This is a genomic window from Stenotrophomonas sp. YJH_SMC_32 (assembly GCF_059369975.1).
Genome location: NZ_JCAFTE010000003.1, coordinates 219,759 through 274,902, shown reverse-complemented (window position 1 = coordinate 274,902; position 55,144 = coordinate 219,759). Strand labels below are relative to the sequence as shown.

Genomic DNA, 55,144 nt, shown 5'->3' with positions numbered 1-55,144 from the left:
GCTGGTGATGCCGCCTACCTGCTGGCCAACGGCAAAGGCAAGAGCCGCGCCAACCGGGCCGGTGAGGCCCGTGCGGCGGCACGCTGGCGGGTGCTGATCCTGTCGGCCGGCGAGGTCGGGTTGGCCCAGCACATGGCCGAGGTGGGCAAGCAGGCCAGTCCGTGCGCCTGGCCGACGTACCGGCTGAGACCGAGGGCGGGCATGGTGTGTTTGAGCGCCTGCACGATGCCGGAGACGGCGCGGCGCTGTCGGCTCTGCTCAAGGACGCCGCAGCACGCACCTACGGCGCACCGTGGCCGCTGTGGATGGGTTACCTCACCCAGCAGGACAGCCCCACGTTGACCGCCCAACTGCGCGAGTCGACCGACCGATTCCTGGCCACCTATGTACCCGACGATGCCTCCGGTGAGGTGCGCCGCGTGGCCGAACGCTTTGCCGTTGTCGCCTTTGCCGGGGAGTTGGCAGCACCTGCCGCCACCGCATCACCGGTTGGGCCAAGGGCGAGGCGACACGGGGCGTGGCCACGTGCTTCCAGGCATGGCTGCAACGTCGGGGCGGTTCCGGCAGTGCCGACACCGATGCGCTGCTTTCCCGCGTGCGTGCGTTCTTCGAGGCCCATGGCGAGAGTCGCTTGGAGCCGCTGCGCTACGCGCAGGAAGCGCCACCAGTGCGCGACCGAGCGGGCTTCCGCCGCTTCGATGAGGTGGGTGTCACCGAATACCTGGTGCTACCTGAAGCACTGAAACGGGAGTTGTGCGCGGGCTTCGATCCTCGCCAGGCCACCCGTGAGCTGATCGCAGCCGGTTGGCTCAAACCCGGCTCCGATGGCAAGGCATCTCAGTCTGTGCGTGTTCCAAGCCTTGGCGCAATGCGTCTGTATGTCTTTGACAGTCGCAAGGTTCATGACGGCGCGCTGTAGGTAGCGCCGCCTTTCCCACACCTCGCTGACACAACGTCGGCGAGTCCCCCAATCGTTTCAACGGAGATTCAACATGAGCAACATCCAGACCAGCAACACCACTACCTCCGAACCGGCTATTCAACCCGTCGACGGGGCCGAGGTTGCGCCGGTATCGGAGAATAGGCGGCGGCTGAACGAGCTGGCCCAACAGTTGGCCAGCGTAGTGCAGCGCAAGCGCGTCCTGGTGGGTAAGGTCGATACGATGCAGCGCGCCAAACAGGCTGCACAGGGTGATGCCGCCGCTGCACGTCAGCAGTGGAGTGCCAAGCTGCGCGATAGCGATGGCACGCTAACCCGCGACATTCAGAAGCTGCGCGCCAACGAGCGGTCGGCGCTCTCGCTGGCTGAGGAATATGAGGCAATGGAGGGTGAGATTGCGGCTGAACTGCCTCGCCTGGAGCTGGAACTGGCCGAGGTTGCGAAAGACTGCCTGAGTGCGAAGAACGCCATTGCAAGTGAAGCTGCCAGCCAGGCCTATGGGCAGTTGCTGGAGCAAGTGGTTGATAGCCTGGCAGTAGCCTTTGCCTTGTTCTCTCTGGCGGAGAATGCGGGCGTGGACAATCGGCAGTCGGCGAGTGCCGAAGAATTGGCCAGCCGGTTCTTTGTCCGCCTCGGCAATGCGGTGCGCTCGCGCATGGACGATGCCACAGTGACCGAGCAGGTTGCGGAGCGCTTGGCATTGCCGCCGATGGATATGAGTGAGGTAGATATGCAGCTGGCGGGCAGTGTTGCCGCACGTATCAGGCGGCGGGTAGAGCTCAATGCAGAGCACACGGCGTAATGGATCCCTACGCTTCAATCAGCCTGAGCGTATTCTTCGCTGACATGCTCTCTCGTTTGCATGCACTGCAAATCGCTCAAAGGTGGCAGTGGGGGCCGCAACCTTCTGCAAGCGATACAGTTGACGGGGCGACAGGGGCATAACGAACCCCCTTGGGATTGAAAGAGGGATGGCCAACCGCCGCTGACGTGATTGATTGGCGGCGGTGTCCATTCCGGCGAGGATGTTATATGGGGAAATGCCCGCGGGCTATACAGGATGCAGTTTGGAACAATGCACTGCCCCCTCATATTCCTCGATGCCAATCAGCCACGACTATCGCCCCATGCTGGCGGCTCTGGCCTGAGTATCCTGCTGATGCTGTTCCTGCAGTTGAGTGACCTGCGATTGCTGTTCCACCTGGCGGCTAGCCACTTCGTATTTCTGCATCGATTCCTCAATCGGGGCTTTCACTGCCTGCTCGGTGGGCATGACCGCACGCAGATGGGCAGGATCGTCCAGCTTTCCCTGGACCACGAACACGTTGTGCGCGGCCGGATGTACTGAGGTAGCATTGCTCAACACCACATGATCCACTCGTGTCAGTCCACTGTTCTTTGCCAATACGAGCAGGCTTGCCGTCATGCGCTCGCTGGTCGCATCGAATTCACGTCCATGCTGTGTGTCCAACTCTGCAACGCCGTCGCGGATCTGCCGATACAGTGGGTCGGCCTGCATTGCAGCCATTGCAGTTGATGGCATTGCCGACTGTAGGGAAGGCGTCGCACTCTCTGCATCGGGCGGGCCTACTGGTTGGTCGAGCGAGGACCGCACGGTCTGTTGCGGGCTATCGTTGCTGATAGGAGAGTCCCGTTCCTGGGCTCGGCGGATGTCCTCAGTCGTGGTCACGGCCGCAATGGTGTAGGTCTTGCCATCGGACGCCAGACGCAGATTGGCAATAGGGCTGGCCATGTTGTAACCGCCATCGGCGTTTCGCTGCACCTGCAGGGCAGTGGTGTCGGGGTCCAGACCTTGAGCGGCCTGTGTGGCCTGGACTGCTGCCGCGCTCGCTGCCAGTTGTTCTGAACCCAGGGCAACCCCGGCGTTAGCGTAGGCGCCCTGCAGCGTGTCGCGCATGCGCTCATCGGCCGTCATCGGCGACGGGCTCTGTGTCGCTTGAGGTGGAGGTAGCGTGGCGGCCACTACGTCGCGGGTGGCATCCAATTCGGCGCGCAGATTGCCGGTGGCAGTGGAATCGTAGATCACTCCTTCGCTGACCCAACGGCTGTCCGCCTGACGCTGATAGCGGTTATCGTCGGAGGCGGTCACCGCATCCAGATCGGTGCGCGCCTGCTGCACAGCTTCGGGTATCGAGCCATAGGATGCCCAGCCATTCTGGGCATACGCTGCTTCGTAGCGCGCCGCAATTGCCGGTCGGCTGTTGGCAGCATTGTGCAGCACGACCTGGGCGGCGGCCTGATCGAGCTCGGCCGCTCGTTCTGGACTGGCCACGTCAATTCGGGTCTCACGCTGGCCAAGTTCATACACGGCAGTGGTCACCTCGCGCTGCCACTGCAGACCATCGGCTGTCCGTGTCCACTGTGCCGGATACCAGCTTTGTGGGTCACTGATATTGGCGGGCTGTGTGAACGGGTCGCGCTGACTGGGCGGGCTGCCCAATACCAATTTCACTGACTCGCTGGTTGCCTGGTAGTTCAGCTGGTTGGCAAGGGCCGGTGGCGCGCGCAGCACGCCACTGGCTGGGTTGTTTACGCCGTCGTTGGTGCTATCCACAGGCGCGGATCGCTGCCAGCCCTGATCGGGATGGTCAGGATTGTAGGTCCAAGTGTTCCCCAGGCTGTCGGCCTGGTTGTAGATTCGGCGGTTGTCCGTCCACTCGGCGATCTTGTCGCCCGCGAACGCGCCCGCTATGCCACCGACGGCCCCTGTGACCAGCAAACCCGGGCCTGACTCGACGCCAGCGACCGCTCCGACCGTCATGCCCAGGCCAGCACCGGCAAAGCCACCAACGCTACGTGCACCGAAGTGGATGAGCCCGGATTCTGCGGCAGTGTCATTGCCTTCACCGCGCAGACGGCTACTGTTGCGCAAAGCCTCACCGGCGTCATAGGCATCCAATGCTAGAGCTGCGATGCCCAGCGCGCTGCCTGCGCGTATACGGGTGGGGCGAACGCGAACCGTGTGATCGATATCGACCATTTCCCGCGCCTGCCGGTCAAGCCCCTCGACCACTTGGGCTTCGCTTCGCTCTGTTAGCAGGTTCTCTCGTGTGGGAGGAGAAACTTTGTCGTTGTGGGGCAGTGTCTGTGGCAAATCACGGTGCCAGGCCTGTTGCTCCTGCCAGCCATCGCGCAGCTGGCGCGTCAGGGCGGGATCTTTCAGTCGGGCTTCGCGCGCCTCTTGCAACGCAGCCCCAGGCAACTTCGGGCTGGTGTGGCTGTCGTACAACTCCTTGCCTTCACGATTGAAGATGCGAATTTGCACATCGGTGCGTTCGTGCACCAGGTCCAGGCTATTGGGCAACTTCTCGTAGATCGCATCGCGAGCACCGACGGGAACGTAGCGGCCGTAGCCATTGCCGTCTAGACCGCCTGCAAAGCGCTGCTCAACCCCGAGCTCGCTCTCAAGCTTCGCAGAAGCAACGGCGCGCACCTCCACCGCGTAGCCCTTCGATTGCAGGTCCTTGATCAGTTCAGACGACCACTCGCCGTTGCTCAACGTGGTGTCGAAGATCAGGTTCTTCTTGCCCGCAACGGTGGCATCCAACAGCTTGTCAGCCCATGCGCTGGCATCAGAGTGGGTGTACGAGGACCACGTGTAGGGATGGTTTTCCCGGAATTTCTCAATATCGGGATGGTATCCGCGCAGTTCATCAGGGTCGATCTTGATGACATCGTACTGAAGCTCAGTCTCGGCCCTTCCCGCCAAACTACCTTTACCTGCTCCGGGTTGTCCCGCGAGGATGATTGCCTTGGGCTTGGATTGTGAAGAAGCTTGAGCGAATCCGCTGCCAGGAACGACTTTCTCTTCGAACACATGGGAATGTGTTGCTGCGTCAAGACTACCAGTTGGCGCGTTCATTTAAACGCCCTTGTTCGATTCGAAGTAGCCCCAAAGATCATTCATCAATCCGAGCCGCATTCCTCCATTGCCAGAGCGGGCTCGGAACATAAGAAGTTCTTTTGCCTTCGCCTGTTCAATTGCCGCCGGATCGCCACTGGCTTCGGCCGCCTGCAGTTCTTTACGGGCTTCGTCGATGAACGCATCGAGCGCAGCCTCTAATGCCCAAATAGCCTGTTCAGACATGGGCGTGCCCTTGAACGGATTTTGGACGACGCGATTCAAGTCAGCTTGCAGCGTCTCGATATGCTCCGGATAGTCTTTGAGCATGTCCCGAAGTTTTTGCGGTACGGGAGGCGGAGAAGCGTGTCGCATGGCAGGTCCTTCGTGGGGAGGGGGCTTCCGTTCAGTGCAAGAGACTACTCGATTGAGGGCCGAGTATAGGCAACAGTGATCAACTGCTGCCGTGAAGCGGGTCACGTAGGTTGACCGGGCTCGATCCGGTCGTGCCGTACCGCTGATTCGGCGTCGTTCCTACGTGTGGAGATGGTCGCTGGAGCATATCGCCACTGCGGCAGCGACGAGCTGGGCTGTGTCAGCGCCAAGCCGTGGGTGGTCCGGCATGAGCAGCGGTTGCGCGAGGCGTGGTCAGCACCCGCTGCTGGCAGGAAGGTGGGCAGGCGAACAGGCTAGCGAAAGATCAGTGCCCGCCACTATTTGGTCAGAATGCCGGCCAACTGCGGTTGCGGGGCTCGCGGCACCGGGTGCTCGGTCGGGGGCATTGCGCCGCCGCCATGGGGAGGGGCTTTGAGCTTGCTGTAACACCGATAACACCTGTGTTACACCGTGGTCGGGATCGGCGAGGGTGGCGTAACTGTTTGATTTAAATTGTATATTAGACTGGTGTAACACCGGCCACACTTGTAACACCGAAAAACATCAATGTCGGAAACTGTTACTGGAATGCGGGTGTCAGTCTGACGACAGAGATGGCTGGAAGGCACTGTGGCACAAGGCATTTCAAGGAAGCTGTTGGCAAATCTGGCAGTGCGATGCTCGCCACACGTTTTCTGTTTCAGACCCTCAATTCATAGCCTTCCTGAAACACTGTCAGTAGTAGAAGTTTTCTTCTTGGACACTGTTGGACGCCTTGTTTTCGCTTCTTCCTGGTTCTGCGAATTTGGCTCCCACTCGGTGGCTGATGCCCCTGCCAGATACCCCTTTGGTGCGGGGTTTCGCAGGTAGTTGGATGCCCCCTCAATGTCTTCCATAGCCTTGCTGGGCCTACTCCTGGCCTTTGTGCAGGTGGTGCAGGAAAGGCACCCTATGAAGTGTGCAGGCGTGGCGGGGAGACGAGTGCGCACGCCGGGGTACGCACCGCGCTTGACCGCCTGCGCCCTCCCATCTGCTCAACTGCCTCTCAACCGCTTCTACGGGCCGCTGACGCGCAGCGCGCAGCAGCTCTTGGTGTTGGTCGCTTGCCTGGGCGCTCATGCTGCTACGCGCGCTCAGGACCTTGCGCATGCGGCACCTCATTTCGTTACGGCTGTAAGAGGCGGTGGCGAGGGAGCGGCGTGCTTCGCGATGCACGCAGGTCGGTCATCTGAAACTGCTTGCGTGCACTCTCGCTTCTCCAAGTGCAGCGCTCTTGCTGACTATCTGGATTGCCGTCCCAACGTGCAGGGCGCGCTGCTGATAGGCCAGGAATCAACGGATTGACGAAGTATGGGTCGGGGTATGGGGCCACATACGAACCCAAGAAAAAAGCCCCTGAAATCAGGGGCTTAGTTCGCAACTTGGCGGAGAGAGGGGGATTCGAACCCCCGAAGCGCGGTTTAGACGCTTACACACTTTCCAGGCGTGCTCCTTCAACCACTCGGACACCTCTCCGGATCCCTGCCATCGGCAAACGCCTCAGCAGGGGCGCAGATTCTAGCGGGCGGCGCGGCCGGACACAAGCACCTCTGATCAGAGGCGCATCCACGGGCATTGTTGGCGAGGGGGCTGGACAGGCATGGCACAATGGAACATCCGATGGAAAACGGTGGCCTGATGTCCTATCTCGTCCTTGCCCGCAAGTGGCGTCCGAAGCGTTTTGCCGAGCTGGTGGGCCAGGAGCATGTGGTCCGTGCGCTCAGCAATGCGCTGGACAGCGGCCGGGTCCACCACGCGTTCCTGTTCACCGGTACCCGTGGCGTGGGCAAGACCACCATCGCGCGCATCTTCGCCAAGTCGCTGAACTGCGAGCAGGGCACCAGCGCCGATCCGTGCGGCCAGTGTGCCGCCTGCCTGGACATCGACGCCGGTCGCTACATCGACCTGCTGGAAATCGACGCCGCGTCCAACACCGGCGTGGACGACGTGCGCGAGGTGATCGAGAACGCGCAGTACATGCCCTCGCGCGGCAAGTACAAGGTCTACCTGATCGACGAAGTGCACATGTTGTCCAAGGCGGCGTTCAACGCACTGCTGAAGACGCTGGAAGAGCCGCCGGAGCACGTGAAGTTCCTGCTGGCCACCACCGACCCGCAGAAGCTGCCGGTCACCGTGCTCAGCCGCTGCCTGCAGTTCAATCTCAAGCGCCTGGACGAAGACCAGATCCAGGGCCAGATGACCCGCATCCTGGCGGCGGAAGAGATCGAGGCCGACGGCAGCGCCATCGTGCAGCTGGCCAAGGCCGCCGATGGCAGCCTGCGTGACGGCCTGTCACTGCTGGACCAGGCGATCGCCTATGCCGGCGGCGCGCTGCGCGAGGACGTGGTGCGCACCATGCTGGGTACCGTGGACCGGACCCAGGTGGCAGCGATGCTGGATGCGCTGGCCGAGGGTGATGGCCCGCGCCTGCTGCAGGTGGTGGCCGCGCTGGCCGAATTCTCGCCGGACTGGAGTGGCGTGCTGGAAGCGCTCGCCGAAGGCCTGCACCGCATCCAGGTGCAGCAGCTGGTGCCGGGTGCCGCCGTCGCGGAAGGCCTGGATGTCGCATCATTCGCCGAGCGCCTGCGCCCGGAAGTGGTGCAGCTCTGGTACCAGATGGCCCTGAATGGCCGACGCGACCTGCCGTTGGCGCCGAGCCCGCGCGCCGGCTTTGAAATGGCCGTGCTGCGCATGCTGGCGTTCCGCCCGGCCGCAGCGGTACCGCCGGTGCCGAAGGCCGTCGACGGTGCGGTGGGTTGCACGCCGGGTGGCAACGCTGCCGGTGGTGGCGCCCATGCCGGAAGCCATGAAGCGACGCCGGCTGCTGCCGTCGCTTCGGCCAGCCCGGCCGTGGCGGCGCAGGTGGCCGCTCCGGCGGCTGCACCGCGCGAACCTGAACCCGAACCCGAGCCGGCCCCGCAACCGGAGCCGGATCCGACGCCTGAACCCGAGCCGGTTCCGGTGGAAGAGCCCGTGTCACCGCCGCCGGTGAAGGCCGAGGCGCTGGCGCCTGCCATCGCTGCAGAGGCAAGCGATGACCTGCCGCCGTGGGCCACCGACGAAGCCGAGGCGCGGGATGGGGCTCTGGCGGCCGAGATGGCCGGCCCGGATGCCGCCATGGTCGCGCCCTGGCATGAACCGCCGGCTCCCGCCGCGGATCCAGGCGAGCCTGCGCCGCCGGAGCGTTCGTTCCGCGCCGAAGGTATTGCCATTGCGCCGGCCGAACCGGCCCCGGCGCATGCCGCCACGCCGCAGGAAGGTGTCAGCGAGCTGGCCACTGCCGAAGACTGGCTGGATCTGGTCGCCAACAGCGGCCTCAGCGGCCCGTCGCGCCAGCTGGCCGCCAATGCCGCCTTCATCAGCTGCCAGCACGGGACCTTGAAACTGGGCCTTTCGCCCGGATTTGAATACCTGCGCTCGGAGCGCGCGCTGGCCGCCCTGGGCGAGATGCTGGAAAAGGCCCTGGGCCAGGCGCCGAAGATCGTGGTCGAGACCGTGGAAACCGAACACGTTCCGGCCGAGACCCTGCATCAGCGTGCCGACCGCCAGCGTGGCGAGCGGCAGCAGGTGGCAGAGGCCGTTTTCATGGATGACCCGGAAGTGCAGGTGCTGATCCAACAGCACGGTGCCCGGGTTGTTTCCGATTCCATCCGTACTTTTGACGAGTAAGACACTATGCGCGGCAATATCGCCCAACTGATGCAGCAAGCCCAGAAGATGCAGGAAAACCTGCAGAAGGCCCAGGAAGAAATCGCCAGGATCGAAGTGACCGGCAGTGCCGGTGGTGGCATGGTCAGCGTGACCCTGACCGGCGCCAAGGAATGCCGCAAGGTGCGCATCGACCCGTCGCTGGCCAGTGACCCGGAGATGCTGGAAGACCTGATCGCCGCCGCCTTCAACGATGCCTCGAACAAGATCGATGCCGAGTCGAAGTCGAAGATGGGTTCGGCCACCGCCGGCATGCAGCTGCCGCCGGGCATGAAGCTGCCGTTCTGATTTCTGGCGGGGCGCCTGTCGCTGCAGGCGCCCGCTGCAACCCTTGGTCGAGCATGGCTCGACTCTCCACGTAGCTGTCGAGCTTGCTCGACGCCATGAAAGCACGCCGCCGTGTCCGCACCCCTGCTTGAACAATTGATCGACGCACTGCGGGTGCTGCCTGGCGTAGGCCAGAAGACGGCGCAGCGCATGGCCTACCACCTGCTCGAGCGCGAGCGCGAAGGCGGCCAGCGCCTGGCCGAAACGCTGGCCTTGGCGGTGGAGCGTATCGGCCACTGCGCACAGTGCCGCGACTTCAGCGAAACCGAGCTGTGCCCGACCTGTGCCAACAGCAGCCGCGAGCGCAGCCAGCTGTGCGTGGTCGAATCGCCGGCCGATCGTCTCGCGATCGAGAACGCGACGGGTTTTCGCGGTGTCTACTTCGTGCTGCAGGGCCGGCTGTCGCCGCTCGATGGCGTCGGCCCGCGCGAGCTGGGCCTGGAGCAGCTGGAGCAGCGGCTGGCCGAAGGTGAGGTACAGGAGCTGATCATCGCCACCAGTGCCACCGTCGAAGGCGAAGCCACCGCGCATTACCTTGCGCAGCTGGCGCGCGCGCGCAAGGTGCAGCCCAGCCGGCTGGCACAGGGCCTGCCGCTTGGCGGCGAGCTTGAATACGTTGACCGCGGCACGCTGTCGCACGCGTTCGGGACGCGCAGCGAATTCCTTGATTGAGCACCACCCGGGCATCGCCCGGCGCGGCCGGCCTACAATGCGGAAGACACTCCCGCCGAGGCCGACCATGAGCAACGAAACCCTCTTCAGCAAGATCATCCGTCGCGAGATCCCGGCCACCATCGTCTATGAGGACGACGAGGTGCTGGGCTTCAAGGACATCGCACCGCAGGCGCCGGTGCACGTACTGTTCATTCCGAAGAACGAGATCATCCCGACCCTGGACGACCTGCAGCCGTCGCAGGCGCACCTGGTCGGCAAGCTGGCCCTGGCCGCTGCCGAATACGCGCGCCGCGAGGGTTTCGCGCAGGACGGCTACCGCATCGTGATGAACTGCCGCGAGCACGCCGGGCAGACCGTGTTCCACATCCACATGCACCTGCTGGCCGGCGCGCCGCTGGGGCATTTCGGTACGCCGGGGCGTTGAAGCCCTGTCCACGCATGCGTGGATGAAAAAGGCCGCCCGAAGGCGGCCTTTTCCGATCATGCGGGCTGGGTGGCGATCACCACCAGCCCCAACGGCCGTAGCCACCCCAGTACGGGCCCCACGGACCCGGGCCCCACGGGCCATAGGGGTAGGGCACCACATCGACCTGGCGCTGTTCCGGCCACAGGTAGATCACATCGGCCGACAGCTTCGGCAGGCGGTAGTCGTAGTCCCCGATGCGGGTGTTCTGGTAGCCGTCGATCTTGCCGATGAAGGTCACGTCACGCCCGGCTTCAAACACGGCCGGGTCGTAGAAACCGGCGCGGCAGGCAATGAAGCGGCCGTCGCTGGCGTCGGACGAGGTGGTGTTCGGGCGGCCACTGGCGTTGAGCGGGCGCGAGATCATCTGGAAGCAGGTCTCGCCCTGGCCGGGCTTGGTCTCGATGATGCGGCCGCCCCATCGGACCGGCGTACCGACCTGCTGGGTGGCGACCGAGTCGCGCGGGGAAACCAGGCTGAACTGTCCCTGCAGCGGCTTGGGGGCCGTGGCGCAGGCCGACAGGGCCAGCGTGGCCACAGCGGTGAGGAGGAACTTGGTGTTCATGGGGAGGCTCCGGAAGTCGGGCGATGCCTGCGCAGGTCCCGCAATAATGAAGCGAGGTCGGTGCAAGTTCCAGCGTAGCGCGCGTCGGCGAAACGCTGGCTGAGCGCGAGCAGGGTCGGGTCGGGTCGCTGCCGGTGAACCCGCTGTGCCCAGTCCTGTGCGGTTTCGTGCGGTTCGCGGGCCAGGCCAAGGCGCGCATACCGCCGCCCGAGCCGGTGCCAGGCGCGCAGCAGCGGGTCGCGCTCGCGCTCGCCGCGGGCCAGCAGCCAGGCCATCCACGCCAGTGCCAGCAGGGCGGCGACCACGAATCCGGTCACCAGCTGCGCCGGCCCGAGGTCATCCAGCCCGAACGGCTTGAGCAGTTGCTGCTGGCGGCGTGCATCGAAGGACAGCACCAGGTCGTTCCAGCCGCGCCGCAGCCAGTCACCCATCTGCCCCAGCTGCAGCCAGCGCTGTTGCAGCGGGGTATCGGTGCCGGCCCGCAGGCGGTCGTCCAGGGTGTCCAGGATGCGTTCCGGTGCCACGGCCGCGGTCGGGTCGACCCGCACCCAGCCGCGTTGCGGCAGCCAGACTTCGGCCCAGGCGTGGGCATCCATGCGACGCACCACCCAGTAGTCGCCGATGCGGTTGCGGGTACCGCCTGCGAAGCCGGTCACCACCCGGGCCGGAATGCCGGCGTTGCGCATCAGCACTACGAAGGCCGAGCTGAAGTGCTGGCAGAAGCCGGCCTTGTAGTTGAACAGGAAATCGTCGACCGGATCGCGCCCCGCCACCGGTGTATCCAGCGTGTAGGAGAAGTCGCGGGTGATCCATTGCAGCGCACGGCGGACGATGGCCTCGTCATCGCTGCCGGCCTCCTGCCGCCATTGCCGCGCGAGCTGGGCGGTGCGCGGATTGAAGCCCGGCGGAAGCTGCAGCGCCGCGCGGCGCAGGTAGGGCGACAGATCGGTGTCGAACCGTTGCGGCGGCGCCGAATGCAACCGCCAGCGGCTGAGCGCGGACAGCGTGCGGTCGCTGCGCAGGCTCATGTCGGCATCGAAGCTGCTGCCCTCCGGTGCGCGGCTGGGCAGGTCCAGTGCCACCAGCAGGCGACGGTCGGTGGGCTCGTAGTCGATCTGGTAGTCCCAACCCTGTGCGGCGGTTTCGACCACCGGTGCGGGGCGTCCGGCCGTCGCGCGATCGCGGCTCCAGCGGTGGCCGTCGAACGACGTCAGCACCGGGCCGCGCCAATAGCGCTGCGCAGGCTCGGGCACCGCGCCGAAAAACTGCACGCGCAACGCCGGGGTGTCGTCGGCCATCAGGTCCAGCCACTGGTCCGGCGCCATGCTGTCAGCCAGGCCCGGTGTGCCCACCGCTCGCTCGGGTACGCCCCACAGCGGCGTGGACAAGCGCGGGAACAGCCAGAAGCAGGCCAGCGCGAGTGGCAGGCCGATCCCCAGCAGGCGGCCGACACCACGCAGTTGTCCGCGCAGCGGCAGTCGAGGGCTGTGGCCCTCGTCCAGGGCCAGGCGTTGCAGGGCCAGCAGTGCGGCAACTGCGGCCAGCGCTGCCAGCCCGGTGGTCAACGGCCCCTGGTCGAGCAGGAAGGCGGCGAACGGCGAGAACAACGCGAAGCCCAGCAGGCTGCGCGCATCGCGCAGGTTGCGCAGTTCGCTGGACTTGATCGCCAGCATCGCCGCCAGCAATGCGCAGCCGGTATCGCGGCCCGGCCGCACCATGCCCATCTGCCAGACGATGGTGGCAAGCATGGCCAGCACCAGCACCAGGCGAACCGGCATCGGCAGCACCCGCCGCCACGAAAGCGCAGCGGTCAGCACCGCAGTGATCGCGATCACGCTGGCCAGCACCGGTGGCAGCTGCAGCAGCAGTGGCAGCAGCGCCAGCGCTGCGCTGGCCAGGGTCCAGCTGCGGGCGTTGCGGTCGAGCAGGACGGCAGGCTCAGTCATGGGGCATCAATGCCAGTGCGCGCAGGCACAGGTGGTGGTGGCTGGCGCCCTGGCCGGGCCCCAACGGCGGATGGGCCGGAAGCAGCAGCGTATAGCGACGGCCTTCGCGCTCGGCCATGTCGACCCAGCGTGCCAGTCGCGCGATGCGCGCTTCATGGCCCAGCGCCGCCAGCGTGCGCCAGTCCAGCACCACTTCGATGCCGATCGGCTTCTCGTATTCGCGTACCAGCAGGCTGTCGCGGCGCGCCGAGTGTTTCCAGGCAATGCTGCGCGGGGCATCGCCGGCACGATAGGGGCGCAACTGGTGCAGCTCATCGCCACTGGCATGGGCGCGGGTGTGCAGTGGGTCGTTGCCACGTTCCGGAAGCGGCGGTGCCAGTGCCTCGGCCAGCGGGTAGACCAGCAGCGGCTGCTCCGGCCACACCCACGACCATGCCCGCACCAGTCCCAGCGGCTGCGTGCTCGACAGGCGGATGCGGGGCAGTTCCAGCCAGCCGCGGCGCTCGCTGGGAACATCCAGCTCCACTTCGCCGCGACCGTGTGCAGGCAGTGCAACCCAGGCCTCGCTTGCGCCCAGCTGCAGGTGCAGCCCGTGGCGCGCGCGCGGGTCGCGCAACGAAAGGTCCACGCGCAGGCGCAGGGGATGCCCGGCCGGTACTGGTTCGGCGGAGATTGCATCGATCTGTATGCCGGACAGTTGCAGGTGCGCGGCGATGGCGCTGGCGATCGCTGCCGCGGCCAGCAGCAGCGCCAGCAGCAGGGCCGGGTTGTTGTTGTAGTTCAATGCGCCCAGCAGCATCGCCGACAGCAGGGTGGCGACGAACAGGCCGAAGCGGGTTGGTAGCACGTAGATGCGATGGCGGTCCAGTCGCTGCGGCAGGGCTTCGGGCCTGCGGGGGCGTGCCAGCAGCTGCATGCGTGCCCAGCGTGTGGCCACCTTCAGTCCACCGCGACGGTCTGCAGGATCGCCCGCGCCAGCGCCGGCCCGGAGCTGGATTCGGCTTCGGCCACCAGGCGATGGCCGGCCACCGCCACGAACAGGGTCTGCACGTCTTCGGGCACCACATGCCCGCGGCCGAGCAGCAGCGCATGTGCCCTGGCGGCACGCAGCAGGGCCAGTCCCGCGCGCGGTGACAGGCCTACGCGCACGCCGGCATGGTGTCGGCTGCGGGTCAGCAGCGCCTGCACATAGTCGATCAGCGCGTCGCTGGCATGCACCTGGTCAACCGCTTCACGCAATGCACGCACCTGGGTGTCGTCCAGCTTTGGCAGCGCGCGTGCGATCAGGTCGCGGCGATCAGTGCCGCGCAGCAGCTCGCGCTCGGCCTGCGCGCTGGGGTAGCCCATCGCCAGGCGCAGCAGGAAACGATCCAGCTGCGAATCCGGCAACGGGAAGGTACCGGACAGGTCGACCGGGTTCTGCGTGGCGATCACGAAGAACGGGTCGGGCAGTGGATGTGTCTGTCCATCCAGTGTGACCTGTTGCTCGGCCATCGCTTCCAGCAGCGCACTCTGTGTCCGCGGCGGTGCACGATTGATCTCATCGGCCAGCAGCACGTGGGTGAACACCGGGCCGGGATGGAACTGGAACTGGCGGCTGCCGGCCTCGTACACCGAAACGCCAAGTACATCGGCCGGCAGCAGGTCAGAGGTGAACTGCACGCGCTGGAAGCTGAGGCCGAGGCTGCTGGCCAATGCATGCGCCAACGTGGTCTTGCCCAGCCCAGGCAGATCCTCGATGAGCAGGTGGCCGCCAGAAAGCAGGGCGACAAAGGCCAGCCTGACTTCCGGCACCTTGCCCAGCACCAGTGCGTTCACCTGATCCTGTGCCTCCCGCAGGGCCTGGCGCAGTTGATCGGTTAGCATGCTGGGATTGGGGGACGAGGCTGGCATGATCGTCTCAGGTCTGGAATCCACTCGATTATCCATAGAGCAATGCAAGGCGAACAGCGCGCGCGGACAATATTTCTCTGGTTATGGACGCTGATCACAGCGGCCAAGCTGGTGGTGGCTGCGCGCCTGCCGCTGTTCGTCGATGAGGCGTTCTATTGGCAGGAAGGCCAGCACCTGGCCGCTGCCTATTCCGACCTGCCGGGGCTGACCGCCTGGCTTGCACGCCTGGGCGTGGAGATCGGTGGCCATCACGTACTCGCACTGCGCCTGCCGTTCCTGGCCATCGGTGCGCTGCTGCCGTTGCTGGTGGTGCGCATCGCTACGCGCTGGTTCGGCAACGTGGCCGGTTGGCAGGCGGGCAGCCTGACGCTGCTGATGCCGTTGTCGGCCACGCTGGGCCTGCTGGCCGTGCCGGACGTACCGATGGCGCTGGCGGCGGTGATCTGCCTGCACGCAGGTGCACGCCTGCTGCACAGCGTGGACGCGTCCTCGGCGATGAAGCTGGCGCTGGGCCTGCTGATCGGTGCGCTCAGCCACTACCGTTTCATTGGTGTCATCGGTGTCGGCTTCATTGCGTTGCTGGCGTTGCCGCAGGGCCGTCGCATGCTGGCCGACCCGCGCGTATGGGTGGCGCTGGCGGTGGGCGTGCTGGCCTGGCTGCCGTTGCTGGCGTGGAATGCCGACAACCACGACGCCGGCCTGAAGTTCCAGGTGGTCGAGCGCCACCCGTGGACGTTCGAGTGGGATGGGCTGTGGTTCCTGGTGATCCAGCCGATGCTGGTGACGCCGATCCTGTGCATCGCGATGTGGAAGGTCGCCCTCGCGGGTACCCGCAGTGGCGGTGGGGCGCGGGTGCAGTGGCGCTATTTCGGCCTGGTGGGCGGGGTGTCGACGCTGGGCATCTTCCTGCTGGGCTTCTTCACCGATGTCGAGCGGATCAGTTTCCACTGGCCGCTGCCAGGCTACCTGGCGCTGCTGGTGGCCGTGCCGGTGGTCCTCAACGGTTGGCCGCGCTGGTTGCGCCGTACCGGCTGGTGGCTGGCCGCTGCAGGTACCGTGCTGGCGTTCGGCTACTACCTGATGGCGTCCACGCCGGCACTTCGCGAGCAGATGGCCGGCAGCAAGTACTACCCGCGCAACTTTGCCGGCTGGCAGCCACTGGCCGTGGCGGTGCGTGACGAACTGCGGCAGATGCCACCGGGTACGCGTGTCCTGGCGGGCAACTTCAAGGTCGGTGCCGAACTGGGCTTCCAGCTGGGCAATGGCGATATCGAGGTGTTGCCACATCCGCTCAACGACAAGCATGGGCGCACCGCACAGCTGGCGCAGTGGGACCTGCTGCACGAAGGCCCGCGCAGTGTGCCGATGCTGCTGGTGCTGTCACCCAGTGACCAGCGCTACCGCGACCTGCTGGCGCGCTATCACACCATCTGCGAGCAGGTGGGGCCGTTGCCGGCGCCACGCGTGGTCAGCAGCGATCATGGCTTCCAGCGGTTCCTGCTGTTCCGGCTGCCGGCCAAGCGTGCACAGGGGGCCTGCGTAACGCCCTCAATGGCTTGGCTGGATGCGCCGTCCAACGGTGAAAAGGTCTCCGGAACGCTCGCCATCAAGGGCTGGGCATTCAAGGATGGGGTCGGGCTGGCGCGGGTTGAAGTGCTGGTTGATGGCCGCTCGATCGGTGACGCGCGTTACGGGCGCGTGTTCGACATTCGCCCCGCCTGGCCGGACAGTACCGATCCGCAGCATCCGGCGGTGGGCTTCGACGCGTCGCTGGACACCACTACGCTGGCGCCGGGCCGGCACTGGCTCGGCCTGCGCCTGCACGGGCGCGATGGCAGCGTGGAGGCGTGGCAGGAGCAACCGTTCGAGGTTCGTTGAGGTCCTCTGGTCCTGTAGAGCCGAGCCGATGCCCGGCTGCGTCCGATTCAGATGGCAGGCAGCCTCGAAAAAAGCAGCCGAGCATGGGCTCGGCTCTACCGTTCACGGCACCGCGAATCCGGCCCTGCGCAGCAGGCCGCACAGCGCGATCAGTGGCAGGCCGACCAGCGCGGTCGGGTCGCGGTTGTCGATCGCCTCGAACAGGCTGATGCCCAGGCCCTCGCACTTGAAGCTGCCGGCGCAGTCCAGTGGCTGCTCGGTGGCGACGTAGCGGGCGATCTCCTGCGAGTCCAGCGCGCGGAAGTGCACTTCGGTCAGATCCAGGGCGGCGAGGGATTCTCCATCCCGTCTGAGACTGATTGCCGTGTGAAAGCGTACCGTCTGCCCGGACATCGCCACCAGCTGCGCATAGGCCGCCTCGACCGTGCCAGGCTTGCCCAGCGGCTGGCCGTTCAGGTCGGCCACCTGGTCCGAGCCGATCACCCAGGCACCCGGATGGCGCGCGGCGACATCGGCCGCCTTGGCGGCGGCCAGGCGCGTGGCCAGGGCCATCGGGCCCTCGCCGTTCAACGGTGTTTCATCCACCTCCGGGCGTGCGCAGTCGAAGGGCAGGCCCAGCCGTTGCAGCAGTTCGCGACGGTAGCGGGAGGTGGAGGCCAGGACCAGTGACATGCGAGAATACCGAGGCAGGGCGCGGCAGTCTGGCCCGCCGGCAACGCCAGCAGCAAGTCCTGTATGGCGGGCATTTGACAGCGGGCGGTGCGATCCTTAGTATTCAGCGGCTTATGTCCGCGAACGTGCCCGAAACGCTGGATGCCTGGCGGATGGTTGTAGCGCGAAGGCGCTTCGACGGTCAGGTCTCCCTGGCTGAATTGACCCGCCTGCAGGGGTTGGTCGCAGATACCGACGGCGAGTGTGTCTACTCGCTTGAATTCGGTCGCGACGACGTCTTGCGGGTATCCTATGTGGAACTGACCATCGACACCGCGTTGCCGCTGACGTGTCAGCGCAGCATGCAGCGATTCCTGTTGCCGGTGAAGGTGACCCAGAGGCTTGGCCTGATCCGCGACGAGGACGAGGAATCGTCCCTGCCGGAGGAGTACGAGGCGTTGCTGGTGCCGGAAGACGGCCAGCTGCGTCCGCTGGACCTGGTCGAGGACGAGTTGGTGCTGGCGGTGCCTGTGGTGCCGCTGTCGCCCGACGGTGAGGCAGTCGATCAGGACTGGGCACCGAGCGAAGAAGAAACAAAGAAGGCCAACCCGTTTGCGGCGTTGGCGGCATTGAAGAAACAATAGCAGCCGGTTGTCGTCGGCGGCTGCGGCGAAAGCGAAAAGTGTGCTGGGCGCTGGCGTCCTGTGCGACGAAACGACGAAGCAAAACGAACCGAGTTTGGAGCAATCCCATGGCTGTCCAGAAATCCCGTGTTACCCCGTCCCGCCGCGGCCAGCGCCGTTCGCATGACGCCCTGAGCGCCAAGCAGCTGTCGACCGACCCGACCACCGGCGAAGTGCATCTGCGTCACCACATCACTGCCGATGGTTTCTACCGCGGCAAGAAGGTCATCCAGACCAAGACCTCGGCCGTCGAAGAAGATTGATGTGCCGGGAAGGCCGCTGCCTCCGGGCAGCGGCCTTTGCCTTCTTTCCCGGGCGTGCCGGTGATCGGTGGCCCGCGCAACAGGAAACATGATGAGCAAGCGGATCTATTCGAGGATCGCGGGCACCGGTAGCTATTTGCCGGAGAAAGTCCTGACCAATGCCGACCTGGAAAAAATGGTCGAAACCTCGGATGAGTGGATCCAGTCGCGCACCGGAATTCGTGAACGGCACATCGCGGCCGAAGGCGAAACCACCAGCGACCTTGGCTACAACGCCGCCCTGCGCGCGCTTGAAGCCGCAGGCATCGATGCCTCGCAGCTCGACATGATCGTGGTCGGCACGACCACCCCTGACCTTATTTTCCCGTCCACCGCGTGCCTGATCCAGGCCAAGCTTGGTGTGGCCGGGTGCCCCGCCTTCGACGTCAACGCAGCCTGTTCCGGCTTCGTGTTCGCGCTGGGCGTGGCCGACAAATTCATCCGCTCCGGCGACTGCAAGCACGTGCTGGTGATCGGCACCGAAACGTTGACCCGCATGGTCGACTGGAACGATCGCACCACCTGCGTGCTGTTCGGTGATGGCGCCGGCGCCGTCGTGCTCAAGGCCGACGAAGAAACCGGCATCCTCAGCACCCACCTGCATGCCGATGGCAGCAAGAAGGAACTGCTGTGGAACCCGGTTGGCGTCTCGAGCGGTTTCAAGGACGGCGCCAACGGTGGTGGCACCATCAACATGAAGGGCAACGACGTGTTCAAGTACGCCGTCAAGGCGCTGGACTCGGTCGTGGACGAGACCCTGGCCGCCAACGGCCTGGACAAGTCCGACCTGGATTGGCTGATTCCGCACCAGGCCAACCTGCGCATCATCGAAGCCACCGCCAAGCGCCTGGACATGTCGATGGACCAGGTCGTGGTGACCGTCGACAAGCACGGCAACACCTCGTCCGGTTCAGTGCCGCTGGCGCTCGATGCCGCCGTGCGGTCGGGCAGGGTCGAGCGCGGCCAGCTGCTGCTGCTGGAAGCCTTCGGCGGTGGCTTCACGTGGGGTTCGGCCCTGCTGCGCTATTGATAGTGCAAGTTACGACAATGTGAAGTCTTGTCGTTACGGCCCTTCGGGGCCGTAACGCGTTTAAGGAGGACCTGTCATGGTTGAGCCCATCGTCATCGAAGGGCAACGTGCCTGGCTGAAGCAGTACGGCAAGGGAAGCCGGGCGCTGGCCCTGGGCCTGCTCAATTTTGTTGCCCGTCGTTTCCATCTCGACGCCCTGCGCCCGCCGCCGCACCGTGGCGGCGACGCCGCGCGCGAAACCGAGGCCCGCCGCCTTGCAGAGCTGCAGGCGCAAGGCGTGAACGTGCCGGACGTGCTGGGCACCGGCCATGCCGCGCTGGTGATCGGCGACAACGGCAGCTCGTTCAATACCTGCCTGCGTGAAGCGGATGAGGCCGGTCGTGATCGGCTGGTGATGGCGGCGATGCAGGCCATTGCCCAAGCGCATGCGCGCGGCGCCTATTTCGGCCAGCCGTTGCCGCGCAATCTCACCTGGGATGGGCAGCAGGTCGGCTTCATCGATTTCGAGGAAGATCCGCTGGAAGTGATGGACCTGTCCGAAGCGCAGGCCCGCGACTGGCTGATGTTCGGTTATGGCGTGGCCAAGTACTACGCTGATCGCCCTGAACATCTGCAGGCGATGATGGCCGAGGCGATGGGCGAGGTCCAGGCGCCGGTGCGCGAGCACGTGCATGCGGTCAGTGGCCGCCTGCGCAGCCTGGCCAGGGTCTGCATGAAGCTGGGCCGCTCAGCACGCGCGCTGGCCCATTCGATCTTCATCACCCACGGTGCCAGCACTGCTGGCGTGCTGTTGCTGGTGGGCCTGTGCGTGGATTTCCTCGCCGACGGCGATCTGGACGTGCTGCAGCTGTTCTGCTGATGGCTGATCGGGGTCAGATCCCTTTTCCTGCGGAAAAGGGATCTGACCCCATTGCGACCCCATTGCGCTTGCCCGGCCGCCCTCCATACGCCTGCATACGCGCACGTACAGACGACACAGCGGATTCCCCCTTATCATGGCCCGCTTCGATTGCAGCAAGCGGATGACCGCGTGACCGTATCCACCCTCGCTTTTGTCTTCCCCGGCCAGGGCTCGCAGTCTGTGGGCATGGTGGCCGAGCTGGCCGAACTGCACCCGCAGGTGCGTGAAGCCTTCACCGAGGCATCCGATGGTGCCGGCGTCGACCTGTGGGCGCTGTCCCAGGGTGGCCCGGAGGAAATGCTCAACCGTACCGAATACACCCAGCCGGCCCTGTTGGCCGCAAGCATTGGTGTGTGGCGCGCCTGGAACGCCGTGGGCGGTCCGCGCCCGTCGGTGCTGTCCGGCCACAGTCTGGGCGAGTACACCGCCCTGGTTGCCGCCGGCGCGCTGAGCCTGCATGACGGCGCGCACCTGGTGCGCCTGCGTGGCCAGCTGATGCAGGAAGCGGCACCGGCCGGTGTCGGTGCCATGGCCGCCGTGCTCGGTGCCGAAGACCAGCTGGTGCTGGATGTCTGCGCCGAAGCCGCAGGCAGCCAGGTGGTGGTGCCGGCCAACTTCAATTCGCCGGGCCAGATCGTGATCGGTGGCGACGCCGACGCGGTCGACCGTGCGCTGGCGCTGCTGGCCGAGAAGGGCGTGCGCAAGGCGGTCAAGCTGGCCGTCAGCGTACCCTCGCACACCCCGTTGATGCGCGAAGCCGCCAACCGGCTGGCCGAAGTGATGGCCGGCCTGTCCTGGCAGGCGCCGCAGCTGCCGGTGGTGCAGAACGTCGATGCCCAGGTGCACGACGGCGTGGACGCCATCCGCACCGCGCTGGTCCAGCAGCTGTACCAGCCGGTGCAGTGGACCGGTTGCGTGCAGGCGCTGGCCGCCCGTGGCATCACCCAGATCGCCGAGTGCGGCCCAGGCAAGGTGCTGACCGGCCTGGTCAAGCGCATCGACAAGGCCATCGACGGCCGTCCTCTGGCCACGCCGGGCGACTTTGAAGCCGCCCGCGAGGCATGGTCGGCCTGACCTTCCCTGTTTCCTGCCGACCGTACCGGTGGCCGCTGCAAGCGGCACGGTGCGGCGGCCGCTCCCGTCTGAGGAAAACAACATGAGCAAGCCCCTGCAGGGTGAAATCGCACTGGTCACCGGTGCCAGCCGTGGCATTGGTGCCGCCATCGCCGATCTGCTGGCCGCCCAGGGCGCCACCGTCATCGGCACCGCCACCACCGAATCCGGCGCCGCCGCGATCGGTGAGCGCCTGGCCGCCCACGGCGGTCACGGCCGCGCGCTGAACGTCACCGACGCCGCTGCGCTGGACAGCGTGCTCGATGGCATCGCCAAGGAATTCGGCCCGATCTCGATCCTGGTCAACAATGCCGGCATCACCCGCGACAACCTGCTGATGCGCATGAAGGACGAGGACTGGGCGTCGATCATCGACACCAACCTGACCAGCGTGTTCCGCACCAGCAAGGCGGTGATGCGCGGCATGATGAAGGCGCGCAAGGGCCGCATCATCAACATCGCATCGGTGGTGGGCGTGACCGGCAACGCCGGCCAGGCCAACTACGCGGCCGCCAAGGCCGGCATCATCGGCTTCAGCAAGTCGCTGGCCAAGGAAATCGGCTCGCGCGGCGTCACCGTCAATGTTGTCGCACCCGGCTTCATCGACACCGACATGACCAAGGCGTTGCCGGAAGAAGCGCGTACCGCGCTGATCAACGACATCGCCCTCGAACGCCTGGGTTCGCCGGAGGACATCGCCCATGCGGTGGCGTTCCTGGCCAGCCCGGCTGCCGGTTACATCACCGGCGAAACCCTCCATGTGAACGGCGGCATGTACATGCCGTAAGCAAGGGGCGCAGGGATTGCGCCGCAAGTGGTTGATCTGCGGAGGTTTTTGCTGCAATGCAAGGCCGCGCCGGTTTCCACTACACTATCCCACGGCCATCGCCCTTGATGGCGACCACTTTTGAACCACAACTCCATCTGGAGCGAGATCCCATGAGCACCATCGAAGAACGCGTCAAGAAAATCGTCGTCGAACAGCTTGGCGTCAAGGAAGAAGAAGTCACCAACAGCGCATCGTTCGTCGATGACCTGGGCGCTGACTCGCTGGACACCGTCGAGCTGGTGATGGCCCTGGAAGAAGAATTCGAGTGCGAGATCCCGGACGAAGAAGCCGAGAAGATCAGCACCGTGCAGGCCGCCATCGACTACATCAAGGCCCACGTCAAGGCCTGATGTCAGACGGCAGTGCGCGCGCGGGTCTCCGCTCGCCGCGCACCGCACCCCATGGGGCCGCAGTTGCGGCCCCGTGTGTTTGAGCATCACACCGAAGCAAACCGTGTTACCCGATTGAACCTTCGGGTCAGGAGAATCAGCAATGAAGCGTCGCGTCGTCGTAACCGGCCTGGGTATCGTCTCGCCGTTGGGCAATGATCTGGCCAGCAGCTGGGAAGGCATCACCCACGGTCGTTCGGGCATCGGTCCGCTGACCAACGTTGCCGATGCCTACCTGGACCGGTTCACCACCAAGATTGCAGGTGAGGTCAAGGGCTTTGACATCACCGCCGACAACGAACTGTTCGGCAAGTACCGGGTCAGCGGCAAGGATGCCAAGAAGATGGACCCGTTCATCCATTACGGCCTCGGTGCCTCGTTCATGGCCCTGCATGACTCGGGCCTGGAGATCACCGACGCCAATGCCGAGCGCATCGGCGCCATCGTCGGCGCCGGCATCGGCGGCCTGCTCGGCATCGAAGAGCAGACCATCGAGTTCCACGAGGGCAAGAAGATCTCGCCCTTCTACGTGCCCAAGACCATCATCAACATGCTGCCGGGCCAGCTGAGCATCATCACCGGCCTGAAGGGCCCGTCGTTCTCGGCGGTGTCGGCGTGCGCGACCTCGAACCACTCGATCGGCACCGCGATGCGCATGATCCAGTACGGCGACGCCGACGTGATGGTAGTCGGTGGTGCCGAGCGTGGCTCGTCGCCGACCGCCCTGGGTGGCTTCTGCGCGATGAAGGCCATGAGCACCCGCAACGACGCTCCGGAACAGGCCTCGCGCCCGTGGGACAAGGACCGTGACGGCTTCGTGCTGGGCGACGGCGCCGGCATCCTGATCCTGGAAGAGTACGAACACGCCAAGGCGCGTGGCGCGAAGATCTACTGCGAACTGGCCGGCTTCGGCGCCAGCTCCGACGCGTACCACATGACCGCCCCGAGCGAGAACGGCGAAGGCGCCGCCCGCTGCATGGTCATGGCGATGAAGGACGCTGGTGTGACCCCGGAACAGGTCGGCTACCTCAACGCGCACGGCACCTCCACGCCGCTGGGCGACCTGGGCGAGACCATGGCGATGAAGACCGCCTTCGGCGACCACGCCTACAAGATGATGGTCAGCTCCACCAAGTCGATGACCGGCCACCTGCTGGGCGCGGCCGGCGGCGTGGAAGCGATCTTCTCGGTGATGGCGCTGCAGGACAACGTCATTCCGCCGACCATCAACCTGCAGCAGCCGGGCGAAGGCTGCGACCTGGACTACGTGCCCAACGAAGCACGCCAGGCCAAGGTTGACGTGGTGATGTCCAATGGCTTCGGCTTCGGCGGCACCAACGGCACGCTGATCTTCAAGCGCGTCTGACCGGCATTTCGACGTCGCGCCATGCTCGGCGTCGCATTGGTAGAGTCGACTGTCAGTCGACTCTACCTATCGGCAATCCGACAAACGGATCAACGCCGTGCACCACGGAGCCGCCGCAAGGCGGCTTCCGTGCATCTGAATCCCTGAACTGGCCATCATGACCCACGCACCGCTGATCCACCCGCTGCCGCACCCGATCGATCTGCTGGCCCTGCAGCATCATGACCCGGCGCGCTTCCCGCTGCTGATGGAATCCACCGCCTCGGGCACCGCCCAGGGCCGCTGGAGCCTGCTGTTGGCCGCGCAGGGCGACTGCCTGCGGCTGGATGCCGATGGCCAGGTGCGCGACCAGCACGACGCGGTACACGCCGGCAGCTTCCTGCAGGTGCTGGACCGTGCCTGGCAGCACGAACGCCTGCCGCACGACGGCAGCCACAGCCTGCCGTTCCGTGGCGGCTGGGCGTTGATGCTCGATTACGAAGTGGCCAGCCAGATTGAACCGGTGCTGCCGGCGCGCGCGCGCGAGGACGGCCGCCCGACCGCGCTGGCGCTGCGCTGCCCGGCTGCGGTGCTGCACGACCACCAGAACGACGCCAGCTTCGTCATCGCCGAAGCCGGTGAGCAGGCCCTGCTGGAGGCGCTGGTGACCATGGCGTCGCAGGCACTGCCGGAGGCCGGGCAGGGCTGGCAGCCGCCGCAGTCGGTGGGCGAGGATGCGCCACAGCGCTTCACCGACGGCGTGCGCCGGGTGATCGACTACCTGCGTGCCGGCGATGTGTTCCAGGTGAACCTGTCGCGGCGCTGGAGCGCGCAGTTCGCTGCGCCGGTCCAGCCGCAGGCGCTGTACGCGCAGCTGCGTCGTGCCAACCCGGCACCGTTCGCCGGCCTGTTCAGCGCGCACGGTCGCCATGTGGTCAGTTCCTCGCCGGAGCGGCTGGTGTCGGTGCATGCCGGCCACGCGCAGACCCGACCGATTGCCGGCACGCGTCCGCGCTTCGAGGGGGACGATGATGCCGCGCGCATCCGGGAGCTGGTCGGCCACCCCAAGGAGCGTGCTGAGCACGTGATGCTGATCGACCTGGAACGCAACGACCTGGGCCGCATCTGCCTGCCCGGCACCGTGGTGGTCGATGAGCTGATGACGGTGGAGAGCTACGCCCATGTGCACCACATCGTCAGCAATGTCAGCGGCCACCTGCGCCCGGAGGTCACGCCCGGCGAGGTGATCGCCGCCACGTTCCCGGGTGGCACCATCACCGGCTGCCCCAAGGTGCGATGCATGCAGATCATCAGCGAACTGGAGCAGGTGCCGCGCGGTGCCTACACCGGTGCGTTCGGCTGGCTGAACCGCGATGGCGACCTGGACCTGAACATCCTGATCCGTACCGCCGAAGTGGATGGCCACGAGGTGAGCTTCCGCACCGGCGCCGGCATCGTGGTCGATTCGGACCCGGACAAGGAACTGGACGAGACCCGCGCCAAGGCCCGCGGCCTGTTGCGCGCGCTCGGCCAGCAGGGGTAGTGCCGGCCGCTGGCCGGCAACGCCATTCCCCCACGGTGGGTGCCGACCGTTGGTCGGCACGGAGTCCTCCATGGCCATTCATCCACGCATGGCGTGGATCTACTGATCGCCGCGCCAGGCATGGATTGTGGTGGGTGCCGACCGTTGGTCGGCACGCAGGCGCCACCCCGGTCATGACCCCAATCCACCGGCACGGTATCCTGCACGACGGAATCGAGTTCAGAGGTAGTCCATGGCGGGAGCCAAGCGCGGATGTCTGTTCGTGGTAACGCTGGTGGTGGTGCTGGGCGCCGTCGTGGCCGGCGCGGGCGCGTGGTTCTTCTACCAGCAGACCCGGTTCGCCGATGCCCCGATCACCCCGACCGCCGAGAGCGTGGTCATCGCCAGCGGCGATGGCATGAACAGCGTGCTGCGCAAGCTGCGCGATGCCGGCGTGGACGAGGGCCAGGACACCCAGTGGCAGTTGCTGGCGCGCCAGCTCGATGCGGCCGGCAAGCTGAAGGTGGGCGAGTACGCGCTCAGTGACGAGCTGACCCCGCGCGAGCTGCTGCTGCGCATGCGCGCCGGCAAGGTGCTGCAGCACCGGGTCACGATTGTCGAGGGCTGGAACATCCGCCAGCTGCGTGCCGCGCTCAAGCGCGCCGAGCCGCTGCTGCACACCACCGATACCCTGGATGACGCCGCGTTGATGCAGCGCCTCGGATTCGGTGGCCAGCATCCGGAAGGCCGCTTCCTGCCGGAGACCTACGTCTACCAGCGCGGCGACAGTGATCTGGACGTGCTCAAGCGCGCCCACGCCGCAATGGAAAAGGCGCTGGACGAAGCCTGGGAAAGCCGCGCACCGGACCTGCCGATCAACACGCCTTACGAACTGCTGACGCTGGCCTCGATCATCGAAAAGGAAACCGCGCTGGCCAGCGAGCGCCCGCAGATTGCCGGCGTGTTCATGCGCCGCCTGAAGATCGGCATGCGCCTGCAGACCGACCCGACCGTGATCTATGGCCTCGGTGCTGCGTATGACGGCAACATCCGCCGTCGCGACCTGACTACCGATACGCCCTACAACACCTACACCCGTGCCGGCCTGACGCCGACCCCGATCGCGATGCCTAGCCGTGATGCGCTGATGGCGGCCGCGCAACCCGCGGCGGGCGACGCGCTGTACTTCGTCGCCGTGGGCGATGGCAGCGGCGCGCACGTGTTCTCGCCCAGCCTGGACCAGCACAACGCGGCCGTAGCCCGCTACCTGCAGCAGCTGCGCCAGCAACGTACCCAGGAGACCCCGGCGCAATGAGTCCCGCGCTGCTTCGCCACCCGCGTTTCGTCAGCCTGGAAGGCGGCGAAGGCGCGGGCAAGACCACCGCCATCAATGCCATCCGTGACTGCCTGCGCAGCCACGGCCACGAGGTGGTGCTGACCCGCGAGCCGGGCGGTACGCCCCTGGCCGAGCGCATCCGCGGCCTGGTGCTGAAGCCCGATGCCGAGATCGCTGCCGAACCGCTCAGCGCCGAAGCCGAGTTGCTGCTGGTGTTCGCCGCACGCGCCCAGCATGTGCGCCAGGTGATCCGGCCGGCGCTGCAGCGCGGCGCCTATGTGCTGAGCGATCGCTTCACCGATTCCAGCTACGCCTATCAGGGCGGTGGCCGTGGCCTCGACCCGCAGTGGATTGCCGACCTGGAGCGCCGCGCGGTCGGCCTGCTGCCGGGCCTGACCCTGCTGCTGGATGTGGACGTGGCCGTCGGCCGCGCCCGCGCCAACGGCCGCGACCTGTGGCCGGACCGCATCGAGAGCGAGCAGGACGATTTCTTCCAGCGCGTGCGCGAAGTGTTCCGCAGCCGCGCACAGCAGGATCTGCAGCGCTTCGCATTGATTGATGCGGGCCAGGAGCAGGCGCGCGTGGCCGCCGATGTGGTCGCGCGTGTCGAGCGCTGGCTGCGGGACGGGGAGGGCGCATGAGCACGTTTTCGCCCTGGCAGCAGCGCGCGTTCGAACAGACGGTGGCCGCGCTCGACGCCGGTCGCCTCGGTCATGGCCTGCTGATCTGCGGTCCGGCCGGGCTGGGCAAGCATGAGGTGGCGCTGGCGCTGGCCGACCACGTGCTGGCGCAGGGCGATGCAGCCCACGCCACGCGCACGCGCCAGCTGATCGCGGCGGGCACGCACCCGGACCTGCAGCTGGTCAGCTTCATTCCGAACAAGAGCGGCGACAAGCTGCGTACCGAGATCGTCATCGAGCAGATGCGCGAGATCACCGACAAGCTGGCGCTGACCCCGCAGTACGGCGTGGCGCAGGTGGTGATCGTCGACCCGGCCGATGCGATCAACCGCTCGGCGGCCAACGCGCTGCTGAAAACCCTGGAAGAGCCGCAGCCCGGCCGCTACCTGTGGTTGATCAGCAGCGACCCGGCACGCTTGCCGCAGACCATCCGCAGCCGCTGCCAGCGCCTGGAATTCAAGTTGCCGCCGCAGCACGAAGCACTGGCCTGGCTGCAGCAGCAGGGCCACAGCGAAGCATCGGCGCGCGAAGCGCTGGACGCGGCGCGCGGCCACCCCGGCCAGGCCGACAACTGGCTGCGCGAAGACGGCCTGAGCCTGCGCCGCGAAGTCGGCCGCGAGCTGGAACAGCTGGCGGCCGGCAAGACCGGCGCGGTGGAGCTGGCGCAGAAGTGGTGCGGCGACGACAACGCGGCGCTGCGCCTGCGCTTTGCCGCCGACCTGGCGCTGGCCCAGGCCAGCACCGATGCCTTGACCACGCCGGAGCGATTGCACAAGCTTGCAGCCTGGTTCGATGCGGCCAACCGCACCCGCGACCTGCTGCGCACCACGGTGCGTGCAGACCTCGCGGTGGTCGAGTTGCTGCTGGCCTGGAACAAGGTGAACGAGCGGCCTGCCGCAAGGGGAAATCGATGAGTGCCAGCAACGCCCGCCAGGGCATCCTGTCCCTGGCTGTGAAGGACAAAGCCGCGCTGTACAGCGCGTACATGCCGTTCGTGAAGAATGGCGGCATCTTCGTGCCCACGCCGAAGCGCTACTTCCTGGGCGACGAGGTGTTCCTGCTGCTGACGCTGCCCGATTCCAGCGAGCGTCTGCCGGTGGCCGGCAAGGTGATCTGGGTGACCCCGGCCGGCGCGCAGGGCAACCGCACCGCCGGCATCGGCGTGCAGCTGGCCGACGGTGCCGAAGGCGAGGGCGTGCGCCACAAGATCGAGACCCTGCTGGCCGGGCTGACCGGTTCGGACAAACCGACCCATACGATGTGATTCCGGTAGCGTCGGGTCATGCCCGGCTGCGTGCCCCGAAATGCCCGTGAACACGACTGTGAAAAACTGTTGACGGCCTCTGAAAAGCCCCTATAATGAGCGGCTCAGCAACACACCGGGCGGTTAGCTCAGCGGTAGAGCATTGCCTTCACACGGCAAGGGTCACAGGTTCGATCCCTGTACCGCCCACCAATTAAGACCCTGATTTATCAGGTGTTATGAAGAAGCCGGCCTCGAGCCGGCTTTTTCGTAAGTGCGTGATAAGTGCATTAGACCGATTGTCTAACTCCCTTGGGAGAGAGTCGCATGGGCAAAGCAAGAGTTTCTCTGGAAGAGGCGCTGCACGCTGTGACCGCTGCTCACGCAGCCGTTTGGCAGGCCATCGCCGGCTACCGCTACATGACCGATGTTCATGACAAGGGCGAGCATTTCGAGCTGACGATCTTCGGGGACATGATCGTGTCCAAGCCGTTTCCAGGTCTAGCAATTGACTGGCGATACACGGTGCACCCTGAGCGGCTACCCGAGCGCGCTCAGGAGGTGGTGAGGTACACAGCTCGTCAAGCAATCATGGACACACACGATGCCGTGTGGAAATACCTCGAATCTAATCGGCTGAAGGATCAGTATTTGGCGAATCCGGTCTTGGTTCTCCTGCGCGCCCTCAGGCTGGCCTATGCGCATAGGGCAGATGATTGGCAGTTCAAAGACTCGCCCCTCCCGTTGCAGTGGCGTAAGCTCCAGTTGGTTGCGGGAATGAACGGGAAGTCTGTCAGCGAGACGATGCTTCTTAGCGACCAGCTCTATCTGATGAATGACGCAATCCATCTGCTTGATCCTAACAATCCTCTGGTCGCGCCAGTGCACCGCTGAGAAGCTATAAATCACCGACTTCCTGGTGATTTACCGATTGAACGACGCCCTCACCTCAGTGCGCTGCTGCCCGACTCGCTTAAACCCTGCGTCGTGACGGCTTCCAGCCGGTCCAACCGATCTACAACCTGCGCGAGCAGAGCATTGCTCTGCTGCACCGCTGCCGTGGTCGCGGCCTGGCCAGTCTTGTCTTCCACCAGGTCGAACACAGCGCGCGCGAAGTTGTCCGGCAGCGCCTCGATGGTGTCGGCCAGCTCGCCCATGCCGACGCCACCCTTGTCCAGGTCGCCCACCTTTATGCCGTCAATCAAGCCGGTTACCCGGTCATAGACGCCGTTGTAGTCCTGGCCGCTGGCGTGGAGGCTCCGACCAAAGCCCAGCGCCACCTGTGCGCCCGCGTGCGCTGCGATGCTGGTCTGTGCGATGGTCTGCTGTAGCTTCTCCTGGTCGGTCAGTGGCGGCAGGTCGCCGACAGATATTCCATAGCTAGTGGCATTCTTGTCCTTCACCATCTGCGCCTGCAGCTTGCCCATGCTAAGGGCTCGCGAGGCCTCGATCTTGGCGAGATCCTCAGTGCGCGTGTCAGGCAGGCTCAGCGGCTTAGGGTTGTAGTTGGAAACGTTCACCGGTACAGCGATAGCCGCCCAGCGCTGCCTCGACTCCAATCGAGTTTGACTCTGGCCAGGTCGGCGATTACGCAGCTAGGCCGTGCACCGCGCACGAATGCAATGACCGACTATTTCGCGATCTAGAAATAGCGTGAGGTTGCATCCCAGCAGGTCCTTTGCGTGGATGCAAGAAGATTGTGCTGCGAGTGCTATCTTTCTGACTCAACAAGCCTGCGTGGCTTCTCGCCCGCCACCCGGAACGCTGCTGCGAATAAAAAAAGGAGACAGGTTATGAAAGCCACAGTGGCGATGGAGCCAATTGCTATCGCGGAGGCGGTCAACTATTTAGATGCTTACTTGGCAGAAAGAGTTGATAGAGGATCCGCCGTGCTCATCACGGGGAATTGGGGAAGCGGGAAGACCGAGTTTATCAAGCGATATATGGCCGAGCGTCAACGGAGGAGTCCCCATCAGCTTCCAGCGCTAGTTGCCAGTTTCTTTGGTGCGCAGAATGAGGCAGCCATCTCGGACCAGTTCCTCTCTCAGCTCTATCCTTCCCTGAACTCAAAGATTGGGAAAGTCCTCGGAACCGCGGCATTTCGCTTGGGAAATACGCTTCTATCGGCACAACTCGGAGAAGCTCCGCTAGAGCTTTCAGACGTTGAGGCAATACGGCAGTGGGCAGCAAAGCCCAGGGATAGGGTCGTAGTCTTTGATGATTTGGAGCGCGCAACATTTGGAGTTGATAGGGCTTTGTCGCTTATCAATGGATACGTTGAAACCGACGGGTTGCGCGTCATTGTGCTCGCAAACGAGGCGGAAATAAGCTGTCCCCGCTATACCAAGTGGAAAGAGAAGGTGGTCGGTAAGAGCCTCTACGTAAGGGCCGATCCAGAGAAGGTGATCGAAGCGGTAGCGCATGAGCTTCCGTATGGCCCGGTGCAAAACTACTTGCGTACCAATCCGAAACGTGTGGCAGAAGTACTGCAGGCAGGCGGAATGACAAATTATCGTAGCTTCCGTGTGCTCATGGGTGATGCGGACCGATTGGTGAGTCGGGTGGACCCTCGTCTTGGGAAAAGTAAAAAAGGCCTTGAATCAGTTGTGCTTTTCTCTGTTGGAGTAGGCTCGGAGTTGCGTGCGGGACTAATTACTGCAGACGAAGTCGCCATGATGGGGAAAGACTATTTGCGACACGCTAAGAGTCGCGAAAGCTGGGATGAGCGAGATATCCACCTTGATGCAGTAGAGAAACGTTACCGTGATCTAGCAGCATACGAGTCTGTAGTGCCGCCCTCTCACCTTGCCACGCTTTGGATGTCGGGCACGCTTCAGATCGACGCAATCAATGCTGTGCTATCTGTCGATCCAGTCGTAGTTGGTGAAGCTGCAGCGCCGGCCTGGCGCAAGATGTGGGATCTATGGAGCATGTCTACCTGCCAATACGATTCAGCACGACTGGAGCTTGTGTCCGATTTGGAGAGTAGCAGGCTTTTAAAGGTCGGCGAACTTCTCCATGCCGTGGGCATCTCACTGCGCCTTGAGGAATGGGGCGTCGAGCTAATTCCGGGAAAGCAAACCTTAGACTGGCTTGAGGAATACCTGATGCGTGAAGAAGTCAGTAAGGGCCTAGAGTTGGGGGGCTCACGCTACGACCTTAGCGAGTCCTACGGAAGTCTCGGCTACCATCAAAGAGAGACAAGTTCCTTTGTGCAAGCCACCAGACTTGTTAACTGCGCAGCGAATGGGGCGGCTCTCTACCGCGCTGCTCTGGAGGTTCCAAAATACGTCGCGCAGATCGAGGCTGCGGACTACTCGTCGATTCATGCATTTGGAGTAGGGAACTTGGCCGGGCGTGCGGTGCCCTGGCTGCAAAATGTCGATCCAGTCCTTATGAGTGGCATGATCGTTTCTGACGGGAAGGTAAACCGCGGCCTGCTGGCGGCCTTGGACGCGCGCTATGCAGGCGACATGGACGCGGCTCTCCAAGCTGAGTGGAATTGGTTAAGGGAGGTCCGTAAGCAGGTCAGGCGTATTACTTCTGATCTGTCGGCTCCGCAGCGTCAGATATGCACCGGATTGACTGCCCAAAGCGTGAAAAGTATCGCTCGTTGGATAGTCCGAGCAGCCCGCGTGAACAAGGCAAGGCGGGTCGTCTAGGTCAGCGCTGTTGCATCAGTCGGCGAACGGTGCCGATGACTCAACACCGACGTTCGATTACTTCGGCCGAAAAGCGATTCTGTCAACTGACGGCTGAAGAGAAGTGGGCGTGTGGAGGGGGGAGGCCAATCAGGTTTCGACCTCCCCCCTCCCGTTGCCTGGTCACGACGCTGAGGACGCTGCCCGCGCTGGCGCCGCCCAGGCTGCCGGTGTTGTCAGGGGCACCGCCGGCTGGCCCCGCCCTTTACTCGGTGGCCGTCACGCCTTCGATGACGGTGAACGCCTTGGGGTAGGCCGATGCCACGTCCAGACGGGTGTGGCAGATGAAACCAGCCTCGCCAGCCTCGGCATACAGCTCCTTCAGCAGCTGGATCGACACGGACTCGCGCATGTAGATGGTGCGCATCTGCAAGCCACCCTCGTAGATGGCGCCGCGCCGCCTCAGCCATGCTCCTCCAGCAGCTCGCGCGCGATCATCGCCGAAGCATCGAGCAGGTCGTGGTCGCTGCCGGCCTGCACCATCACCGCCAGCAGGCTACGGCCCACCTCGGCACTACCGCTGGTCAGTTCCATCTCGCCTTCAAAGCACAGATCGGCCAACCATTCATGGGCCTGCTGCAGCCCGCGCTTGCGGACGCGGCGGAACTCCGCGAGCAACTTCGCCTGGCCGGCCTCCTGCTCACCCTCGGCAAGCAGGCCGATGGCACCGCCGTGCGCCGCGCGCCAGATCGCCGGTAGCGGGCGACCGTTCGCGTCCACCACGTCCGCCGAAAACTGCGCGCAGTACATTTCGTAGCGCTTGCCCGCCGTGCTGCTGGGCGCGATGCCGGCCTCTGCCAGCAGGCGTTCGGCTTCATCCAGTGTGCTGAACTTCAAGCGCAGCAGTGCAGGGCGGCTCAGTTGTTGTGCCAGCGCCTGCTGGTTGGCGGCGAACCAGACGTTCCAGCCCACGCTTGCGCGGCCTTCCAGTGCGGCCTTGAAGTACTCCAGGTGTTCGGCGTCCATTGCGGTCTCCTGCGCTCCCTGCGCGATTGTAGCGGGAGCACATCCGGGCCGGTCAGGCATCGCCGCTGGAGAGGCAATGATGTGCCTCGCGCACCAGCTGGCGTGCGGCCACGATCAGTCCGTCGATATGGAAGGCGCCCAACTGTTCGTCCGGGCCGCCTTCGTTGCGCGCATGGTCCGCGGCCTGCAGCAGATCGAGCAATGCGCCGAGCCCGGATAGCGAGCGGCGCAACGAAGCGTGATTGCTGGCGCCGAGGATGAGGCTGATGCACGGCTGTCCGTCACCACCGTCGGCATGGTTGATCGCATTGAGACGGGCGAAGAACGTGGCCGACTGCGCCGGAAGGTTCTGTTCGTTCAGGGCGCACTCGATCTCGCGTGCGAGGTCCCCGGGCACGTCGGCGGCGATGTCGCCGATCAAGGCGTGCAGGCGGGGATGGATGGCGGTGCAGTTGGTCATGGCGAAACCCTCACTGGCGTAGGGCCACCTTCCGGAGTGAAGGTGGCGGACGGTGCGGGTTGGCGTACCAAGGCAAACAAGCTTCAAGGGAGAAGAACGCCTGGCGGATCTTGCGATCCCCACGCACCGCCCGCCAATGAGGGCAGTCGATGCATTCTCTCAACTGCGATTTCTCTCGCAGTCCTTGAAGCCTGTTCGTTTATTCGAGACGCCAATCCCGGCCAAGGCGTCTTGCCTCGGCGCGGCGATCTTCAAGCCGGGCAATCACATCGGTCTGTAAGGAAAATTCTCAACTGTCCCTAGGCAGGCCAGACGTTTCCCGTTGTGTGTCGTCCGACACCTGCAAGTAGTGCGGCCCATCACTGATGGCGCGCATCGCCGCCCCTGCCGACCGTGCACATGGCGACTCCGGAGGGATGCCGCCACGGCAATCGCGTCACCCCGCGCGGCGGAGGCGGGACCACGCCACGCATGGAGCCAGAGGGTTCCATCCCTGCGCTGTCCCGCCGCCCCGGGCAGGCGTAGTCTCAGCCCGTTGCCGTGCCTATCCACTCTGGAGTGCCACCATGCCGCTCGCCCGTATCGATCTTCGCAAAGGTAAATCCGCCGACTACCTGCAACGCGTCGGCGAAACCATCTACCAGGCCATGCGCGCGGTGGGGGTGCCGGAAAACGATCGCTTCCAGATCTTCCAGGAACACGCGCCCGGCACGCTGATCTACGACCCCGGTTACCTGGGCGTGGATCGCACCGACGACTTCATCTGCATCCAGATCACCTGGAACGAAGGGCGCACGCTCGAGCAGAAAAAGGCGTTGTACGCCGGCATCGCCGATGGACTGCATGCGGCGGTGGGCATCCGCCGCGAGGATGTGTTCATCAATCTGGTGGAAGTGAAGAAGGAGAACTGGTCGTTCGGGAACGGTCAGGCGCAGTACGTGAGTTGATGCGGGAACGGTGTCAGCGCCTGATGCGGCTGGGTCAGGCCATGCGCGGCGACGCCTGCTGTTGTGCCTGTTGCTCGTCCTGCGCCAGTCGGCTTGCGTCGCGGGATTGCTGCTGCACGTTGGCCTTCTGATACAGCATATCCACATCGCCCTGCTGCGTATCGAGCAGGGACAGGCGCTGGCGATTGGCGGCAGGGTCCGGCGAGGCGGTGTCGCCGCTGCGATGCAGGAATACGTAGCCGGGTGCCTCGGCGGTGCTGTTTGAACTGAATGCCACCTGCAGCGTGTCCTTTTCGCTGAAGCCGGCCTGCACCGCCGCGTGGGTCAGATGGCCTGCCAGTCGTTCGTGCTCCTGGCCGGGGGGCAGTCCCTGCTGTTCGCTGGCCTGGGCGAGTGCGGTACGCACTTTCTGGTCCAAGGCATGAAGGCTGTGCCCCGGTGCGCGCGCGTCCGCAGCCAGACGCTCGCCCAAGGGGCCATCAATGCCGTCGGTTTCGCTGAGCAGACGCTGCTTCAAGCTGCGCTCGGGCAGGGGATGAGTGGTGGTGCGGTTGAGTTCGCTGTTGGGGAAAGGGGGCTCAATGCTGTCCACGCCATGGATGTTGCGCAGCGGACGATAGCCGTCCTTGCCCTGTGACTGGACGCCCAGCGGAATGCGGACATCGGGCAGCAACTGGCCAACGGGGCCGCCGATGCTGTTCACGTCCAGGCTGTGCTTGCGCTGGATGCCGGCGTGATTCAATGCGCCCCAGGTGAAGTCCACGCAGTTGTGGCGCACGTCGGCATAGTGCTTGCTGAAGCCGTACTTCACTGGATCGTCGCCGAACGCCTTGAGCTTGTTGTACTGGGCTTCGGTGATTTCGATGGTGCGGACATGGGCGGGGTCCTTATAGACTTTCACGTCGTCTCTGACGATGCGCCCGGGACCATTCATGCTGCCATGCTCGACGGGTGCGAAGCCGAAACTCTGCGCCGCTTTACCTGTAGCATGCAGAACATAGAACATGTGGCCAGGCCCGGAAGTATCAGGAGTGCCATCGGGCGTCAGCTGCTGCTTTCCCGAATCGGGATCGAGCAGTGGGGTGCCGGGTGCGGCAATGACAATGTCCAGGCTGTAGCGGGGCTTGTTCATGGAAACTCCTTCGTTCCTTCGAATGAATGGTGTCACTTCCCTGCAGGACGCGAGGCGTGCACGACTAGCCTTGCCGAATAGTCTTGCAGTCCTGATATGGCATGGACCGTTTGAATCTGCAGCCGGTATCTGCTGTCGAGCTCCAGCGGCAGCGCTGTCACGTTCAGGAGGTAGTTGCCGTCGCTGCCTGATGCGAGCGAGGCATAGCGCCAGCTCTCAGAGTGGTGCCACGAGGGGAGCGGCTCAACACCGTTGCGCGCGCGTGCCTGATAGCTGTCCTGTGTTGCAATCTCCTGCCAGGTAGTGCCTTCCCGACGCTGCAGGGATACTTCGAATGGGATGTTGATACTTGCTATATCGGGCGTGCCCGTTGTGGCTGGACTTCGCCGCTGCAGTTCCAGTTCCACCGCATAAGTGCGGTAGCTGGCAAAATTGCGCGCCGTGGTTTCGAACTCGAACTGCACCTGCTGGCCGGGCGCGTCCACGGCGATGGGCTGTGAGAGTTCCAGCGGCTCTGGCGGTGGGGGCGGCCCCTTGTCGGCGCAGGCAGCAAGCAGCGCGGTCAGGCCGAGCAGGCTGATGCGCTGCCGGTGTGTGATGCGGGTGGTCATGCAGATTCCTCTGGCTCCTTGCCGTGGCCAATTGAACCCTAACGTTGGCGAGGCAGAGCCCGCAAGCGCAGGGACCGCGGTGTGGTGCATTCACATGTCGCCGCGCGAGGCGAGCTCCTGCGTCACCGTGTCGCAGGGGGCAAACCCTGAACGGGGTCCAAGGTTGGGCACAGGCCCGTAGAATGGCCGGGTGCGTCATTCTGTCCTCCACCGCCGGTTCCAGGCCCTGGCTTGGCTTGCCATGCTGCTGGTGCTGCTCGCCCCGCTGGTGAGCCGCTGGCTGGCGCAGGGTCACGTGGCTGCCGCTGCGCCGGTGGCCGCCATGGACCACGCAATGCACGCAGAGCATGCGCAGCACGCGATGGAAGGGCACCACGACCATCACGCGATGGCGATGCCGCACGGCGAGACCGCAAAGAAGCCGCCCGCCGATCCGCATGCCGATCACGAGATGGGTGTGGACTGCGATTACTGCCTGATCGCTGCACGGCTGATCACCCTGCTGGTGGCGGCCGTGCTGCTGTTGGCGCCGATGGTACCGGTGTGCCGCGCACTGCGCGGCGCGGTGCAGGCGTTGCCGCAACGAATCGGCGGCACGTTGGGAGCGCGTGGGCCACCGGCACTGATGGCTGCCTGAGCCGCACGCGCGTTGCACTGATCGTTTTTCCATGAGGTTGCCGGCCACGGCCGGTGCCCGCACGCGCGTGTCTGTCCCTTTCTGATTGCTGCCCTGCCATCGCGGGGTGGCCTTGCATGCCGTGAAAAAATGAAAACGAACCCCAACCCCGCGCGCCTGCGCCGGGCGACGCTGCCTGTGCTGTGCGCGTTGCTCCTGCATGCTGCGCCCCTGCTTGCCGCCGACGCGGCACCCCCGACCACGCTGGAGACCGTGCGCGTGGTCGATGCTCGCAGCGGTGAGCTGTCATCCACCGCCAGCGCAGGCTCTGCGTTGGGCTTGAGCGTGCTGCAGACGCCGGCCAGCCTGACGGTGATTTCGCGCGAACAGCTGGAACAGCGCGGCGACAGCAACCTCAACGATGCGATCAGCCGGGCAGGTGCGATCAGTGCGATGCCGCACCCGGGCAACGGTCTGAGTGCGCTGTCCAGCCGTGGCTTCACCGATGGCGCCTCGGTGATGCGGCTGTACGACGGGCTGCGCCAGTACGGCGGCGTGGGCATCACCTTCCCGTTCGATACCTGGTCGATCGAGCGCATCGAAGTACTGCGCGGGCCGGCCTCGGTCATCCACGGCGACGGTGCGATCGGCGGGGTGATCAACATCGTGCCGAAGAAGCCCTCGCGCGGCGCCATCGAAAACGAGATCAGCGTGACCGTGGGTAGCGAGGACACCGCGCGCCTGGGTTTCGGCAGTGGCGGCGCGCTGACGCCCGAGCTGGCCTACCGGCTGGATGTGAGCGGCAACTACAGCGGTGGCTGGGTCGATCGGGGACGCAACGGCGATGCCACCTTCTCCGGCGCGCTGCTGTGGCAGCCGCGCACCGACCTGCAGCTGACCTTGACCCACGCGCAGGGCCATCAGAAGCCGATGCGCTACTTCGGCACGCCGCTGGTGGAGGGACGCCAGTTGGACGCGCTGCGCCATCGCAACTACAACGTGGACGACAGCGAGATCCGTTATCGCGACCGCTGGACCCAGCTTGATGCGCTGTGGACACCGAACGCGAACGTGAAATGGCGCACGCGCCTCTACCAGATCGACAGCCAGCGCGATTGGCGCAACGCCGAGGCCTATGTCTACAACCCGCGCACCGGCCTGATCGATCGCTCGGGCAACACCCAGATCACCCACAACCAGGACCAGACCGGGCTGACCTCGACGCTGCGCGTGCAGGGCAATGTGGGCGGTAGGGCGAACAGCTTCGCGGTGGGCCTGGACGCCAACCGCGCGCACTTCAAGCACACCAACAACACCTATACGGGCAGCTCCGGCCCGGTCGATCCGTTCCATCCGGTGCCGGGCCAGTTCGCCAGCGACGCGCCGAACCTGCCGCGCTACCGCAACGCCGCCGAGCAGTACGCGCTGTTCGTGGAAGACCGGTTGGCGCTGAGCGAGCGCTGGTCGGTGCTGGCTGGCCTGCGCCACGATCGCGCGCGCATCGATCGCACCGATCTGATCAGTGGCCAGAACGCGTTCTCGAAAACCTACAGCAGCACCGGCTGGCGCGCCGGCACGGTATTTGCGCTGCAGCCGACGCTGAGCCTGTATGCGCAGTACTCGCAGGCGGCAGATCCGGTCAGTGGACTGCTGATGATCAGCCCCGCGAATGGAGCGTTCGATCTAGCCAAGGGGCGGCAGATCGAGGTGGGCCTGAAGCAGGCGTTCGACGGTGGCGAGTGGACGCTGGCGGCGTACCGCATCCGCAAGACCGGGCTGCTCAGCCGCGATCCGCTGGTGCCGGATCGCCGCGTGCAGGTGGGCGCGCAGACCTCGCGCGGTATTGAAGCGTCGTTGACCTGGAATGTCGCGCCGCACTGGACGCTGGATGCCAACGCGACGGTGCTGAAGGCCGAATTCGAGGACTTCCTGGAAACCACGGGTTCGCCGGCGGTGCTGGTATCGCGTGATGGCAACGTGCCGCCTAACGTGGCCGAGCGCCTGGCCAGTGCGTGGCTCAGCTGGCAGTTCGCACCGGACTGGAGTGCGGCGGGGGGCGTGCGTTACGTCGGCAAGCGCTACGCCGACAACGCCAACACATTGGAGCTGCCCGGCTACAGCACCACCGACCTGGCGCTGACCTGGCAGGCGGCACCGCGCACGCGGGTGAGCGCGCGCCTGTTCAACGTGTTCGACAAGGCGTACTACGCCACCGCGTACTACACCAGTACGCAGTGGTTGCTGGGTGCAGACCGGCGCGTCGAATTCACTGTTGACCATCGCTTCTGAGGACGCTGGCGATGACGTTGCGATCCACCGCCAAGCGCTGGACCTACCTGGTGCACCGCTGGCTGGGCATCGGCGGATGCCTGCTGATGCTGCTGTGGTTCGTCAGCGGCATGGTGATGCTGTTCATTGGTTACCCGAAGCTGACACCCGGTGAGCGGCTGGCGGCGTTGCCGGTGCTGGGTGAGGCCCGCGACCTGCAGGGGCTGTCGGTACTGCCGGCTGCCGTGCAGGCCGAGCCGGAGGCTGTGGCATTGACCACACTGCGTGGCGAGCCGGCGTATGTGGTGCGAAGTGGCAGCAACGTGGGCGCCTGGTCTGCCGTGACCGGCCAGGCGCTGCTGCCGGTGTCGGCACAGCGTGCCGAAGCGTCCGCTGCACAGTTCGCGGGCGGCCCGGCCTTCGTGGGTGCGATGCGCGTGGACGAGGACCGCTGGACGCATTCGCGCGCTCTGGATGCGCATCGGCCGCTGTATCGCGTCGAGGTGGGCGGTGAGCAACCGGGCGACCTGTATGTGTCTTCGCGTACCGGCGAAGTGGTGCTGGACGCGCCGCATATGCAGCAGCGCTGGAACTATGTGGGCGCCTGGCTGCACTGGTTGTATTTCCTGCGCATGCAGTCGGTGGACCCGGTGTGGACGTGGGTGGTGATCGTGCTGTCCGCACTGTGCACGCTGGCGGCGGTCAGCGGCATCGTGGTGGGTGTGTGGCGCTGGCGTTTCCGTGGCCACTATCGTTCCGGTGCGAAGACACCGTACGTCGAGCCGTGGATGCGCTGGCACCATCTGATCGGATTGTGTGCTGCGGCCTTCGTGTTCACCTGGATCTTCAGCGGCCTGATGTCGATGAATCCATTGGGCGTCTTCAGCAGCACGCGAGAGGCGATCGATGTTGAGCACTACCGTGGCGGCGCGGTGGCGGTGGACGGTGCACTGGGTGATCCTGACACGCTTCTGGCAGTGGCCGAAGCCGCGCGCTTTCAGCCGGTGGAGATTCAGTGGCGACGGATCAGTGGTGAGCTGCTTGCGGTGCTGCTGGACGGGCAGGGTCATACTCGCATCGTGTCCGGCAGCAATGGGCATCTGCAGGTTACGCGGTTGCTGCCGGCAGCTTGGCTGCAGCAGAAGGTGCGTGCGTTGTCCGATGCACCGATGCAGGGCTTCGTGGTGCAGCATGCAGCGGATGCGTACTTCTATCCGCGTGCGCCCGAGGCCATGAATGGTGCAGCGGTACGCCGCTTCCCGGTGGCCGTGGTGGACTTCGGTGATGCCGAGGCGACGCGCGTCTATCTCGACCTGGCTACGGGCGATCCGTTGCTGACGATGGGTCATCGCGAGCGGGTGGGGCGCTGGTTGTTCTACTTCCTGCACAGCTGGGACCTGCCGGCGATGCTGCGCCAGGAAGGTACCCGGCTGGCGGTGCTGCTGCTGCTGAGCGCTGCTGGCACCGCACTGTGTGCCACGGCGACGGTGATCGGCTATCGGCGATTGCGGATGAAGCTGCGGCGCAGGCGGCGCTGATGCCCTGGGCTACACCCGCAGCCAGCGCGTGGACACCGCCACCAGCAACAAGGCCGTGGCCACGCCGACGAACGCGGCGATCAGGCCGAAATGGTCTGCGGCGAAGCCGATCAGCGCCGGTCCGGCAAGGATGCCGGCAAAGCCGAGCGTGGACACGGCAGTGATCGCCAGCGCGCCGGGCATGCGGGTCTGGTGACCGGCCAGCGAGAACAGCGCGGGCGCGATGTTGGCGCAACCGAGGCCGACCAACACGTAGCCGACCAGCGACGCCTGCCACGGCGTGACCAGGGTCAGCACCAGCACGCCCGCAGCGGCAAGCAGAGCACCGAAGACGATCGCACGCTGGCGGCCCACGCGCGCCACCAGTGCGTCGCCGAACAGGCGCGCCACGGTCATGGTCAGGGTGAAGGTCACGTAGCCGACGCCGGCCAGGCTGGCATCGACGCGCCGCACATCGCTGAGGAACACCGCGCTCCAGTCGAGCATCGCGCCTTCACCGAGGAAGGCGACGAACGCCAGCACGCCGATGAACAACACGATGCCGTGCGGCAGGGCCAGCATCGGTGTGTCGTGCGGCATGCGTTCGCTGTGCCAGTGCGCTGCCGACAACAGCATCACCAGCAGCATGGCGCCAACGCCGATCAGCACCGATGCCAAGGGCGGCAGCTGTGCGGACAGCAGCACGGTCATGGTGGCCGCGCCGAGGAAACCACCGATGCTGAAGAAGGCATGGAAGCCGGACATCATCACGCGCCGTGCTTCGCGCTCGACGATGACGGCCTGCACGTTCATCGTGCAGTCCATTGCGCCCACGGCGGCACCGAACACGAACAGGACCAGCCCGAGTGCCCAAGCCGAACCGGCCAGCGCCAGGCCGGGCACGGTCAGGCAGATCAGCAGGCTGCTGGCCACCATCACCCGCCGGCAACCGAGGCGCGCGGCCAGCACGCCGGACAACGGCATTGCCAGCAGCGAACCGGCACCGAGGCAGAGCAGTACCAGCCCCAGCGTGGCGTCGTTGATCCCGGTGCGTGCCTTGGCGAACGGCACCAGGGTGGCCCACAGCGCAGTGGCGAAGCCGGGAATGAAGAACGCAGCGCGGGTCGCGTGCTGTTCGGCACGCGCGCGGTTGGCAACGGACATGAGCGGTACGGTCAGGGCGGAGTGGGGTGTACCGCGATGCCTGCGGCGCGGAAGCGTGCCGCCAGCGCCGGCGGGGCCGAGGTGGTGAGCACCAGGTCGTCGATCTCGTCGAGGCTGGCGATCTGCCAGTGGCCGCGGGCACCGAGCTTTTCAGTAGTGGCGGCGACGATGACGCGGCTGCTGCACGCGACCATCGCGCGCTTCAGCGTGGCCTCTTCTGCATCCATTGCCCATACACCAGTATCGCCGTCCACCGCGCAGGGGCCGGGCAGGTACACGTCGGCGCGCAGGCGCTGCACCTGGGCCAGTGCTTCTGCGCCGACCGCACCGCCACCGCTGGCCAGGCGGCCGCCGATCAGCTGCACCGAGGTGCCATCAAGCATGCTGGCGGCCGTGGCGATCTGTGGCGCATTGGTGATCACCGTCAAGCCGAGGGCGGGCGGCAACTGCTGGGCGATCGCCAGGTTGGTTGAACCGGCATCGAGCAGTACAACCTGATTGGGTTGCAGCAACGCGCAGACGCGGGCGGCCAGCTCGGCCTTGTCGCCGCGGTCGCGGGTCAGGCGCTCGCGCAGCGGGCGTTCCTTGGGCGGTGGCAGCACGGCGCCGCCGTAGACACGCTGGCACAGGCCCTGTGCGGCCAGCTCGCGCAGGTCGCGGCGGATCGAATCTTCGGAGACGGCATAGCGGCGCGCCAGTTCGGCAGCGACCACGCGGCCCTGCTGGCGCAGTTCTTCGAGGATCTGCCGAGTGCGTTGGGCGGGGAGGGGGCTGGGGTCTGAGCTCATGCCATAAGTCTGCACATTCGTGCATAAATGTGCAACAACGTGCAATTGGCATCGGGGACACAGCGCGGCTGGACTGCCGGTGAATCCTCCCGCGCCCACGTCTATGGATCGCCCTCGCGGCCCGGCATCATGGCGGGGCACCTGGCATGGAATCCACGATGTCCCCCCACCGTTCACCGCAAGCTGCGCATTGGCGCGAACCAGTACACCGGCCAGAAAGTGGTCGACCAGCAGTTCCACGAATGCGATTTTTCCAGCGTGGACCTGACCGCCACCGAGTTCATCAACTGCAGCTTCTATGACGCCGAAAGCCGCAGTGGCTGCCGCTTCAACGGCGCCACGCTGAAGGAAGCCAGCTTCCGCAGCTACGACATCAGCATGTGCCACTTCAATTTCGTCAAGGCATTGGGCCTGGAAATCAGCGAGTGCCGCGCGCAGGGCGCGGATTTCAGCAACGCCAGCTTCATGAACCAGATCACCCCGCGCAGCGGGTTCTGCAGTGCCTTCATCAAGAAGTCGAACCTGCGCTATGCCAATTTCTCGCGGGTCACGCTGGAGAAATGCGAACTGTGGGAGAACCGCTGGGACGGTGCGAGCGTGAGTGGCGCCAGCTTTGCCGGCTCGGACCTGTCCGGTGGCCAGTTCGAGGGCATCGACTGGAACAGCGCCAACTTCACCGACTGCGACCTGACCCACTCGGAGCTGGGTGAGCTGGACCTGCGCAGCACCAACCTGCGTGGCGCCACGCTGGATGTGCAGCAGGTGGCGCTGTTGATGCAGCGCATCGGCATCATCGTGGTGCCGTAGGCATCACCCGGCGTACGCCACCCAGCCCCTGAAGCTGAAGCCTGCATAGAACAGCTCCACGCCGTCGAAGCCGGCCTCCTGCAGCAGGGCGACCTCCTGTTCGGGCGCCAGCAGCGGCAGCCGCTCGGCAATGGCGTCGATCGCGCGCTGCGCATCGGCGTGGGCAACACCCGAGGCTTCGGCGAACGCGGCGTAGCGCTGCAACCAGCGGAGCTTGCCGGCCGGATCCTGCGGCACGCTGTGGTGCGCCACCACCAGCGGCGCGCCGGGCTGCAGGCGCCTGTGCAGCTCGCGCAGCGTGTGCAGGCGCTGCGCGGCATCGAGGAAGTGCAGGGTAAGCAGGCAGCTGGCACCATCGAAGCGCGCGTCCGGGGCATCGTCGATGTAGCCTTCCAGCAGTTCGACGCGTGCGTTCAACGGGCCCAGTGTCTGCTCGGCCAGCGCGAGCATCGGCGCGGCCGGATCCACACCCAGCAGCTGCCAGCCCGGTTGCGCCTCGGCGAAGGCTTTCAGCTCCAGCCCGCCCCCGGCACCGAGTACCAGTACGCGGCCCTGCGCAGGAACACGTTCGGCCAGCAGCAGGCGGCTCATCTGCTGCAACGCGAGGAACCCAGGCACCTGGCGCAGTGGCGCTTCGGCATAGCGGGCCACCGCCTGTGGGTCGGAGAACGTGGACATGCGCGAATTCCTGCAGCAGGGGACATACCACTGTACCGTGGCATGCAAGTGCCTTTGCCGCGGGACACTCCTAGCTGCGTTGACCGGCTTGCATCCAGCTCAGCGCAATGCCCGCGCCAGCACTTGCCAGATCCGTGCGTCCTGGCACTGCGATACGTTGAAGCGCAGATAGTCGGCCGCGCGCTGCGACTGGCTGAACGCGTTGCCCGGTGCCAGCACGATGCCTTCGCGCAGGCACTGCCGGGCCAGCGCGGCGGAATCGCGGCCATCGGGAAGTTGGCACCAGAGGAACAGGCCGGCTTCCGGTTGCAGCCACGGCGTGATGCCCAGCGTCTGCAGTTTCCGCAGTGTGTGCCGGCGCGCGTCGGCCAGCCGCGAGCGTATCGACTGCATGTGGCGTCGGTAGCCACTGTCGGTCAGCGCGATGTGCATCAGCTGCGCGGCCAGATGACCACCGCCGAAGCTGGTCGCCAGCTTCAGGTCGGTCAATGCTTCGATCCAGTCATGACGTGCAGCGATGTAGCCGCAGCGCGAAGCGGCCGACAGCGTCTTGGAGAAACTGCCGACGTGGATCACCCGTGACAGCCCGTCGAGCGCGGCCAGCCGGGGCGCCGGCTGCAGTTCGAAGTCGGCGAAGATGTCGTCCTCGACGATGATCAACTCGCTGCGTTCGGCCAGCCCCAGCAGCCGATGCGCGGTGCTGGCCGAGAGCACCGCACCGGTCGGGTTGTGCAGGCCCGAGTTGGTGATGTACAGCCGTGGGGAATGGTCCTGCAATGCACGATCGAACGCTTCAAGGTCCGGGCCGGTGGGTGTGTACGGCACACCCACTGCCTGTACCTGGTGCGCCTTCAGCAGCGCGTGGTAGTTGAAGTAGCTCGGGTCATCGACCAGCACGCAGTCGCCGGGCTTGAGCAGGAAACGGCAGATCAGGTCGACCGCGTGCGTCCCGGAGTCGGTCAGCAGGATCTGCTCCATCGGTGCATCGATGCCGAGCGTGGCGCTGCGCCTCTGCAGCAGCTGGCGCAACGCGGGCAGCCCGAGTGGTCCGGCGTAGTCGACCAGATGCACTGCATCGGCACGCGCCAGCCGACGCAGGCCGCGGCGCATGCCATCGTGATACAGCCAGTTACTGGGCATCCACCCGCACCCCGGCTTGAGGTGGCCCGGCGGGGTTTCCAGCGATTGCCGCGACACCCACAACGGATCCACCGCGCGGTCCAGCCGCGGTTCCATTTCGGCCAGGGCGAGCGGTGCGGCCGGTCCGCTGACGTAGAAGCCGGAACCGGCACGCGCGCTGATCAGCCCTTCGGCCGCCAGGCGCTCGTAGGCTTCGACCACGGTGGAGACCGACACCCCCATCGCTGCCGCCTGCGCGCGCACCGAAGGCAGGCGGGAGCCGGGGCCATCGACCCGCGCGGTGATGCGGTTGCGGACCGCCTGGATGACCGATTCGATGCGGGTAAGCGGACGTGGCATGTCAGCACTGTAGTGGAAGTGTGGGCAATACAGTTCTTTGCGACTGTACTGGATTGTAGCTGGGGCGGTTCCGCCATGGATGCTTCCATACAGGCTCCGCCAGGCGTCGCCTGGCACTTCAGGATCACAGGCGTGGAACGGTCGGCGAGCGGTTGGATCAATGGCTTCATTGGGGTGGTGATTTTCGCGGGCTCGTTGCCGGCCACCCGCCTGGCGGTGCTGCAGCTGGATGCCGGGTTCGTCACCGCCGCACGCGCCACCATCGCCGCCGTGCTTGGCCTGGCGCTGCTGCTTATGCTGCGCCAGCCGTGGCCGCGGCGCGGTGATCTGCCTGGGCTGGTGGTGGTCAGCCTCGGCGTTGTGGTCGGTTTTCCACTGCTGACCGCGCTCGCCCTGCGCCATGCGTCATCGGCACACACCATCGTGTTCCTCGGCCTGTTGCCGCTGAGCACTGCGCTGTTCGGCGTGCTGCGCGGTGGCGAGCGGCCGCGTCCTGCCTTCTGGCTGTTCTCGTTGCTGGGCAGCGCCTGCGTGGTGGGCTATGCGGTGCGCAACGGCATCGAGGCGTCATTGCAGGCTGACCTGCTGATGCTGGCGGCCATCGTGGTGTGCGGGCTGGGCTATGCCGAAGGCGGCCGGCTGGCCCGTCATCTGGGCGGCTGGCAGGTGATCAGCTGGGCACTGCTGCTGGCGCTGCCGGTGATGCTGCCGTTGACGGTGCTGATGCGCCCGGCCTCGTTCACTGCGGTCGGTGCCTCGGCGTGGTGGGCGCTGGGCTACGTGGCGGTGTTCAGCATGCTGATCGGCTTCCTGTTCTGGTACCGCGGGTTGGCGCAGGGCGGCATCGCCGCTGTTGGCCAGTTGCAGCTGCTGCAACCGTTCTTCGGCCTCGCCTTGGCTGCGCTGCTGCTGCACGAATCGGTCAGCCTCAGCATGGTGCTGGTGACCGCGGTCGCGGTGATCTGCGTGGCAGGCGCCCGCCGCTTCAGTCGCTAGGAAAAAGGGGACGGAGGGGATTAAGTCGTAACTGGCCCTGCTGTGCCTGAAACGACTTAATCCCCTCCGTCCCCTTTTTATGAGGCGTCCTGGAACAGGTTGGCAACGGCGTAGTCGATGAACACCCGCAGGCGTGCACTGGGATGGCGCCCACCGGGCCATAGCAACGAGAACTGCCCCTGGTACGTGGGCAGCGCAGGCAGCACCCGTTGCAGGCGGCCATCGTCCAGCGCGTCAGCGGCGAGGAAGTCCGGCATCCAGGCCAGGCCCATGCAACCGATCGCAGCGGCCAGCACGGCTTCCATGTTGTTGCAGGTCATCGCCGTGGAAAGGCGCGCCCCGGCGTCGCCTTCGATGCCCGGCAGCTGCCACGGATGCAGTTTTCCGGTGGTGGGGTAACGGAAGCGCAGCGCGGTGTGCAGGCGCAGGTCGCCTACATCGCCGGGAATGCCGTGCGCCTTCAGATACCCCGGTGCCGCACAGAGGATGAAACGAAAGCCGCCCAGTCGCCGTGCGGTCAGGCTGGAATCGGCCAGCTCGCCACTGCGTATCACCGCGTCCAGCCCTTCGCTGACCACATCCACGATGCGGTCATTGAACTCCAGTTCCAGCTGCACCCGGGGGTAGCGTTGCTGGAATCCGGGCAGCACCGGTAGAAGGAAACGGTAGCCGATGGTGGGCAGGCCGATGCGCAGCAGCCCACTGGGGGCGTGCTGTCGCTGCGCCAGGTCCGCCTGTGCTTCGGAAAGCTCGTCCAGTGCACGCCGGCAGCGCTGCAGCAGCAGTTCGCCTTCGTCGGTGAGGTGCACGCGGCGGGTGGTGCGCTGGAACAGGCGCGCGCCCAGGTCGACCTCAAGGCGGGCTATGCGCTTGCCGACGGCCGAGGCTGACAGGCCGAGTACGCGGGCCGCACCGACGATGCTGCCTGCCTCCGCGGTGCGGACAAAGGCGAGCAGGGCGGAGATGGAGTCCATGGGGAGCATGATTGCGGAACGGTTGGACGTAATCAACGTCCATCGAGCCTGTTTTTCTGGAATAGCGGCCTGTCCATCATCAATGCCCCTGATGGATGGAGGCCCGCATGGCCCCGGATTCGATGCTCCCTGTACCTGTCCGCGCGCAGCAGCGCTGGGCCCTGCTTGCGGTCTGCCTGGCCGCGCTGGCGTTGCCGTTGTCCTTCACCGCCGGCGCCGTCGCGGTGCCGGTGCTGTCCCGCTCCTCAGTGGCATCGCCCACTGCGCTGGCCTGGGTGACCAACGCCTTCATGCTCACCTTCGGCAGCCTGCTGCTCGCTGCCGGTGGCCTGGCTGATCGCCATGGCCGACGGCGGATGTTCCTGCTGGGCACGGCCGGCTTCACCGTCGCGACGGCCGCTGTATGCCTGTCGCCTACGCTGCTGTGGCTGGATCTGGCGCGCGCTCTGCAGGGCGTTGCCGCTGCCGCAGCGCTGGCCTCGGGCACCGCTGCGCTGGCGCAGGGCTGGCAGGGACCGAGGCGTGCCCGTGTCTTCGCCCTGCTGGGCACGACATTCGGTGCGGGCCTGGCGCTGGGGCCGCTGCTCGCGGGCCTGTTGCTGCAGGCGCTGGGCTGGCGCAGCGTGTTCGCTGCAGGCGGTGTGCTGACGTTGGCGGCGTTCGCACTGGCCGCGCGCGCGTTGCCCGAAAGCCGGGGCGAGCGCGGACGGCTGGACATCGCCGGCATGCTGGGCTTCAGCCTGATGCTGGCGGCATTGACCCTGGCCCTGCTGTGGCTGGGAGAGTACGGCCTGCACGCCGGTCGCGTGCAGCTGGCGCTGTTGGCGACGCTGCTGTTGGGCGGCGCGTTCGTCTGTGCCGAACGGCTGCATCCTTCCCCGTTGCTGGACCTCTCACTGTTCTGGCAACCGGCGTTTCTCGGCGTCCAGCTGCTGCCGGTGGCGACCTGTCTGGGCTACGTGGTGCTGCTGGTCGTGTTGCCTCTGCAACTGCTGGGCGTGCATGGCCAGAGCACGACGCTGGTGGGACTGCAGATGCTGGCGCTGTCCGCGCCGATGCTGGTGCTGCCGATGCTGGCTGCGCGCTGGGCGGAGCGCGTTGGAAGTGCGCGGCTGTGCACGCTGGGACTGCTGGTCTGTGCCTCTGGCCTGTACCTGTTGTCGCGCCACGCATCGCAGCCGTCGCCCTTGCAGTGGGTGCCGTTGCTGATGCTGGTCGGTGCAGGGACGGCCTTGCCATGGGGCCTGATGGATGGGCTGTCGGTGAGCGTGGTGCCTGTACAGCGTGCGGGCATGGCCGCCGGCATCTTCGGAACCGTGCGGGTAGCGGGCGAAGGCATCGCCCTGGCCGCAGTGACGGCGCTGCTGGCGATGCTGGTCGACCAGCAGCTGCATGGGGCATCGCCCGCGTCGTTGGCGCGTGCCGGTGCCTATCTGGCGAGCGGGTCCCGCGACCAGGCGGCGGCACTGCTGCCGGCGATGAGCGGTGAGCAGCTGCAGCAGGTCAGCGCCAAGGCGCTGGCAACACTGCTGCGTGTACTGGCGCTGCTGACGGCTGTGTGTGCTGTGTTGTTGCACCTGTTGCTGCGGAAACGCAAAGGCACGTTGGCCGAGCATACGGCGTAGCAGGCTCATCGCCCCCTCCGCCGTCATCCCGTTGTCGTCTTCCGCTCACGCCGCCCATGCCCACCCGGGTCTAATGTTGATCGTCCCCGTCCCCCCACGGAGACCCGCCATGTGGCTGCTCGATCATCTCTGGCCTGGCCGTCGACCGCTTCCTCCCCCGGCCGCGGATGCGCCGCAGGCACCGCCGCGCCGGCCCTGGCTGAAACGACCCGCGCGGGCGGGGCGCAGCGGCATGGCGCCCTGGCAGAAGGTCGCCACGCCGCCGCGGCGCACGCGCCACTAGCCGGTGCGGTCTGACGGGTGGTTGACCCCGTCGCTGACCGGAATGACCCCCAGCGCGAACGGATCAATGCCCTCCAGGCAGGCCACGTTGTAGCCGTACTGGTCGGGGTTGGAGCGGCGCCGGTGATGGGTGTAGATGCCGCACACCCCGCAGAAGTAGTGCTCGGCCACATGGGTGTTGAACTGGTACTTCTGCAGGTGATGCTGCCCGCGCACCACCTGCAGGCCCTGGCGGGGGACGCTGGCGGCGATGGCACCCCGGCGCCGGCACATCGAGCAGTCGCAGCGGCGGGGATCGACGATGCCGTCCGGCAGGTCCAGCAGCAGCTCGACCGTGCCGCAGTGGCAGGTTGCGCGGTGCCGGGGTTGGACCGGAACGCCGGCCACGGAAGTGATGCCCATCATTGCTCCTGTGTGATTCATCTGGCCGTGCGGCCGCCGGAGACGGTGCGCCGGCGTGCCTGAACGGGCCGTAGATGCCACGGTGAACCCGCTTGTGGCTAACTATGCGGCTTCGGGACCGCGACAGGATGCCAGTGAGAGCCGCAGGACGTTGGATGACAGGAAGTGCCATGGCGCTGGCGGCGTTGTGGGTGACCGGGCTGCTGGCCTATCAGGTGCCGGGGCCGGGCTGGCTGGCCAATGGCGTTGCGGCGCTGTGGCTGCTGGTTGCGCTGTGGGCGTCGTGGCAGGTCGCGCGTGGCCGTGGCCATCGTCGCCTGGGCATGGCGTTCGGCGCGTCGCTGGCGCTGGCCGGCCTGTGGTGGCTGCTGCTGACCCCGCGCCAGGACCGCGTATGGGCCGATGACGTGGCCCAGCGCCTGCATGTGGTGTCCTTCGACGGGCGCCACGTGGTGTTCGACAACGTGCGTGATTTCACCTGGCGCAGCGAAACCGACTACGACGCCCGTTGGGTGCGCCGCGCGTACGACCTGGACCAGCTGCGTTCGGCCGACCTGGTGCTGTCGTACTGGATGGGCCCGGCCATCGCCCACACCCTGATCTCGTTCGGTTTCGACGATGGTCGCCACGTGGTGTTCTCGCTGGAGATCCGCAAGGAACGCGGCGAATCCTTCTCGGCGCTGGGTGGCTTCTTCCGCAAGTTCGAGATGACCCTGGTGGCCGCGGAGGAGACCGACATCATCCGCACCCGCACCAATGCGCGCGGTGAGGACGTCTACCTGTACCGCCTGCATGGCATGGACCACGCGCAGCTGAAGGAACTGTTTGCCGCGTACATCGCGCAGGCGCGCGAACTGGATGCGAAGCCGGGCTTCTACAACACGCTCACCAGCAACTGCACCACCATCGTCTTCGACCTGGCCCGCCACATCGCGCCGCGCCTGCCGCTGGACTACCGCCTGCTGCTGTCCGGGTATCTGGCCGAGTATGCGCAGGAGGTCGGCGCACTCACCCCAGGCGTGCCTTATGCCGAGCTGCATGACAAGGGCCGCATCACCCAGCGTGCATCGGACCTGGGCAGCGGCGACCACTTCTCCACCGTGATCCGCCAGGGCGTACCTGGCACCGAGCAGGACCCGCAGTAATGACTCGACTCCTCCTGATCCGCTGGCAGCGTGCGCTGCCGGTGTTGTTCGCCGCCTTCCTGCTGCTGGGCAGCAGTGGTTGCGCGATGGTCACCGTCAAGCAGGTCAAATCCAGCGATTCGCTGGTCAACAAGCGTGCCGACGTGCTCAATACCGGCAAGCTCAGCCCCGCTGCGCGCGAGACGCTAAGCGCGGCAGGCCTGGACGAATCGCAGTGCGAGAAGGACTTCCTGGTCTGCCGCAGCACGCTGCTGATGACCGACGATCTCAATGTCGAGCAGCGGCTGTCTGCGCTGTCCGAACTGTGGGTGAAGGCCGCGCTGGCGCTGACGCCGAAGAAGACCGCAGCCGGCGATCCGCCGATGAGCGACGCAGCGCTGGACGCTTGGCTGGAAGCCGCGCGCTACGCCTATGCCTACCTGTTCTACAGCGGCCGCTCACCATCGGATCGCGCCTTCGAAGACCGGCAGACGCAGGTGCGTGACTACTACAACTACGCGGCCGAGAAGGCGGCGGTGGTGCTGTTCGTCCGCGCGCGCGCCGCTGCGTTGGCTGGCGAGGACTACACGAAGCCGATCTCGGTTGGCAGCTGGTCGCTGGCTTCCAACTACCAGCAGCTGAACCTGAAGAGCATTCCCGCGCAGCTGGTGCCGGCCGGCACGGTCAGCTTCGTCGGGCTGCGCAGTACTTATCGCCGTGATGGCTTCGGTGCCGAGCTGGTGATGGTGATGGACCCGCCGAAGCTGGTCGCACCGGTGATCGCACCTGAGGGCCCGAAGGCGGAGACACCGCAGGATGACGAAGAGGGCGCACGCCGTGGCCGCCGTCATCGGCATGACGATTCGGTGCCCGAGTTCAGCGAGATGTCCTCGATCAACGTCACCGCGTTGCTGCGCTTCGAAGGCAGCAGCCTGGACGATGTGATGCGGACGCGCCGGGTTGAACTGGATGCCTATTCGCCGGAAGCTACCGAGCGCATCACCCTGCACGGCGAACAGGTGCCGCTGGCCGGCAATTTCACCGCGGCCTACGGCCTGTGGCTTGCCCAGAGCGGTTTCGCCCGGCAGTCACTGCGCACCCTGTTCGGCATGAGCGAGGGCATCGGCGAGCCACACATCTACCTGATGCAGCCGTGGGACCCGAACCGCCGCATCATCTTCATGCTGCACGGCCTGGCCAGCAGCCCGGAAGCCTGGGTGAACCTGGCCAACGAGATCATGGGCGACCCCGAGCTGCGCCAGCAGTTCCAGGTGTGGCAGGTCTATTACCCGACCAACGCACCGATCGCGCTGAACCGCTACGAGATCGCCAATGCGTTCAACGACACGCTGAAGCACTTCGATCCCAATGGCAGCACGCGTGCATCGAAGGACATGGTCTACATCGGCCACAGCATGGGCGGCGTGCTCGCGCGGCTGCTGGTGAGCGATTCCGGTGACGTGCTGTGGAACGGCCTGCTGGCCAACTATGACCTGAAGGGCGAGCGTCTGAAGCGCGTGCAGAACAAGCTGGGGCCGTTGCTGCATTTCAAGGCACAGCCGAACGTGGAGCGTGCGATCTTCATCGCTGCGCCGCACCAGGGCACCGATATTGCCGGCAACAAGGTCGGGCGCCTGCTGGGCCGGCTGGTGCGCCTGCCACTGACCATCCTCGGCAAGTTCGAGGACGTGTTCATGGCGCTGGCGCAGGCCGAGCAGCAGGTCGATGGCACGGCCAAGCCGAAGATTCCCAACAGCATCGACAACCTCAAGGCCAGCGACCCGTTCGTCAAGGCCGCAGCGCAGCTGCCGATCGAAGCGGGACTGAAGTACCACTCGATCATCGCCCAGCGCAAGCCGGAGCTGCCGGTGGACAAGTCCGATGACGGACTGGTGCCGTACTGGAGTGCGCACCTGCCGGGTGCACAGTCGGAGAAGGTCATCATTTCCGGCCACAGTGTGCAGGAGACCCCGCAAGCGGTGCTGGAAGTCCGGCGCATCCTGCACCGGGATATCGATGACGTGGGGACGGCGACCCGGTAGTGCCGGCCGCTGGCCGGCACTCTCCGCGCACGCGGGAATTCCGTGATGGTGCCGGCCAGCGACCGGCACTGCCGAAACCCGGCGGCGCTACACCCGCCGCGCGATCACCGCGGCCAGCACCGCCAGGCCGAAAGTGATCGCCAGGCACAGCAGGTAGCCGGTGTGCGGCGCGCTTTCCACGAACAGCGCGAACAACGCACCGGAGACCGCCAGCGCGGTGGTCACCGACAGGGCCTCGCTCAGCTGCAGGGCCGACGTGTTGGCACCCTGCTCATGCGCTGCTGACAGCGAAAGCGTGAGTACCGAGAGGCTGGCGTAGATCATGCCCATGCCGAAACCGGTGACCGTCCAGCCCACCAGGGCCACCGGCAATGGCACTGCATTGAACAACACCGCAAGCGTTGCGGCGATGCCGACCGTCATCATCGCCGTGCCGACGCGCAGCAGCTGCTGGCGTGACCAGCCGCGCTGCTGGTGACCCTGCAGCCAGGAGCCGGCGAACCAACCGAGTGCGCCGAGGCTGAGCACCGCGCCGGCCCAGCTGGGCGGGAGCCCGCGTTCGCGCTGCAGCAGCAGCGGCAGGTAGGCTTCGCAGGCGAAGAATGCGGCAGCGGCGACGCCGCGCAGTGCGATCACGCTGGGCAGGCCCCTGCGCAGGATCAGCGTTCCGGCCGGCAGCAGGCGATGCACGCATAGCAGCAGCGCCAGCATCGCCACGCCGATGCAGAGCAGGGCGGTCGGACCGTGCTGCTGGCCGCCGAAGTACAGCAGCAGCGCCGCCAGCGATGCACCACTGGCCCAACGTACGACGTTGCCGCGCCCCTCGTCGTCGTTGCTGTCGGCGGAGGGCTGCATGCGCGCCAGCGCAGGCCGCAGCAACAGGGCAGCAGGGACTGCCAGCAGCGGTACCGCCAGGAACACCCAGCGCCAGCCGAGATGCTGGACGATCAGGCCGCTCAGCGCCGGGCCGACCATCGAGGGCACCACCCAGCCCGCCGAGAATGCCGCGAACACCTTCGGCCGCAGGTGCTCGGGGTAGCTGCGGCCGACCATCACGTACAGCGAGACCGAAATCGCGCCCGCACCCAGGCCCTGCAGCAGGCGCCCGGCCACCAGCATGCCCATGCGCACGGCGAAGCCGGCCAGCAGCAGGCCCAGCACGAAGCAGGCCAGGCCGTACCACAGCGGCCGTGCCGGGCCCTGGCGGTCGGCCCAGCGTCCGGCCAGGGTCATGCCGATCACGCTGGTGGCCAGTGTGCCGCCGAAGGCCAGCGCGTACAGGCGCAGGCCGCTGAGTGCTTCGGCCACCGTGGGCATCGCGGCAGCGACGGCCAATGCTTCGAAGGCGTGCAGCGCGACCAGCGCGACCATGCCGAGGGTGGTGGCGCGGTAGCGCGCGGACAGGATCGATGTGTCAGCCGGCAGGCGGGTGTCGGCGGGAGAGAGGGTCGGGGTCATACCGGTCAGGGGCGGGCCGCGCTTGTCAACGGGCGGCGAAGATAGCAGCATGCCACCTCAACTATAGTTGAGGTCAAGCAATGGCATCCCAGGAACTCAGCGTTGGCGAGGTCTCGCAGCGCAGTGGCGTGGCCGTTTCCGCACTGCATTTCTACGAGCGCAAGGGGCTGATCAGCAGCCTGCGCACCTCGGGCAACCAACGCCGTTACAGCCGCGACGTGCTGCGCCGGCTGGCGGTGATCCGCGTTGCGCAGCGGGTGGGCATGCCACTGGAAGCGGTCGGCCGCGCCTTCGAGAGCCTGCCTGAAGGCCGTGCACCGACCAAGGCTGACTGGGCCAAGCTGTCCGCGCGCTGGCGCACCGAGCTGGAAGAGCGCATCCACATGCTGCAGCTGCTGCGCGATGAACTGAC

General features: G+C 65.8%; 52 protein-coding genes, 2 tRNA genes and 1 pseudogene (2 of these 55 only partly in view). 34 read left to right on the top strand and 21 right to left on the bottom strand.

All coding sequences use genetic code 11. From position 1 onward, the window contains the following. The 3 genes from AC5P7S_RS07320 to AC5P7S_RS07310 all read left to right on the top strand — a co-directional run. Positions 1-342, top strand: the end of a protein-coding gene (locus AC5P7S_RS07320) for a DUF927 domain-containing protein (protein ID WP_242441293.1). 381 nt of this gene lie to the left of the window's left edge; 342 of the gene's 723 nt are visible here — the last part of the coding sequence; the start codon falls outside the window, past its left edge; the stop codon is at positions 340-342. Positions 343-517: 175 nt separating this feature from the next. After that, positions 518-919: a hypothetical protein gene (locus tag AC5P7S_RS07315; protein WP_242441292.1), complete on the top strand. Its 402-nt coding sequence runs from the start codon at positions 518-520 to the stop codon at positions 917-919. 73 nt (positions 920-992) lie between these two features. Beyond that, positions 993-1,742, top strand: a complete 750-nt coding sequence (locus tag AC5P7S_RS07310) for a hypothetical protein (protein ID WP_005415491.1) — start codon at positions 993-995, stop codon at positions 1,740-1,742. Between the two features lie 315 nt (positions 1,743-2,057). Here the strand turns inward: AC5P7S_RS07310 and AC5P7S_RS07305 are convergent, their stop codons facing one another. From AC5P7S_RS07305 to AC5P7S_RS07295, 3 genes are all read right to left on the bottom strand, one after another. Continuing rightward, the gene (locus tag AC5P7S_RS07305; protein WP_095377038.1) at positions 2,058-4,823 is read right to left on the bottom strand and encodes a zeta toxin family protein; all 2,766 of its coding nucleotides are present in this window, start codon (positions 4,821-4,823) and stop codon (positions 2,058-2,060) included. Next, positions 4,824-5,132, bottom strand: coding sequence for a hypothetical protein (locus AC5P7S_RS07300; RefSeq protein WP_005415493.1), 309 nt, complete (start codon positions 5,130-5,132; stop codon positions 4,824-4,826). Between the two features lie 1,467 nt (positions 5,133-6,599). Beyond that, positions 6,600-6,692 (bottom strand) — tRNA-Ser (locus AC5P7S_RS07295). Between the two features lie 144 nt (positions 6,693-6,836). Between AC5P7S_RS07295 and dnaX the strand changes: the two genes are divergently transcribed. The 4 genes from dnaX to AC5P7S_RS07275 all read left to right on the top strand — a co-directional run bounded on the left by dnaX (position 6,837) and on the right by AC5P7S_RS07275 (position 10,350). After that, entirely contained in the window at positions 6,837-8,885 is a 2,049-nt protein-coding gene (gene dnaX / locus AC5P7S_RS07290) for a DNA polymerase III subunit gamma/tau (RefSeq protein ID WP_095377037.1), read from the top strand. Positions 8,886-8,891: 6 nt separating this feature from the next. Then, positions 8,892-9,212, top strand: a complete 321-nt coding sequence (locus AC5P7S_RS07285; RefSeq protein WP_010483846.1) for a YbaB/EbfC family nucleoid-associated protein — start codon at positions 8,892-8,894, stop codon at positions 9,210-9,212. A 111-nt stretch (positions 9,213-9,323) separates the two neighbouring features. After that, a complete protein-coding gene (gene recR / locus AC5P7S_RS07280; protein WP_095377036.1) occupies positions 9,324-9,923 on the top strand; it encodes a recombination mediator RecR in 600 nt (199 codons plus the stop codon). A gap of 67 nt (positions 9,924-9,990) precedes the next feature. Beyond that, a complete protein-coding gene (locus AC5P7S_RS07275; protein WP_005415497.1) occupies positions 9,991-10,350 on the top strand; it encodes a histidine triad nucleotide-binding protein in 360 nt (119 codons plus the stop codon). A 76-nt stretch (positions 10,351-10,426) separates the two neighbouring features. Here AC5P7S_RS07275 and AC5P7S_RS07270 read toward each other — a convergent pair whose 3' ends face one another. Genes AC5P7S_RS07270 through AC5P7S_RS07255 form a run of 4 tightly spaced genes read right to left on the bottom strand, consistent with a single transcriptional unit; the run spans position 10,427 to position 14,793 of the window. Next, positions 10,427-10,954: a Slp family lipoprotein gene (locus AC5P7S_RS07270; RefSeq protein ID WP_005415498.1), complete on the bottom strand. Its 528-nt coding sequence runs from the start codon at positions 10,952-10,954 to the stop codon at positions 10,427-10,429. Continuing rightward, a complete protein-coding gene (locus AC5P7S_RS07265; RefSeq protein WP_095377035.1) occupies positions 10,951-12,900 on the bottom strand; it encodes a transglutaminase TgpA family protein in 1,950 nt (649 codons plus the stop codon). The genes AC5P7S_RS07270 and AC5P7S_RS07265 overlap by 4 nt, the downstream gene beginning before the upstream one ends. Then, complete coding sequence (locus tag AC5P7S_RS07260; RefSeq protein WP_053499582.1) at positions 12,893-13,816, bottom strand: DUF58 domain-containing protein; 924 nt, start codon at positions 13,814-13,816, stop codon at positions 12,893-12,895. The genes AC5P7S_RS07265 and AC5P7S_RS07260 overlap by 8 nt, the downstream gene beginning before the upstream one ends. Before the next feature lie 23 nt (positions 13,817-13,839). Next, positions 13,840-14,793, bottom strand: a complete 954-nt coding sequence (locus AC5P7S_RS07255; protein WP_005415501.1) for an AAA family ATPase — start codon at positions 14,791-14,793, stop codon at positions 13,840-13,842. 42 nt (positions 14,794-14,835) lie between these two features. Here AC5P7S_RS07255 and AC5P7S_RS07250 point away from each other — a divergent pair, with 42 nt between their 5' ends. Continuing rightward, the gene (locus AC5P7S_RS07250; protein WP_095377033.1) at positions 14,836-16,671 is read left to right on the top strand and encodes a glycosyltransferase family 39 protein; all 1,836 of its coding nucleotides are present in this window, start codon (positions 14,836-14,838) and stop codon (positions 16,669-16,671) included. A gap of 102 nt (positions 16,672-16,773) precedes the next feature. On the opposite strand, the gene AC5P7S_RS07245 is transcribed toward AC5P7S_RS07250, so the two are convergent. After that, positions 16,774-17,343 carry a Maf family protein gene (locus AC5P7S_RS07245; protein ID WP_095377032.1) on the bottom strand — a complete coding sequence of 190 codons (570 nt, stop codon included), beginning with the start codon at positions 17,341-17,343 and terminating at the stop codon, positions 16,774-16,776. Between the two features lie 113 nt (positions 17,344-17,456). Here AC5P7S_RS07245 and AC5P7S_RS07240 point away from each other — a divergent pair, with 113 nt between their 5' ends. The 15 genes from AC5P7S_RS07240 (at position 17,457) to AC5P7S_RS07170 (ending at position 29,589) form a co-directional block, all read left to right on the top strand. Beyond that, positions 17,457-17,966, top strand: coding sequence for a YceD family protein (locus AC5P7S_RS07240; RefSeq protein WP_005415504.1), 510 nt, complete (start codon positions 17,457-17,459; stop codon positions 17,964-17,966). 107 nt (positions 17,967-18,073) lie between these two features. Next, entirely contained in the window at positions 18,074-18,268 is a 195-nt protein-coding gene (rpmF, locus tag AC5P7S_RS07235; protein ID WP_005408308.1) for a 50S ribosomal protein L32, read from the top strand. A 91-nt stretch (positions 18,269-18,359) separates the two neighbouring features. Beyond that, a complete protein-coding gene (locus AC5P7S_RS07230; protein ID WP_014036188.1) occupies positions 18,360-19,337 on the top strand; it encodes a beta-ketoacyl-ACP synthase III in 978 nt (325 codons plus the stop codon). A gap of 76 nt (positions 19,338-19,413) precedes the next feature. Next, positions 19,414-20,196 (top strand): BUD32 family EKC/KEOPS complex subunit, encoded by a 783-nt coding sequence (locus tag AC5P7S_RS07225; RefSeq protein ID WP_095377031.1) that lies wholly within the window; start codon positions 19,414-19,416, stop codon positions 20,194-20,196. A 171-nt stretch (positions 20,197-20,367) separates the two neighbouring features. After that, a complete protein-coding gene (gene fabD / locus AC5P7S_RS07220; RefSeq protein WP_005415507.1) occupies positions 20,368-21,312 on the top strand; it encodes an ACP S-malonyltransferase in 945 nt (314 codons plus the stop codon). 82 nt (positions 21,313-21,394) lie between these two features. Next, positions 21,395-22,138: a 3-oxoacyl-ACP reductase FabG gene (gene fabG / locus AC5P7S_RS07215; protein WP_005408312.1), complete on the top strand. Its 744-nt coding sequence runs from the start codon at positions 21,395-21,397 to the stop codon at positions 22,136-22,138. A 152-nt stretch (positions 22,139-22,290) separates the two neighbouring features. Continuing rightward, entirely contained in the window at positions 22,291-22,530 is a 240-nt protein-coding gene (gene acpP, locus AC5P7S_RS07210; RefSeq protein WP_005415509.1) for an acyl carrier protein, read from the top strand. 142 nt (positions 22,531-22,672) lie between these two features. Further along, a complete protein-coding gene (gene fabF, locus AC5P7S_RS07205; RefSeq protein ID WP_005415510.1) occupies positions 22,673-23,935 on the top strand; it encodes a beta-ketoacyl-ACP synthase II in 1,263 nt (420 codons plus the stop codon). Positions 23,936-24,092: 157 nt separating this feature from the next. After that, positions 24,093-25,457: an aminodeoxychorismate synthase component I gene (locus AC5P7S_RS07200; RefSeq protein ID WP_095377030.1), complete on the top strand. Its 1,365-nt coding sequence runs from the start codon at positions 24,093-24,095 to the stop codon at positions 25,455-25,457. 232 nt (positions 25,458-25,689) lie between these two features. Next, positions 25,690-26,751 (top strand): endolytic transglycosylase MltG, encoded by a 1,062-nt coding sequence (gene mltG, locus AC5P7S_RS07195; RefSeq protein ID WP_095377029.1) that lies wholly within the window; start codon positions 25,690-25,692, stop codon positions 26,749-26,751. Continuing rightward, a complete protein-coding gene (gene tmk / locus AC5P7S_RS07190) occupies positions 26,748-27,413 on the top strand; it encodes a dTMP kinase (protein ID WP_095377028.1) in 666 nt (221 codons plus the stop codon). Before mltG ends, tmk begins: the two co-directional genes overlap by 4 nt. Continuing rightward, the gene (locus tag AC5P7S_RS07185; RefSeq protein WP_070490130.1) at positions 27,410-28,366 is read left to right on the top strand and encodes a DNA polymerase III subunit delta'; all 957 of its coding nucleotides are present in this window, start codon (positions 27,410-27,412) and stop codon (positions 28,364-28,366) included. Before tmk ends, AC5P7S_RS07185 begins: the two co-directional genes overlap by 4 nt. Next, complete coding sequence (locus AC5P7S_RS07180; RefSeq protein WP_005412452.1) at positions 28,363-28,716, top strand: PilZ domain-containing protein; 354 nt, start codon at positions 28,363-28,365, stop codon at positions 28,714-28,716. Before AC5P7S_RS07185 ends, AC5P7S_RS07180 begins: the two co-directional genes overlap by 4 nt. A gap of 117 nt (positions 28,717-28,833) precedes the next feature. Further along, positions 28,834-28,908: transfer RNA gene (locus AC5P7S_RS07175), tRNA-Val, on the top strand. Between the two features lie 114 nt (positions 28,909-29,022). Continuing rightward, positions 29,023-29,589 (top strand): hypothetical protein, encoded by a 567-nt coding sequence (locus AC5P7S_RS07170; protein ID WP_242441291.1) that lies wholly within the window; start codon positions 29,023-29,025, stop codon positions 29,587-29,589. A gap of 50 nt (positions 29,590-29,639) precedes the next feature. Here AC5P7S_RS07170 and AC5P7S_RS07165 read toward each other — a convergent pair whose 3' ends face one another. Continuing rightward, positions 29,640-30,215: a hypothetical protein gene (locus tag AC5P7S_RS07165; RefSeq protein ID WP_141239330.1), complete on the bottom strand. Its 576-nt coding sequence runs from the start codon at positions 30,213-30,215 to the stop codon at positions 29,640-29,642. A 273-nt stretch (positions 30,216-30,488) separates the two neighbouring features. Here AC5P7S_RS07165 and AC5P7S_RS07160 point away from each other — a divergent pair, with 273 nt between their 5' ends. Continuing rightward, on the top strand, positions 30,489-32,357 hold the full coding sequence (locus AC5P7S_RS07160) for a P-loop NTPase fold protein (protein ID WP_095377026.1): 1,869 nt from the start codon (positions 30,489-30,491) through the stop codon (positions 32,355-32,357). Between the two features lie 244 nt (positions 32,358-32,601). Here AC5P7S_RS07160 and AC5P7S_RS07155 read toward each other — a convergent pair whose 3' ends face one another. The 3 genes from AC5P7S_RS07155 to AC5P7S_RS07145 are packed head-to-tail and all read right to left on the bottom strand — an operon-like array spanning position 32,602 to position 33,822. Beyond that, positions 32,602-32,763 carry a hypothetical protein gene (locus tag AC5P7S_RS07155; RefSeq protein ID WP_170944885.1) on the bottom strand — a complete coding sequence of 54 codons (162 nt, stop codon included), beginning with the start codon at positions 32,761-32,763 and terminating at the stop codon, positions 32,602-32,604. 35 nt (positions 32,764-32,798) lie between these two features. Beyond that, positions 32,799-33,362 carry a hypothetical protein gene (locus tag AC5P7S_RS07150; RefSeq protein ID WP_095377025.1) on the bottom strand — a complete coding sequence of 188 codons (564 nt, stop codon included), beginning with the start codon at positions 33,360-33,362 and terminating at the stop codon, positions 32,799-32,801. 52 nt (positions 33,363-33,414) lie between these two features. After that, entirely contained in the window at positions 33,415-33,822 is a 408-nt protein-coding gene (locus AC5P7S_RS07145) for a hypothetical protein (protein ID WP_095377024.1), read from the bottom strand. 566 nt (positions 33,823-34,388) lie between these two features. On the opposite strand from AC5P7S_RS07145, the gene AC5P7S_RS07140 reads away from it, so the two are divergent. Next, positions 34,389-34,769, top strand: coding sequence for a tautomerase family protein (locus AC5P7S_RS07140; protein ID WP_005415517.1), 381 nt, complete (start codon positions 34,389-34,391; stop codon positions 34,767-34,769). Positions 34,770-34,803: 34 nt separating this feature from the next. Here the strand turns inward: AC5P7S_RS07140 and AC5P7S_RS07135 are convergent, their stop codons facing one another. Then, a complete protein-coding gene (locus tag AC5P7S_RS07135; RefSeq protein WP_495213616.1) occupies positions 34,804-35,937 on the bottom strand; it encodes an XVIPCD domain-containing protein in 1,134 nt (377 codons plus the stop codon). Next, entirely contained in the window at positions 35,934-36,512 is a 579-nt protein-coding gene (locus AC5P7S_RS07130; RefSeq protein ID WP_050562684.1) for a hypothetical protein, read from the bottom strand. The genes AC5P7S_RS07135 and AC5P7S_RS07130 overlap by 4 nt, the downstream gene beginning before the upstream one ends. A 241-nt stretch (positions 36,513-36,753) precedes the next feature. Here AC5P7S_RS07130 and AC5P7S_RS07125 point away from each other — a divergent pair, with 241 nt between their 5' ends. The 3 genes from AC5P7S_RS07125 (at position 36,754) to AC5P7S_RS07115 (ending at position 40,934) form a co-directional block, all read left to right on the top strand. Continuing rightward, positions 36,754-37,149, top strand: coding sequence for a DUF2946 family protein (locus tag AC5P7S_RS07125; protein WP_095377022.1), 396 nt, complete (start codon positions 36,754-36,756; stop codon positions 37,147-37,149). Positions 37,150-37,278: 129 nt separating this feature from the next. Further along, entirely contained in the window at positions 37,279-39,417 is a 2,139-nt protein-coding gene (locus tag AC5P7S_RS07120) for a TonB-dependent receptor (RefSeq protein ID WP_495213615.1), read from the top strand. Positions 39,418-39,428: 11 nt separating this feature from the next. Continuing rightward, a complete protein-coding gene (locus AC5P7S_RS07115) occupies positions 39,429-40,934 on the top strand; it encodes a PepSY domain-containing protein (protein WP_095377021.1) in 1,506 nt (501 codons plus the stop codon). Between the two features lie 9 nt (positions 40,935-40,943). Here AC5P7S_RS07115 and AC5P7S_RS07110 read toward each other — a convergent pair whose 3' ends face one another. Then, complete coding sequence (locus AC5P7S_RS07110; protein WP_005415522.1) at positions 40,944-42,077, bottom strand: MFS transporter; 1,134 nt, start codon at positions 42,075-42,077, stop codon at positions 40,944-40,946. Between the two features lie 11 nt (positions 42,078-42,088). After that, the gene (locus tag AC5P7S_RS07105; protein WP_005415523.1) at positions 42,089-42,865 is read right to left on the bottom strand and encodes a DeoR/GlpR family DNA-binding transcription regulator; all 777 of its coding nucleotides are present in this window, start codon (positions 42,863-42,865) and stop codon (positions 42,089-42,091) included. Between the two features lie 129 nt (positions 42,866-42,994). Here AC5P7S_RS07105 and smqnr point away from each other — a divergent pair, with 129 nt between their 5' ends. Next, on the top strand, positions 42,995-43,672 hold the full coding sequence (gene smqnr / locus AC5P7S_RS07100; protein WP_095377020.1) for a SmQnr family pentapeptide repeat protein: 678 nt from the start codon (positions 42,995-42,997) through the stop codon (positions 43,670-43,672). Positions 43,673-43,675: 3 nt separating this feature from the next. On the opposite strand, the gene AC5P7S_RS07095 is transcribed toward smqnr, so the two are convergent. Continuing rightward, a complete protein-coding gene (locus tag AC5P7S_RS07095) occupies positions 43,676-44,350 on the bottom strand; it encodes a class I SAM-dependent methyltransferase (RefSeq protein WP_095377019.1) in 675 nt (224 codons plus the stop codon). Between the two features lie 99 nt (positions 44,351-44,449). Beyond that, the gene (locus AC5P7S_RS07090) at positions 44,450-45,829 is read right to left on the bottom strand and encodes an aminotransferase-like domain-containing protein (RefSeq protein ID WP_095377018.1); all 1,380 of its coding nucleotides are present in this window, start codon (positions 45,827-45,829) and stop codon (positions 44,450-44,452) included. Between the two features lie 132 nt (positions 45,830-45,961). On the opposite strand from AC5P7S_RS07090, the gene AC5P7S_RS07085 reads away from it, so the two are divergent. Continuing rightward, positions 45,962-46,825, top strand: coding sequence for a DMT family transporter (locus AC5P7S_RS07085; RefSeq protein ID WP_065177960.1), 864 nt, complete (start codon positions 45,962-45,964; stop codon positions 46,823-46,825). On the opposite strand, the pseudogene AC5P7S_RS07080 reads toward AC5P7S_RS07085, so the two are convergent. Next, a pseudogene (locus AC5P7S_RS07080) lies at positions 46,815-47,799 on the bottom strand (LysR family transcriptional regulator). The gene AC5P7S_RS07085 and the pseudogene AC5P7S_RS07080 sit on opposite strands and share 11 nt — an antisense overlap. A 107-nt stretch (positions 47,800-47,906) precedes the next feature. On the opposite strand from AC5P7S_RS07080, the gene AC5P7S_RS07075 reads away from it, so the two are divergent. After that, positions 47,907-49,424, top strand: a complete 1,518-nt coding sequence (locus tag AC5P7S_RS07075; protein WP_065197131.1) for an MFS transporter — start codon at positions 47,907-47,909, stop codon at positions 49,422-49,424. 279 nt (positions 49,425-49,703) lie between these two features. Here the strand turns inward: AC5P7S_RS07075 and AC5P7S_RS07070 are convergent, their stop codons facing one another. After that, positions 49,704-50,108, bottom strand: coding sequence for a GFA family protein (locus tag AC5P7S_RS07070; RefSeq protein ID WP_005415530.1), 405 nt, complete (start codon positions 50,106-50,108; stop codon positions 49,704-49,706). A 170-nt stretch (positions 50,109-50,278) separates the two neighbouring features. Here AC5P7S_RS07070 and AC5P7S_RS07065 point away from each other — a divergent pair, with 170 nt between their 5' ends. Continuing rightward, positions 50,279-51,253, top strand: coding sequence for an Lnb N-terminal periplasmic domain-containing protein (locus AC5P7S_RS07065; RefSeq protein ID WP_095377016.1), 975 nt, complete (start codon positions 50,279-50,281; stop codon positions 51,251-51,253). Next, positions 51,253-53,274, top strand: a complete 2,022-nt coding sequence (locus AC5P7S_RS07060) for an esterase/lipase family protein (protein WP_495213614.1) — start codon at positions 51,253-51,255, stop codon at positions 53,272-53,274. Before AC5P7S_RS07065 ends, AC5P7S_RS07060 begins: the two co-directional genes overlap by 1 nt. A gap of 87 nt (positions 53,275-53,361) precedes the next feature. On the opposite strand, the gene AC5P7S_RS07055 is transcribed toward AC5P7S_RS07060, so the two are convergent. Then, positions 53,362-54,783: an MFS transporter gene (locus AC5P7S_RS07055; protein WP_095377014.1), complete on the bottom strand. Its 1,422-nt coding sequence runs from the start codon at positions 54,781-54,783 to the stop codon at positions 53,362-53,364. A gap of 29 nt (positions 54,784-54,812) precedes the next feature. Here AC5P7S_RS07055 and soxR point away from each other — a divergent pair, with 29 nt between their 5' ends. Continuing rightward, positions 54,813-55,144: the 5' portion of a redox-sensitive transcriptional activator SoxR gene (gene soxR / locus AC5P7S_RS07050; protein WP_005415534.1), read on the top strand. Its footprint extends 103 nt past the window's final position; only the first 332 of its 435 coding nucleotides appear in the window; it begins with the start codon at positions 54,813-54,815; its stop codon lies off the right edge, out of view.

What these genes read in the sequence shown, in the direction of transcription:
- AC5P7S_RS07310 (WP_005415491.1), top strand. Translation starts at nt 993, where the DNA reads ATGAGCAACATCCAGACCAGCAACACCACTACCTCCGAACCGGCTATT.
- AC5P7S_RS07305 (WP_095377038.1), bottom strand. Translation starts at nt 4,823, where the DNA reads ATGAACGCGCCAACTGGTAGTCTTGACGCAGCAACACATTCCCATGTG.
- AC5P7S_RS07300 (WP_005415493.1), bottom strand. Translation starts at nt 5,132, where the DNA reads ATGCTCAAAGACTATCCGGAGCATATCGAGACGCTGCAAGCTGACTTG.
- dnaX (WP_095377037.1), top strand. Translation starts at nt 6,837, where the DNA reads ATGGAAAACGGTGGCCTGATGTCCTATCTCGTCCTTGCCCGCAAGTGG.
- AC5P7S_RS07285 (WP_010483846.1), top strand. Translation starts at nt 8,892, where the DNA reads ATGCGCGGCAATATCGCCCAACTGATGCAGCAAGCCCAGAAGATGCAG.
- AC5P7S_RS07275 (WP_005415497.1), top strand. Translation starts at nt 9,991, where the DNA reads ATGAGCAACGAAACCCTCTTCAGCAAGATCATCCGTCGCGAGATCCCG.
- AC5P7S_RS07270 (WP_005415498.1), bottom strand. Translation starts at nt 10,954, where the DNA reads ATGAACACCAAGTTCCTCCTCACCGCTGTGGCCACGCTGGCCCTGTCG.
- AC5P7S_RS07265 (WP_095377035.1), bottom strand. Translation starts at nt 12,900, where the DNA reads ATGACTGAGCCTGCCGTCCTGCTCGACCGCAACGCCCGCAGCTGGACC.
- AC5P7S_RS07260 (WP_053499582.1), bottom strand. Translation starts at nt 13,816, where the DNA reads ATGCAGCTGCTGGCACGCCCCCGCAGGCCCGAAGCCCTGCCGCAGCGA.
- AC5P7S_RS07255 (WP_005415501.1), bottom strand. Translation starts at nt 14,793, where the DNA reads ATGCCAGCCTCGTCCCCCAATCCCAGCATGCTAACCGATCAACTGCGC.
- AC5P7S_RS07250 (WP_095377033.1), top strand. Translation starts at nt 14,836, where the DNA reads ATGCAAGGCGAACAGCGCGCGCGGACAATATTTCTCTGGTTATGGACG.
- AC5P7S_RS07245 (WP_095377032.1), bottom strand. Translation starts at nt 17,343, where the DNA reads ATGTCACTGGTCCTGGCCTCCACCTCCCGCTACCGTCGCGAACTGCTG.
- AC5P7S_RS07240 (WP_005415504.1), top strand. Translation starts at nt 17,457, where the DNA reads ATGTCCGCGAACGTGCCCGAAACGCTGGATGCCTGGCGGATGGTTGTA.
- rpmF (WP_005408308.1), top strand. Translation starts at nt 18,074, where the DNA reads ATGGCTGTCCAGAAATCCCGTGTTACCCCGTCCCGCCGCGGCCAGCGC.
- AC5P7S_RS07230 (WP_014036188.1), top strand. Translation starts at nt 18,360, where the DNA reads ATGAGCAAGCGGATCTATTCGAGGATCGCGGGCACCGGTAGCTATTTG.
- AC5P7S_RS07225 (WP_095377031.1), top strand. Translation starts at nt 19,414, where the DNA reads ATGGTTGAGCCCATCGTCATCGAAGGGCAACGTGCCTGGCTGAAGCAG.
- fabG (WP_005408312.1), top strand. Translation starts at nt 21,395, where the DNA reads ATGAGCAAGCCCCTGCAGGGTGAAATCGCACTGGTCACCGGTGCCAGC.
- acpP (WP_005415509.1), top strand. Translation starts at nt 22,291, where the DNA reads ATGAGCACCATCGAAGAACGCGTCAAGAAAATCGTCGTCGAACAGCTT.
- fabF (WP_005415510.1), top strand. Translation starts at nt 22,673, where the DNA reads ATGAAGCGTCGCGTCGTCGTAACCGGCCTGGGTATCGTCTCGCCGTTG.
- AC5P7S_RS07200 (WP_095377030.1), top strand. Translation starts at nt 24,093, where the DNA reads ATGACCCACGCACCGCTGATCCACCCGCTGCCGCACCCGATCGATCTG.
- mltG (WP_095377029.1), top strand. Translation starts at nt 25,690, where the DNA reads ATGGCGGGAGCCAAGCGCGGATGTCTGTTCGTGGTAACGCTGGTGGTG.
- tmk (WP_095377028.1), top strand. Translation starts at nt 26,748, where the DNA reads ATGAGTCCCGCGCTGCTTCGCCACCCGCGTTTCGTCAGCCTGGAAGGC.
- AC5P7S_RS07185 (WP_070490130.1), top strand. Translation starts at nt 27,410, where the DNA reads ATGAGCACGTTTTCGCCCTGGCAGCAGCGCGCGTTCGAACAGACGGTG.
- AC5P7S_RS07180 (WP_005412452.1), top strand. Translation starts at nt 28,363, where the DNA reads ATGAGTGCCAGCAACGCCCGCCAGGGCATCCTGTCCCTGGCTGTGAAG.
- AC5P7S_RS07170 (WP_242441291.1), top strand. Translation starts at nt 29,023, where the DNA reads ATGGGCAAAGCAAGAGTTTCTCTGGAAGAGGCGCTGCACGCTGTGACC.
- AC5P7S_RS07160 (WP_095377026.1), top strand. Translation starts at nt 30,489, where the DNA reads ATGAAAGCCACAGTGGCGATGGAGCCAATTGCTATCGCGGAGGCGGTC.
- AC5P7S_RS07155 (WP_170944885.1), bottom strand. Translation starts at nt 32,763, where the DNA reads ATGCGCACCATCTACATGCGCGAGTCCGTGTCGATCCAGCTGCTGAAG.
- AC5P7S_RS07150 (WP_095377025.1), bottom strand. Translation starts at nt 33,362, where the DNA reads ATGGACGCCGAACACCTGGAGTACTTCAAGGCCGCACTGGAAGGCCGC.
- AC5P7S_RS07145 (WP_095377024.1), bottom strand. Translation starts at nt 33,822, where the DNA reads ATGACCAACTGCACCGCCATCCATCCCCGCCTGCACGCCTTGATCGGC.
- AC5P7S_RS07140 (WP_005415517.1), top strand. Translation starts at nt 34,389, where the DNA reads ATGCCGCTCGCCCGTATCGATCTTCGCAAAGGTAAATCCGCCGACTAC.
- AC5P7S_RS07130 (WP_050562684.1), bottom strand. Translation starts at nt 36,512, where the DNA reads ATGACCACCCGCATCACACACCGGCAGCGCATCAGCCTGCTCGGCCTG.
- AC5P7S_RS07125 (WP_095377022.1), top strand. Translation starts at nt 36,754, where the DNA reads ATGCTGCTGGTGCTGCTCGCCCCGCTGGTGAGCCGCTGGCTGGCGCAG.
- AC5P7S_RS07120 (WP_495213615.1), top strand. Translation starts at nt 37,279, where the DNA reads ATGAAAACGAACCCCAACCCCGCGCGCCTGCGCCGGGCGACGCTGCCT.
- AC5P7S_RS07115 (WP_095377021.1), top strand. Translation starts at nt 39,429, where the DNA reads ATGACGTTGCGATCCACCGCCAAGCGCTGGACCTACCTGGTGCACCGC.
- AC5P7S_RS07110 (WP_005415522.1), bottom strand. Translation starts at nt 42,077, where the DNA reads ATGTCCGTTGCCAACCGCGCGCGTGCCGAACAGCACGCGACCCGCGCT.
- AC5P7S_RS07105 (WP_005415523.1), bottom strand. Translation starts at nt 42,865, where the DNA reads ATGAGCTCAGACCCCAGCCCCCTCCCCGCCCAACGCACTCGGCAGATC.
- smqnr (WP_095377020.1), top strand. Translation starts at nt 42,995, where the DNA reads ATGGCGGGGCACCTGGCATGGAATCCACGATGTCCCCCCACCGTTCAC.
- AC5P7S_RS07095 (WP_095377019.1), bottom strand. Translation starts at nt 44,350, where the DNA reads ATGTCCACGTTCTCCGACCCACAGGCGGTGGCCCGCTATGCCGAAGCG.
- AC5P7S_RS07090 (WP_095377018.1), bottom strand. Translation starts at nt 45,829, where the DNA reads ATGCCACGTCCGCTTACCCGCATCGAATCGGTCATCCAGGCGGTCCGC.
- AC5P7S_RS07075 (WP_065197131.1), top strand. Translation starts at nt 47,907, where the DNA reads ATGGCCCCGGATTCGATGCTCCCTGTACCTGTCCGCGCGCAGCAGCGC.
- AC5P7S_RS07070 (WP_005415530.1), bottom strand. Translation starts at nt 50,108, where the DNA reads ATGGGCATCACTTCCGTGGCCGGCGTTCCGGTCCAACCCCGGCACCGC.
- AC5P7S_RS07065 (WP_095377016.1), top strand. Translation starts at nt 50,279, where the DNA reads ATGGCGCTGGCGGCGTTGTGGGTGACCGGGCTGCTGGCCTATCAGGTG.
- AC5P7S_RS07060 (WP_495213614.1), top strand. Translation starts at nt 51,253, where the DNA reads ATGACTCGACTCCTCCTGATCCGCTGGCAGCGTGCGCTGCCGGTGTTG.
- AC5P7S_RS07055 (WP_095377014.1), bottom strand. Translation starts at nt 54,783, where the DNA reads ATGCTGCTATCTTCGCCGCCCGTTGACAAGCGCGGCCCGCCCCTGACC.